Source organism: Paenibacillus sp. FSL H7-0918, from assembly GCF_038007025.1.
Lineage (GTDB): Bacteria > Bacillota > Bacilli > Paenibacillales > Paenibacillaceae > Paenibacillus_AQ > Paenibacillus_AQ odorifer.
Genome location: NZ_JBBOWJ010000001.1, coordinates 2,820,985 through 2,878,655 on the forward strand (window position 1 = coordinate 2,820,985; position 57,671 = coordinate 2,878,655).

A 57,671-nucleotide genomic window follows, 5' to 3' on the forward strand; every position below is an offset into this window, starting at 1 on the left:
CAAAATCGCCATGGCACTTCATCTCAGACTCCCTGCTGAGGAAGCGCCCGAATATACAGACGGTTATGAAGGCTTTTATCACCTAAGCTCTATAGAAGGCACACCTGAATTCAGCAAGCTACAATATATCATCCGCGACTTCGACCGTGAGAAATTCGAGGCACGTAAAGCATATCTCTCAGCTGTCGTAGAAGAATTCAAAAACATCCATGGTGAAGAGAACATCGTGCTTGAAATGAAGGACCAATATTACAATATGCGTGAAAAAATCGAGCCAGTGCGTCATATCGTCGATATTGCCCATGAGGCGATGGAGAACCTTAACATCACACCGATCATCCGCCCGATTCGCGGAGGTACAGATGGCTCGCAGCTTTCCTACATGGGCTTGCCGACACCTAATATTTTCACCGGAGGCGAGAATTTCCATGGCAAATTCGAATATGCGTCTGCGGACAATATGGTAAAAGCGGTAAATGTTATCGTGGAGATTGCTAAGCTATTCGAACAGAAAGCCTAAAGCATTATCCGCATCACTCCTTTAAAACACCAAAAAATCCCTGTAGAGGCCGATCCAGACCTCTCAGGGATTATTAATGTTCATAGGCTATCCGATTAGCATCTTTCTTCCGGCGGCGTGTCCTTCCAGATCACGTTTTCTCCGTAATTTTTACCCCAATCATACATCAATCGAAGGACGGGAAGCAGACTTTGGCCATATGATGTCAGGGAATACTCTACTTTTGGCGGAACCTCAGCGTACACTTTTCTTAGAACCAGCTGGTCCTCTTCGAGCTCGCGAAGCTGATTGGTCAACATTTTTTGCGTGATATGAGGAATTAGCTTCTTCAGCTCGCTGAATCGCTTTGTCCCTTCAAGCCCTAGATGCCAGAGGATAATCAGCTTCCATTTCCCTCCAATCACCGCAAGCGTCAATTCCTTCTCACAGTTAATTTCCTTCAAGTTTATGCGATCTTTAATCTCGGTTGCCATACCTAAAGCGCCTCCTCTCTCCTGTTATCATACTAACACAAAAACGAATAACCTCCTCATTGGAAGGCATTCGTTTCTGTACGCTCACTCTAAATTAGCATGCTTGCCGAACATTTGCTGATTCGTCTGCCCCGTCTTCTCCATCATTCGCAGAATAATAGCATCATAAAAGACCAACATCGTCTGTTCGAATAAAGAAGCCATCGGCTGGATCGTGCTGTAGCTTCCACTGGCCGGATCTTTTGGAGATCCCGGCAGCTTCACTGTGTAGCCCGCTAAACGTCCAACCGTCGAATCCGGCGCAATGGTAACGGCAACAACTTCTGCGCCTACCCCTTTGGCTTTCTCAGCCATAGAGATCAACCCTTTTGTCTCACCGGAACCGGAACCGAGGACTAACACATCCCCCTGTTCAATCCCCGGAGTCACCGTTTCGCCTACAACGTAAGCCTCTTTACCAACATGCATTAACCGCATAGCAAAGGCCCGTCCCATCAATCCAGATCTGCCCGCTCCAGCCACGAAGATCTTGTTGGACTGAAGCAGCAGCTCAGCCATTCGCTCAGTCTCTTCTTCATCAAGCTGAGATATGGAGCGCTGGAGCTCCTCTATAATTTGCTGCGCATATTTCATTGTAATCTTAAGCCTGACTAACTAGACGTTTCATTTCTGCTGCGGCAGCCTTTTGATCCGCTTCACCTGTGATGCCTCCGCCAACGATGACAAGATCAGGGTTCGCGGCGATCACTTCTGGAAGTGTGCTTAGCTTGATCCCTCCAGCGATAGCTGTTTTAGCCTGCTTAACCACACTCTTAATCGCATTTAAATCTGCAAAAGAATTTTTACCTTCCGCTTGATGGTCATATCCAGAGTGTACACAGATATAGTCTACGCCAAGTGCGTCTACTTCAGCCGCTCTTGTTTGGATATCCTTCACATTAATCAGATCAACTAGAATCTCTTTATTGGTTTTCTTCGCTTCCTCCACTGCACCTCTAATGGTAGAATCATCAGAAACACCAAGTACAGTAACGATATCCGCGCCCGCTTCCACAGCCTTCATCACTTCATATCCACCTGCGTCCATGATTTTCAAATCCGCCAACACAGTCAAAGCTGGAAAAGCCTCTTTGATTGCCTTCACTGCATGTAACCCTTCATTTATAACGATAGGTGTTCCAATTTCAACAATATCTATAAATTCGGCAACTTTTGAGACAACCTCTTTCGCTCCCGCAATGTCCACTAAATCCAACGCTAATTGTAATTTCATATTTATTTGCACTCCTTATTAATATATTTTAGTAAGTCATGTACAAATTGTAGTTCCTTACATCCCTTTAGGGAAGTAGGCACTTTATTGTGATGTAGTTACCTGGAGGATACTAATGTGCGGTTAAAGGGCTCTTTTCGACTTAAATTAAAAACGTTTTGTCATTTTTCTGTAAAAATACTGCATTTCCATGAAAGCTGTGCTAATATTACAGTTTGTTTATGAAATTTTAGGAAGTACATCATAATATAAGAAGGTGCACAATGAAGCAAAATAATCACCAGGAATTCAACCTGGTCAAACTGACCTGGCCGATTTTCCTCGAGCTATTCCTCTTTATGCTCATGGGCAGTGTGGATACTTTTATGATCAGTTCAGTGTCGGACGATGCCGTGTCTGGTGTCGGCGCAGCGAATCAGATCATTGCGATAGCAATTTTAGTCCTCAGTGTAATTGGTAACGGCGCAGCTATTGTGGTCTCCCAATATCTCGGTTCCAAAAAACCTCTGGAAGCCGCTCAAGTGACCGGCAATGCCATTACCCTAAACCTGTTAGTCGGCATTCTCCTAAGTACGTTTTTGCTGATATTCGGAGGGTCGCTACTGACTGCGCTGAATGTAAAAGGGGATATCCTCATTTACGCCAAAGCCTATATGAATATTGTTGGGGGCGGTATTTTTCTGCAAGCATTAATTAATGCTCTGGCGACTACTATCCGTACTCACGGTTTCACCAAACAGACGATGGTCGTATCCTTGCTGATGAATATCATTCACGTGGTGGGCAACTACCTGCTCATTTATGGTCATTTCGGACTTCCGGCGTTAGGTGTGGAGGGTGCGGCTATCTCAACAGTGATGAGTCGCTTTATCTGCCTGATCCTATTCTTCCTGCTGCTCTACAGAGTGATGGAGGTACGGGTGAAAGTAACCTATTACATTCATCTTTCTAAAAAATACGTGCTGCAAATTCTCAAAATCGGCATCCCGTCCGCTTTTGAATCCATCACTTATCAGTCGTGCCAGCTTGTATTCACACTGTATATTACTTATTTAGGCGCTGAAGCTATGGCTACCCGCCAGTACGCGCTTAATATTTCCAATTATATTTATTTATTCAGTGTAGCTGTCTCTATGGGAACTTCCATCGTTGTAGGACATCTCGTGGGAGCTAGACGACCTGATGAAGCCTATAAGCGTGTATTCACCAGTGTAAAGTGGGCGTTGCTGGTTACCGTAATAATAGATGCTGTGGTGATTTTCTTCCGGGTACCGCTATTCGGGCTTTTCACAGACAATGAGAACATCATTAGGATGGGGGCGCAGGTCATATTGCTTAGCTTCTTCCTGGAAACCGGGCGCACAACCAATCTGGTTATCATTAACTCTTTACGCGCCTCGGGCGATGCCAAATTCCCTGTATATATGGGACTGATCTCCATGGTCTGCATGAGCTTACCTCTTGGTTATTTCCTGGTGTTCCAACTTGATCTCGGGTTAGCCGGCGTGTGGATTGCTACTGCGGTCGATGAGTGGGTAAGAGCCGTCATTATGTATTTCCGCTGGAAGAGCCGAGCTTGGGAGAAACATGGACTTATCGAACACGAAGCTCCAGAACACTGTACACCTTCCGCTACTCCTGCAGCTGTAAATTAATATGTATATACAGAGGGTTCTTTAAGGTCATATCAGATCTTAAGGAACCTTCTATTTATTTACGCCAACATTACATAAAATTTGAGAATGAAGGAACCATTCTACGTTACAATAGATAGAACATAATTCACAAAGCTAAAGGAGAGAACTTCATGCCGGAGGAAACCGGAATCCATGAGTTACTGACGCTCAAAACGATTGCGGAGACTTTAAACAGTTCCAATGAGCTCAGACCCATGCTCGACACAGTCATGGGCAAGCTGCTTGAGTTAACCGGAAACACTGCAGGCTGGATCTTCCTGAGCGAAGAATACATGGAATATGAGTGTGCCGCTGATCGAGGCCTGCCACCTGCACTACAGCGCGACAATAAACAACCAATGCAGTGCGGAAGCTGCTGGTGCCTAAGCCGCCTATGGGACGGTCGGCTCGAGCATGCCGTTAACATTCTAAGCTGCAAGCGGCTGAGTAACGCCAGGCAGTATAACTGGGGCGACACGCTGGGCATCACCCACCACGCCACCGTCCCGCTGCATTCAGGTGAGCGTTACTTGGGACTTATGAATGTGGCCGCACCAGGCAAAGCACATTACGCCGACAGCGAGCTGGCTTTGCTGCAATCCGTGGCTTTGCAAATTGGCAGTGCTATAGAACGGATGCAGTTATATAGCACCGAGCAGCGCCGCGCGAATCTGTACGCCAAATTAGGCGAATTCAGCGCAGCTTTAAATCTAACCGCCAACCAATGTATCTCGCCCAGTATTCTGATCGAGAAAAGCGCCGCCCTGATTGGCGACTATTTCGATTGGCCCTTTGCAGCGATTATCGGGCAGCATGAGGGACAATTCGAAGTCCATGCTGCCTATGCGGCTAATATAACGCCGGAAATAGCTCCCTTCGAGCTCTCGGATTCTTTTAAAGTACGTCTAGGAGATATCACAAAAGGACAACGCTTTGCGACATTAACCCCTGATGAAGAGCAGGAAATTACGAAGTCCTGCTGTTCTGAACAACCTGTCGCGGAGCGTGTCGTGATGCTCGCTGTGCCCTTTCGGCAGATTGCCGCACAAGGTGCAGGAATTCTACTGATCACCTCACCCAAAGCACTAGCTTCCGCAACTGCGGATGGAGAGGTGCTTGAGGCTGTCGCTGAGCATATTTCCGCTACATTGGAAAGTGCTCAGCTTGGAGAGAAACGCCGCGAAATTGCGCGTCTTGACGAGCGGAATCGTCTGGCCCGTGACCTGCACGACTCCGTGAACCAGATCCTCTTCTCCCTCTCAATGACCGCCAAAGGCGTGGAAAGTATGCTGAAGCAGGAGCATATCTCCCATCCTGCTACTGAGGCTGTCCGCGATATTCAAGCTTTATCCCAGTCTGCACTCAAAGAAATGCGTGCATTAATTATGCAGCTTCGGCCTGCCGGACTGGAAGCCGGTTTATTGACTGCGCTGCAGGCTCATGGCCAGCAGCTAGGGCTGCTGATACAGACGCAACGGAGTGGTGTTCACGAACTTCCCCGCAACGTGGAGGAAGGGCTGTGGCGCATTGGCCAAGAAGCTCTCAATAATGTACGAAAGCATTCCGGAACCTCTAAAGCGGAGGTATCTCTGCATCTGAATGCAGCCGAGGTGGTACTGAGCGTTGCCGACCAAGGTAAAGGCGGAGCCAAACGGCGTTCTAACACAGACACTAATGAATCTCTTGGTCTGCATATTATGAAGGAAAGAGCAGAAGCTCTCTCCGGTCGTATTCATATCCACAGTGTGGAAAATCAGGGCACAACGGTTGAGGCAACCATACCTCTGCCCATCCAATCTACATGAAGTCGGGTGATCATAAATGACGATAAACTTATTATTAGTAGACGACCATGCAATGGTACGCCGTGGGCTGCAAGTATTTCTCTCCACACAACCCGATATCAAGGTTATCGGGGAGGCCTCCAACGGCCGCGAGGCACTGGAAAGAACAGCCGAATTGAACCCGGATGTCGTATTAATGGATTTGCATATGCCCATTATGGACGGCATTGAGACCGCTCAAGCGCTGAGGATCTCCCACCCGCAGGTCAAGGTCATTGTATTGACCTCCTTTTCGGATCAGGATCATGTACTCCCGGCTATCCGCGTAGGAATCAAAGGCTATTTGCTTAAAGATATAGAACCAGAAGCGCTGGTAGTTGCGATCCGTAAGGTACATAACGGGCAAGTGGAGCTACATTCACAGGCTGCCAGCCAACTGATGAATCTAATGGCGACTTCTACACTAGAGCAAATGGAACTTAATACTTCCGATCCGAACGGCCCAAACACAACACCTGCTGCGATCACCGGATTAGAGCTTCTTACCCCACGCGAGCAAGAAGTATTAGACCTGATTGCGCTCGGTATGAGCAACAAAGAGATTGCCAGCAAGCTGGTCATCACCGAAAAAACCGTTAAGACCCATGTCAGCCACGTTCTCGGAAAGCTAAACTTAGCGGATCGGACTCAGGCTGCCATTTTCGCATTGAAAGGCGGCTATAACGCCTAGAATCAAAACTCCTCTACAACTTTAGTCTTAGACGCTCAGCACAATGGCTGAGCGTTTTTATTATGTATGTTCATTCCATGTGCTGATGTTAACAGAGGCCGATTCAACTATCATTGGTTTATAGCAACTGACCTCACATAGGAGTGGATACAGATGAAAGTGATGATCCTGACAGGCAGTAATCGAAAAGAAGCAACCAGCACGAAGCTGGCAGAACATGCTGCCCATTTCATTAGTCAGCAAGGAGAAAAGGTTACCGTGTTTGATCTCTACAAACGCCCACTTCCCTTTTATTCACCAGACGAGGTTTACACAGAGCATGAACATTTAAACGAGCTTAAACAAGAGATGTTAGCAGCGGATGCAGTAATCTTGGTTACTCCGGAATATCACGGCTCGGTAAGTGGCGTATTAAAAAATGCGATTGATCATCTAGGCCAGGCGCATTTCAACGGTAAAGTTGTGTTATCCGCCAGTTCAGCCGGGGGAGCGGTAGGGATAAGCTCATTACTTCAATTGCAAGCCATCGTACGCAACCTGCACGGCATCAATACACCAGACTGGATCTCCATCGGTGGACTGCAACGCAAGCGTTTCGAGGTCGGGTACGACGGATACGAGGGTGGGCAAGAAATCGAAGATCGCATCCACCTAGTATTAGAAGCATTCCTGAACTTAGCCCGCAAAATTGGCAGACCGGCAGGTGCTATCCAATGATCAAAGGACTATATGAAGCACATTTACCAGTAAGCAATCTTGAAGTATCCATCGAATTTTATGAAAAATTAGGTCTGAGAATGGCTTGGCGGGATGAAGAAACTGTATTCTTCTGGATCGAGGAAGGTCGAAGCTGGATTGGTCTTTGGGAAGGCCAGGAGGTCCAAACCCCATACCATCCGTCCTTGCGGCATATTGCCTTCCGTGTCACTTACGAGGATTTGAAGCAATCACTGCAATGGCTGGAATCGATTGGTGTAGAGGCTGTTCCGTTCCGCAACCGGACTTCTGTTGAGCCTTTTATCCGGGCTTATCAAGGAAATGCTTCTGTCTACTTCAACGACCCTGACGGCAACAGCTTGGAATTTATGTGCCACGTAGAGGTTCCTGAACATCTGAAGAATATCTCAGAGAACATAACCTTAACGGAATGGGAGAAATTACTGCACAGTAAATAAAATACTCAAACAAAAAAACAGCTGCTCCCGTCCAAGGGTCCAGCTGTTTGAGTATATTAGCTTCTTCGATTACTTAATCGAAATGCCCTTCTTCATGGCCTTCATGTCTGCATTCGTATTCACAAGCGTTGGCAGTATCTTCATACTTCTAGTCATGGGAGAGTTGCATTGCCAGCAGGTAGGTACATATTGAAAGGCGAAATTATCGCGCATCCAACCTGTGCAACCTTCCTTGGTACAGGACCAAATAGCTGTGTCTTCTTGCGGAAGTTCCTCCAGTGCTTTTTTACGAAAATACATAAGTACCCCTCCTTGGATCGAATCGAGACGATATCGCTACCCTATTAGGGGCAGATTCATACTATGAAAATAAAAAAAGCTGCCCTCAACTTGTGTTAAGGGCAGCCTGATTTTTAAACTACAGTTTTACAACGTTTTCGGCTTGTGGTCCACGAGCGCCTTGAGTTACGTTGAACTCAACGCGTTGGCCTTCGTCCAAAGATTTAAATCCGTCGCCTGTGATTGCGGAGAAGTGTACGAATACGTCGCTTCCACCTTCAACCTCGATAAAACCGAATCCTTTGTCTGCGTTAAACCATTTCACTGTACCTGTTTGCATGATATTACCTCCAATATTTTATTTAACACATGTCCTTTTATTCCTACGTAGTGTACGAACAAATAAAAATTCACACATTGGAAAAGGACTCATACGCACAAATGATAACCTTTTACAATATGTGAATTAAGGGTTAAATTTATGATTGATTTCATTGTACCACACTAAATCACTAAAAGCAATGCGTATGCCTATTTAATTTTCACTCCGGCTCTTATTGCCTATAAACAGCAGCAGCCGAGCCGGACGAACACCCATGTTAGTCGATATAACCTGCCAATCCTTTATCCATCAAGTAATCCATTTCTGCATCAAGAATGGTCTCTACTGTGATTTCATCCAGCTTCACATCACGTTGGGCAGTGACATAGTCGACCAGATCATCGCTGTCGATGTCTACCTCACCCTTGGCGTTCGCCTTGGCCTTATTGATAAAGGTCTGTTCATGCTTCAATACTAAGCGGATGATTTGCGGATCCACTTTGGTTTTGGCAGATAATACATTTACTAGCTCCTGCTCATTTACTTTGTCACTCATTTTTTAAATTTCATCTCCTTACAATTATTACACAATCATTGTAGCATATTTCGCGCTTTAACGCGTCATTACGCGAAGTATACCGCGGTTTATTCACACTTTTCTTATCATCCCAACGTCTATAACGTTCCACTTGAAGTAAGTTATTTAATAAAAACAGTTGTGAGGAACATTGACTTGTGCCAAAATATAAAAAAAGTGTTGGACCAAATGAATACTAGAAAAGGCGGTTGAATTCATGAGCTCTGTATCTACCCAGCAATTAGACACAAACAGCAACAAGGCACATCGTTATATCGAAGACGTATACGCACAGGTTGTTGCGCGTAATCCTTTTGAGCCCGAATTTCATCAGGCCGTAAAGGAAATCCTTGAATCTTTGCTTCCAATCCTCGCTGCTGAACCTAAGTATCAGGAAAATGCCATTCTGGAAAGATTGGTTGAGCCAGAACGTTTGATTATGTTCCGTGTTCCTTGGACAGACGATCAAGGTAAGGTCAGAGTTAACCGTGGATATCGTGTACAGTTCAGCAGTGCAATTGGACCTTACAAAGGTGGACTTCGTTTTCACCCATCCGTTAATGCTAGTATTATCAAATTCCTTGGTTTCGAGCAAATCTTCAAAAATGCTCTTACCGGCCAACACATCGGCGGAGGTAAAGGCGGATCCGACTTTGATCCTAAAGGTAAATCCGAAGGCGAAATCATGCGTTTTGCACAAAGCTTCATGACTGAATTGCAAAATTACATCGGTCCTGACCAAGACGTTCCTGCAGGAGATATCGGTGTAGGTGGTCGTGAGATCGGCTACATGTACGGACAATACAAGCGGATCCGCGGAGGATATCCGGCTGGCGTATTGACTGGTAAAGGTATTGGTTACGGCGGAAGTCAGGCTCGGACAGAGGCTACTGGTTACGGTACAGTTTATTTCGTAAACGAGATGCTGAAAGCAAAAGGCCTTTCTTTTGAAGGAAGCCGCGTTGTTGTCTCCGGTTCTGGTAACGTAGCGATCTATGCGATCGAAAAAGCTGTACAGCTAGGCGCTAAAGTCGTAGCTTGTAGTGATTCCGCCGGATATATCTATGACGAAAATGGGATTAACCTCGAAACTGTCCGCCGCCTGAAAGAAGTCGAAAGAAAACGGATTAGTGAATATGTGAATGAACATCCTAACGCTGTGTATACTGAAGATTCCACGCAAATTTGGACCATTCCTTGTGATATCGCCCTTCCGAGTGCTACTCAGAATGAGATTGATGAAGCCATGGCATTGAAACTGATTGAGAATGGTGTAAAAGCAGTAGGCGAAGGTGCCAATATGCCGTCCACCCTTGAAGCTATTCATCAGTTCCAACAAGCTGGCGTACTATTCGCACCTGCTAAAGCTGCTAATGCTGGCGGCGTAGCTGTCTCTGCGCTTGAAATGGCACAAAACAGCATGCGGTTGTCCTGGAGCTTTGAAGAAGTAGATACGAAGCTGCATGAAATCATGGTTTCCATCTACGAACAATCTGTAAATGCATCCGAGCAATATGGACAGTCCGGCAACCTTGTTGCAGGAGCGAACATCGCTGGATTCAAAAAAGTGGCCGACGCTATGCTGGCTGAAGGTGTAATCTAAATAAATTACCGGCGCTCTAGTCACGAACGCCCGACATACAAAAGTCCCCGTAACCGGTCAGCAAGAATCCGGTTACGGGGACTTTTTGTGTGTCTAAGCGTTCCATCCGGGGATCTTCCGCAAATCCCCGTCCCAAATCGATTGAGTACTCTCCACAGTCGTATCGTGGGGTGAAGAAGCCGTACGAATGTAACAGGAATCTATTCCTATCGTTAGCGCCCCTGCAATATCGGTACGGGGATCATTCCCGATCATGATGGCCGAACGCAAATCCGCTCCATAATGTTCAACTAAATAACGATAAAATAGCGGATCCGGCTTACTCACTCCTACTTCGGAGGAAATGGCAATGCCATCGAATAAAGGAAGAATACCCAGCATCATTAATTCTGCTTCTATAAAGGTTTTCTGGCCATTGGAGAGCAAAAACACCTTTTTGCCACGTTCTCTTAATGTTTGCAGAATTTCAACCACACCCTCATAAAGTGAGATATGGATCATCGATAATGTCCGCAGCCATCTAACCGTTTCATGTAACCACGCTTGATCCGGTTCCCCACCCAATTGACGGGCCACAGAACGAAACACATCCTCCATTACGAAATCTGGATACTGACAATTCCGTGCGGCTTCGGCGAGCTGTAAATCCCTCTCCCGCAGAAATTGTGCCTGTAGCTCACTTCCTGTTATGGACATCCCCTGATATCCGAAATGGAGCGATAATCGATCCCATACCTCCTGCTTCTCCTCATCTGTCTGAATATCGATTAATGTGCCATACAGGTCGAAAATATAAGTCTCGTACATCCACCGTCTTCCTTCCTATTATTCTCTCTGTGTTTTATCCCTTAGTACCATTGCCATTGTCGGTGGTTGTCTGGCCCTCCTCCATCCGGTTTGACACCTTTTGATAGAGATAGGAGATACCGAGCAAGCAGATACCAAAGCTGGCATAGGCTATGATTTTGCTGCCAGTATTCAGCAGACCCAAATCATAGAGCAGCAGCTTGCCCGTGGCCAGCAGCGTTAATCCAAGGCCGAAGCGCCGGATGTACACATACCTTTTGCGGAAGCCATACATGATAAATAGAACGGCTAACAGTAGATAAATGAGACTAAAAATTAACCCTGCATCACTCAATTGCAATTGCACTCCTAAGAAAGCGGTGATAATGCCAAGTAAATAAATCGCCATGAAAACAGGATAGATCTCCATACTCTTAAACTGACGATTCAGCGCTGCAATCAGCAGATCACGTCCGCTAAACCAAACAAAGATATTAAAGATAATCAGTACGGCCAGTGCGATATAATCAGCTGCTGTATTTTGCGCGAAATTATTTTGCAGACTTGGCAGTCCTACTGTAATCACTATACAAATGACGTAGCCAATCCCAAACAGAAGTCTCACAAAATATTTAACAATCGTGTCATACAGCACCTTCACCTTTGGCAGCACGTAAGCCAGAACCAAGGTCCATACAGCGGACAGCAGCAAATTATAGAAGGTTCTATGCGCAAAATCCTCCGGTACAACCAGATGATACAATCTTCCCGATTCATACAAGCCGTAGATCCAGAAATTTAATAACGCCGCATATTTGAACCACAACGCTAAGGTGATTTCATAAGGTTCGCTGCGCTGAAGAGCATCCTTACGGTTATGCTGAACAGCATACAACACCGCGACAATCAGCATGCCTGCTGTGATAAAGACATATTTTAGCGGGAAGTAGACATCTCTAAAATTCGTCCATTGATAGTCTGCAACCCACTGCGTCGGTACATTTAGACAGAAGAATACTACAAGGCAGAGCATCATAATGCCCCAGCCCGCCCTTTCCATCCCCTTAAAGCGGTTCAGATTGCCATACAGCGTAAGAACGACGCCCTCAATCAGCCAACCGATGGACCACCAAGCCGCTCCAAATTGAAATGGAATCATCAATATGCCGAAGGTCAGTGAAGTGGCATAGAACAGCAGCATGCTTTCTTTTTCCTGTGGCATCAGCTTCTCAAGCCCTCGACCCAGACCGAGATACAGCAGGCAGAAAAGCAACGCCAGTGCTCCATTGTAATCCTTCAGTCCTGCATCCATAAATAAAATATACAAGGTGAGACAGCTAATAAACGTATTACATCCTAAGAGAGAGAAATCCCACCAGGACAGCTTGGAACGATATTTGAACGGGTACCACAAGGTAATTCCCAGATACATCGCAAAAGTCAAAACAGCATAACACATATTAATTCCGTTGCTATCCGACAAAGCTATTAATATGAGCATGGAGGGTGTATTAAATAAGTAGCTGATATAATTGACAACGTTCCAGCGTTTGCGGAAAGAAATCAATAAGATGAATAAATTCAATAAAAACAAGTAACCCATAGCCACATAAACCGCGTTGCCCGAAAGGCCAAACGCCCCCAGATAAGAGTATAAGGGCAGATATCCTCCGATTAAGCCCAGCGCACAAATACTCCGTGATTCATACCTTAAAGACAGGAGTACCGCAGTTAAAGTAACGAGTACAGACAAGGATAACCCTACATATATACTAATAATATCAAGCAGAAAATAGCTATAAAAAATAGAGCCATACAGCACCGAAATCCCGCCGCCAAGCAGCCCTAAAGCGAAGGTGCCTTTTCCTTTGCGGTATAACCACTCCCCGCCTCCCAGCATCAATAATCCCAGTAGAAAAAAAGCGCTTCCCTTCATATAACCTGTGAACCAGTTGGAATAGGTATACCGGAAGCCTGCCCCCACCGCCAAAATCAACAGTAGAATACCCAGCTTGTTAATCCAGCTTAGTCCAATCTTCATTTCGATCTGATTTTGTTTTCTTCGGCGCTTAAGCACCTCTTCACTGATCTCTTCCGAAGCAAAATCATGTAATCCATTATCCATGCCCGAGTTGAGGCGAAGCTCCGCTTCCCTCAGTCTCTGCCGCTGTGCCAGCACACGCTCATTTAATTCTGCCGCCAACGCCCCGAGTCGACTGGATATCTCTGCTTGTTCCTCACCCAGCTGCCTGGAGGCTGTGTGGTACAGCTGCTGAATATGGCGTTTCGTCTCCACTTCAAAAGCCGTCAGCCGATCCGTATGAGCGTGGCTTCTAGAGGCAAAATAAGTTTGCAGCTTCTGCCTCGACACTTTTAGAATGCCCAGCTTTTCATCTAAAATTTGTTCCGTTAGCGCAACTCTTAGCTCAGTATTCTCTTCTTGAAGCTTACCTACCTGAGTCTTTAGCTCGACCAAAGCGAGCTTATGCTTCTCATATTGCTTCTTCAAGTATTCATTCTCGTTGACCAGATCGTGACTTTCATATTCCGCGATCAGAGCCTCATATTCCTTAATCAGCCCGTCCTGCTGTACCTTCATGAATCTCAGTCGATCTTTGAATGACTCCATAGCGCCTCCTTATGTGAGCGATTGTTAATACTTACATATTACTACATATAGCTGGGGGGTCTTATGCTTTTTTTATATTTGCAGTGAATGAAGATTACAATCGGGATGCAAAAAAACTGCAACATTTTGGAGGGGTGTCCCGTCAGAATAATAACAACACTAACAAAAGATTTTAAAAGGAGCTCACAACCATGAACAACATTTTAAAAACAAGTACAGTTCTTTTAACTTTGTCCCTAGCACTTTCTACAGGAGCAGCTTATGCTGCACCCACCACAACTTCTGCTAAAAATGAGGCTACACAAACCTCCGCTAGCGTTAATCAAAAGACGTTTGCGATTGAAATCAACGGATCGACTATTAAAGAAACAGGCTTCCAAAGCACAAGCGGTAAAGAGCCGATGGTACCACTACGTTCAATTACTGAAGCCCTTGGATTTGAATTAACCTGGAATGCACAGAATAAATCCGTTGAACTTATCAATGGCGCTGTATTCACTACAGTGAAAGCTGGAGAAGACCGTTATAGTATCAACAAAATGAATACAACACTTGGAACTGCACCACAATTGGTTGACTCCACTTTGTATGTCCCAGCTTCCTTTTTAAGCGAAGTAATTCATCAAAACATGACTGTGAAGGGAGATTCCATTGTGATCAACACAAATGCCGCCGAGCAGCACATGACTAAGACTGGTGTGATTACAGCAGTCTATGATGGTGGTAAATACCAATCCGTTCAAATCCAAGGTGTAGGTACGGATGGAATCGTATTAAATGTAGGGGAAGATACGGCTATTGAGATGGCTGACGGCACTAAAATTGCACTCAAAGATCTCCATATCGGGATGACAGTAAAAGCAGAACACTCCATGGTCATGACTATGAGTCTTCCGCCACAAACACCAACTTACAAAATCACCGTTCTGGATAAGCAAAAACAAGATGATCTTCTAGGTACTGCTGGTACTATTGAAGAAGTTCAAAAAGACGATAAGGGAAATATCAGTATCACTGTTAAAGGTAGTGGCCTGAGCGAATTGTCACAAAAAGAAGTAGTACTGCGCATTAGCGAAGACACAGTGCTCATTAACAAAGACGGCGAAGCTGTTAAAAGCAGCGAGCTTGTTAAAGGCACAAAAGTTATCGGATTCTACAGCCCAGTGCTGACCAGAAGCCTGCCACCCATCGGCACAGCTGTCAAAGTTGTAGTAGATTCTGCACAACAATAAGAGAGAGACTGGAATCTTATTAAAAAGATTCCAAAGAGACATTAAAACAGCGATCCTTCCGTTATGGGAGGATCGCTGTTTTGCGTTATAGACTATAGGTTGGCTGACTCGCTTCAGCCGATTTGTGAGGTAAACGAAAGCCGACTGAACGCTTGGTCACACTTTTACTTGCCTTGCTGCAGAGTTTGGGATGATCATAATCGCGAGCCTTACGGACCCAGCTGACGTTATTTGCGAATTTTCTGCCTTCAGAGCAGCGTTTCGGACTCCAGCGCCACTATTCATTAAAAAGAGGGGCATATTCGATGTTTTTTATGCCAATAGCGTCAGTGGGGTCCGTTAGAATTACAAATGTGGTAAAAAGCTGCGTTAACGGTCAGCTGTGTCCGATAGCAGAGCAGATTATAGTTACTTCGTTCGCGCAACTTCACTCGAGTTGTCCGAAGTTGGAGGTCTAGCTCATGAATCGCTAGCCAGTATCAATTGCATCAACGCTAATAAACGCTCCAAGTTAACAGGCTTACTGAGATAATCTGTTGCCCCTGCCTGAAGGATTTTAGCCTTATCTTCCTTCATCGCTTTTGCAGTCAGTGCAATGATGGGAATATCCTTCTTTGCGGGCATTTGTCTGATCCGATTGATTGCCTCATACCCGTTCATCACTGGCATCATAATATCCATAAGAACGATATCTATAGAAGCCGCTTGCTCCAGTTCATACAGGCCGCTCTCTCCGTTAGTAGCTGTAGTTACATGCAGCCCGCGCTTTCTTAGGGTATTTGATAAAGCGAACAAATTCCGTTCATCATCATCCACGATAAGTACATGCTTTTGATTTAGAGAAGTGAAGTCAGTACGTATATCCTCAGCCGTTGTAGCGGCAAGTACCACTCCACTCCCGATCTCTTGAATAACAGTCGCTTGATCAGCCACTTCCTCAAGGCTTGGAGCCTCAAGCTGCAAAGGCAAATACACTGTAAAGACACTGCCCACACCCTCTTGGCTCTCCAGCGTAATTCTACCACCAAGTAAGGTTGCCAGCTCTCTGGATATGGATAAACCAAGCCCAGTTCCCCCATATTGACGTTCTGTATTTCCATTCGCCTGTTGAAATGCTTCGAAGATGATGGACTGTTTGTCTTCTGAAATCCCAATTCCAGTATCCTTGATGGCGAAGGCAATAAATACCCCAACACCCAAATCTGCCAAATCCAGCAGCTCTTCCTTAGTTGCTAAACGGATTTCCAGAGTGACTGCACCTTCCGCTGTAAACTTAAACGCATTGGACAGCAGATTTATAATAATTTGCCGCACCCTTTGAGCATCCGAATAAAACAACGGGGGTAAGTCCTCTCCTAGCTGTATGTGCAAAGGAATCTCTTTTTTATGAGCAAGCTGGCTGAAGTTCTGAGTCATCGCCTCCGGAATCTCCGATATATTTATCGCTTCAATTTCAATATTCAGCTTCCCCGCCTCAACCTTGGACAAATCCAGAATGTCATTAATCAACGCCAACAGATCTTGTCCCGAAGAATGAATAGCTTTTGAGAATTCAATATCCTCTTCACTTAAGGCTCCCGACTGGTTCTCCATAAGAAATTCCGAGAGCAGCAAAATGCCGTTAAGCGGAGTTCGCAGTTCATGAGACATATTAGCCAGAAACTCCGACTTATATTGTGAGCTTTGCTGCAATAACTCTGCATATTGGCTAAGCTCCGTTCGTGCTTTTTCTGCCTCAACTGACTTTTGTTCTGCAAGCAGATTCTTATCTTCCAGCTTTCTATTCGTTGCATGCAGCGTCTCTGTCTGGATCTGCAGCTCCTCTGACTGAGTTTGTAGTTCTTCCGTATATACTTGAAGCTCTTCGTTAAGACGTTGAGATTGCTCCAGCAGCTGATCGATTCTCATACTGCTAATCGTGCTGTTAATGGCAGAGCCAAACGCATTCGAAATAGATTTCAAAAACCTAATCTGCAGTTCCGTAAGTGGAGCAAAGGAGGCGATTTCCACCACAGCAACTACCTCACCTGAAAAAGAAATTGGCAGCAGCAACAGCGACTTCGGTACAGAGGCGCCTAGCCCGGACTCAATACTGATATAACACTCCGGCAGCTCCTGTACATGCATCAGACGTGCCTCTTTAGCACATTGTCCAACTAGTCCTTCACCGATATAGAAGGTCTGCGAATCCGGGAAATTGCTGTTTCCGGCAAAAGTAGAGACTCTTTTTAAAAAGTCCTGCTCATGTTCTTGTGTCCGCACATATAAGGAACCATATGGGTAATCAATAACTTCTGCTGTTTTGCCAAGAAAAATGTCCCCCAGTTTCGGGATTTGTGTTATACCCTGATACCTAGCCAATAAATCGTTTGCGTTATCTTGAATCCATATCCGCTCTTGTTGCATGTCTATCAGATGATTCGTTGCTATGCTCAGATCTCTAATTTCATCATTTGTGGTAATCTCTATCCTTGTCTTCTTATCCTCGATAGAATCTAAACCCACAATCGTATGGGTAACTTTATGAATCGTACTAACGATGGCGCGTGAATTGATCCATGAGGCAATTATGGAAGTAACAGCTATAAATGCCCAAGCAATATAAAGAAGCTCAAGCAGAAATTTATTCTTGTCTGCTTGTCTAGCTATCAGGCTGTTAGTGTTCTCATTCATCGTCTCGCGGTAAGCGCTGATTTGATTACGAATCCGGTCCATTTGATCTTTGCCATCGTCTGAATTGAAGTATCTTAGGATCTCAGCTTCCTGTCCCTCTTTTTTTAACTGGATCAAATAATCACCAGATTGCTTGATCCACTGTTTAATATCACTTTCGATACCCACAAGTCGCTGAAGCTGAAAGGAATCATTAGCAGTCAGCACGTAAAGCTTATCATAATTAGCTTCCCATTCAGCCTTACCCAAATTGTAGGGCTCCAGATACTTGTTATCGCCAGTGATGACATATCCACGTTGGCCCGTTTCCATATCTAAAACATTCTTTTCGATCAGATTAGCCAAATTAGTAATCTCTCGGTCCTGATGAGAAATAAAGCTGGTCTCCCGCTGCAGCTCATTAATTCTTCCATGCATGACAAAAACAAATCCTAATAGACAGATCACGATTAAAACTGTAATTGACAGTATTTTATACTGCAATGTAAATCGGCGTTTGTTCACAACTAGCCCCCGTCCTGTCTTCTAACTATAAACCCCTTCCTATTCTACATCATTACAAAGGATTACTTGAACTACGGCTTTATTTATTCTTCTATGTAAGTTTTGGCTGTGGCTAATTTAAACAATTTCAGCAGGGTTGAAACACTTGTTTTTCCCGGAATAAAAAAAAACCCACAAGTGCCTTTCACCTTGAAGGGTTACCTAAATATCTAACTTAGCAAATACAAGTTTTCTTCTTCACACCAAGCTTCCCAGCCTGTTCAACCTTAGCAATATAATCAACAGCCATGGGAACTTTACAAGCGGTTTGTCCCATGTTCACCTGGACCTTACCTATACCTGCTGCGATCTTTGCTGTCTCCTCATGCAGTTCTGTGATACTGCTGCCCACCATAATTACGAAAGTATTCATCGTATAACGGACACGATTTCGCTCCTGATGAATAGTAGCACCCACTTGTTGTAACAACTCCCTAATCTCAGCAATGTCCAGCTTATCATCCGGTGTAATTGAAATGTAATTGGCATAAGTGCTCCAGCCGCAAATAGCTATTAGTTCATCTGAGGAACGAATCCACTCTCTCGCAAGTTCCAATCCATATGGACTCTCTGCGGCGAGAGGGGATACTATATATTCCACTACCGCATGCCAGTTGGCCGCCGAAGCCCAGCTTTGAAGCTCTTCCTTCGTCATAGTCTTAGGATTGACCGTTAGCCCAGCCAAATACATTGCATCGTAATTGCCTGTCTGATACAAAGCCCTTGCCAGACTCTGATCTTTTTTCACATCCTTAACCAGCTTCTTCATATCTCCTACCTTTACTCCAAATAAAGGTTCCACAGCGCCATGTCGTAAAAAGGTATGTTTCGTCTGCTCTGTACCCATCTCCTCAAGCTTGCTCATCACTTCATCAACAGTCAGATTCATTAGGACACTCCTTTATCTTCAATGTTCTTATCCCTTTACTGTTTCTCTTATGATCGGTTCACGACCTAACGTAACTCTGTTCTTCCCTGTATTCTTAGAGTGATATAACGCTTCATCCGCTTCCCGATATAAATCTTCGAAAGTCACCTCTCTACGCTCCGTAAAAGAGATTCCGATACTTGCGGTAAGATGAATGCTATCCTGTTCATTCAAGATTATCGTGTAATCACTCATCATTGTACGAAAATCCTCTGCTTCTTTTAAGGCTGCACGTTTATCTTCAGCGAAAAAGCATACAGCAAATTCCTCGCCACCTACTCTTCCAGCAATACCTTTATTCTGGTATACCTGAAGGATTTTATTCGAGAAATCAACTAACGCCTGATCGCCCGCTAAATGACCATAAGTATCATTAATTAATTTAAAATCATCGATGTCAAATAACAGCAGAGCCAACCCTAATCCATCCGGGATCGTTTGATTCTGGACCCTTTGCATGAAATGCCTGCGATTATAAAGCCCTGTCAGATCGTCAACCGTTGCCTGATAGACCAGTTCACGCTCATATCGCTTTTTCTCACTATGATCACTAAACACAATAAGCATACCCTTATTCTCTGTTGCCGCATGTTCCGTAGCAATTAAAGAAACCCCATAATAGAGCTCCTCTGCGCCAGAACAAACTACCTCAAACTGTCCTTCCGTCCTCTGATTGTAATGAGCTGCAATGTCTTTGTGAGATTTCATAAAAAGATCAATGTTTTTTCCCATCCAGTTATCGTTCGCTATTCGGGTAATGTCGTATAAAATAGCAGTCGCCGCATCGTTTATGCCAATGATATTATCATAACGGTCAGTCAGAACTACGCCGTCTTTCATGTGCTCTAGAATTTTGTTTTTGGTTAGAGGGAAGATGGTTAATTTGGAGCTAACAAAAAGTGCGAAATAAGCCGCTATAATCGCAGGCAAATAAGTAAACGCCGTAAAACCTGTAATGGTAATCTTCAAGAGGGGAAGTAAAAAGACGGAAATAACCGGAACCAGCAAACCCGCCAACAGCAGGACATTAGTCCGCAAATAAACTCTCGGGGTATTCAGTAGGGAAACTGCAAGCAAGCAGACTGCATATAGCCCAAAAAGCTGATCATACGCAATAAAAGCCATACTAAGGAGCGTAGGCTTTACAGCAATTCCACTAACACCCGCGACCGTCAGGACGGACACTTCACTGCGCATCAGATGATAATAGCTATCCGTAAAAATAAGAAGTACATCCATAACAATAGGGATAGAGAAGATGGCAAGCTTCACGGGCAGGCGCCCTGTGGAAGGAGATACGTATTCTTTTACCACAGCATAAGTAAAGAGCGCACTAAAAAAAAGCGGAGCCTGCTGTACATTCTTCCACCACAGCTTAGACTGAAAAGAGGGTGACATAATCTCTCCCGCCGTTGCAACAAATATAAGGCTGACTAACAGCATTAAGATCCACAAATAGCGTCTCCCTGCTAACTTACGGTGCCGATAGGAGCTGACGCCCATGTACAGACTTAGAACACTGCCCATTAATAAGTAATACGGATATCCCTGAATCCATGGCATGCCATATTTCTCCTATTTTTCAAGTCGCTCCTATCATTATAGCCTAATCCTTGGTACAAATGAATCAACAATAACAGCACATCTTATGCTTTAAATTTCACCCGATTGGAGAACATATATTTTCTGGCTAAATCCTTAAATGTTATTTTATCTTGTGCCGATTCAAAGAAACGTTTAGGGATAATCAGCGCTCTCTGTGTGGACACAAAAAACACAAACAAGTTCGTAGTTTCACCTATCTTATGTATCTCTTCCCACTTCACTTGCCCAGTGCCCGCTTCGGAAAGATAAGATATGCCTTCATCTGAAATCGTATAATTTTGCGGTTGCTGAATTAGGTTATCTGTTTTGAACGCCTTTTTCGATTTTTTGATCAAGCTTGCCTTGGTCATATACCATAAGACAGCGGCAAGAATTATAGCAGTCACAGCCAGGATTGAGATGCTTTGAGTACTGTAATCCTTAGTAATTAATAACAAAATCATAAAGTAAGCGACTACGCTAAAAGAGTTGAGTATAATCCGGCTATTCAAGCTGAACCATAAGTTAAACTCCTGAACGTCTTCACTCTTTAGGACTGTATCTACTTTTATTACATTTTCCATCACTGATCGCTCCCTCGACGCCATGTATATTTTTAAATTCATCTCATTTTAACATGCCTGAACACAAAAAAGGGACATCCCCGAAGCGATTGCTTCTACATGGGTTGTCCCTCTTCAATCCGTAAGGATTCTTATTTCTTTTGTGCAAGACGTTGTTTGAACTTATCAACACGGCCGCCTTGTTCTGTATCTCTTTGTTTACCAGTGTAAAATGGGTGGGATGCGGAACTTGCGTCCACACGGAGCACTGGGTAAGTGTTGCCGTCTTCCCATTCCATAGTTTCATTGGATGATTTAGTAGATGCACTCAAGAACTTGAAGCCTACGCTTGCATCCAAGAAAATCACTTGGTTGTACTTAGGATGTATGCCTTCTCTCATTCTGATCGTCCTCCTTCTGAATAAATTCGTGGAGCCTTTATGGTAAATTATCCAAATGATCTGTAGGTTTATATATAGAATAACCTAATAAACGTAGGAAAATTCGTAAATCTTACGATTTAGACCACCGCTCCATCATACGCTTATTTAGAGCACAAAGCAACTAATATTCAAATTACTAATTTTTCCATAACCTTTCAAAGCCTACCCATAACGCCGGAGGTTAGAGCGATTTCACCATTCCTCCATCGACTAAAAGAGATTGTCCCGTAACATAAGTATTCGCAAAAGAGCCTAGAAAAACAGCAGCCTTGCCGAATTCTTCGGGCGTGCCCAATCTTCCTAACGGGATTTGCAGCAGCGCTTCCTCTTGAATCTGCTCCATAGGGATCCCCTCTGCTTGTGCACGTTTGCCGTCTAGTTGAAGAATCCGGTCGGTTGCAATACGCCCTGGTGCGATCGTATTAATTAAAATGCGATCCGCAGCCAGCTCAGTAGCCAAGCTCTTGGTCAAGGCATACACGCCAGCGCGAAAAACATTGGAAAGAATTAACCCCTCAATAGGCTGCTTGATAGAAATCGAGCTTATATTAACGATTCGCCCTGCCCCAGAAGAGCGCAGATGCGGCAGTGATTCACGGATCAAACGAATGGTACTCATCAGTGTGAGCTCAAACCCCTGGTTCCAATCCGCGTCTTCCATATCATCGAAACCTCCGCCATGAGGCCCCCCCGCATTGGTCACTACAATATCAAGCCCACCGTTTAGGGCTACAGCCGTTTGAATAGCATGTACGATATCCTCTGGGACAGTCACATCCATCTGAACCATGTTCACCTGCTGTCCTGTGGCTGCCTGAATCTCTTTCTGTGCGTCTACAAGCTGCTCCATACTCCTGCTGGCGATCATTACCTTCGCTCCCTCACGGGCGTACTCCAGCGCAGTTGCGAGTCCTAATCCTTTACTTGCTGCGGCTACAAAAACTGATTTCCCACGAAGTCCCAAGTCCATCATTAATGCCTCCTTCTTAATTAAACTCCCAACAGCTAAGACTTAAATTACCATACTGATAACTTCGGTGCAGCAGCTTCGCTTCTTTCCCGTTATCGCCAGTTCCCATAGCTATTATCAGAGGGATAAAGTGCTCATTAGTAGGCACTGCATCAACGCCATAGGGAGCAAGCTCCTGATAGTTAAATAGCGACTCTGTATCCCAAGCTTCCACCCTGTGCTGCAGCCAGTCATCGAATGTCTCCGCCCATTTCTCGACGTTCTCCATTCCCCACTTCACGCTACGCAAATTATGGACGGTTCCACCGCTGCCAATAATCATAATATCCTGCTCACGCAGCTCAGATAAAGCCTTACCCATTAAATATTGCTGTTCATTGGACAGCTCTCGATTAACTGACAAAGACACGACAGGAATATCTGCATTCGGATAGATTAATTTAAGAATAGCCCAAGCTCCGTGATCTAGTCCACGCTCTGTATTTAATTTGCTGACAATCCCATTCTTGTGGAACAGAGACATAATTTGCTGTGCAACCTCATTGTCCCCTTTGGCAGGATAAGTCATTCGATACATCTCATCTGGGAAGCCATAGAAATCATAGATGGTGTCGAAAGTCTCCATAACTCCAACCGATTGTGTGTGTTCTTCGAAATGTGCAGAAAATACAACAATCGCTTTCGGTTTGACATTCCTCTCAGCGAGCTCCCCGAGAAATTTCGTATATGCATTGTTATCAAGTACCAGAGAAGGAGCACCATGGGCAATAAAGTAAGAAGGTATCATAGTTTATCACTCCCTAAGTTCTGCCGTAACCAAGCGATCAGGTCCTGCTGATTCTGCGGTAATACCCCATGATCCGAAGGATAAGCTTTAAAGGTTAATAATGGGGTTAGACCTTCGAAATAAGCGGCTGTTTCTGTCCCCACTGAAATTGGAAATACAGAATCATATTCACCATGCGAGATGAAGACCGATAACTCCTGCACACTCTTCAGCTCATAATCCGTCTTCACAAACCCCGGAACATAACCGTTCAGCGCTACAATTCCCCGAAGCAAATTCCCCATTGTAAGCGCGAGAGTCATGGACAAAATGGCTCCTTGACTGAAGCCAAGCAGATAACGGTGTTTAGCATCTATAGGGTATTTGTCGGTGGCGTATTCGATAAACTGCTGCAATTGCGATACAGCCTGATCAAACTGCTCGCGGATGGGATGACCTAGACTTTTGAGATCATAATATTGAAATCCTGCCCCTAAAATCATATTTCCCCGAATTCCGATAATAATAAACTCTTCAGACAAGGACTCAACAAGCCCGAACATATTCTTCTCATTGGAACCTTTGCCATGCAAGGTGAAGATAACCGGATAAACCCGATTCTCATCGTAACCGGAAGGTAGACTGACATCATATATATAAGGTGCCTTCATACTAAACACTCCTTCAAAATATTTGTAATACAAAAATAATATTTGTAAAGATAATATTATAAACCTCTAGCTAGTATGTCAATTAATAATTTGTTAATATAAAAATATATTTGCTATTACTAATATTAAAAGGGGCTTTACTAATGAATATAGGTTCAAACATTCGTACAATCCGTAAAAGAAAACATATTACGATTGCCCAAATCTGTGAAACTACTGGCCTGTCACAAGGTTTTATGAGCCAGGTTGAGACTAATAAGACCTCTCCTTCGATTGCAACCCTTAGCCTGATTGCGGATGCGCTGAACGTTCCATTGGCTTATTTGCTGTTAAAAAAGGAAGAGCGGATGCAGGTGGTACGCTCCAAGGAGCGGCAAATCACCAGTAGCGGAAGTGATAAACTGCAAGTTGAGCATTTAAGCTCGGCAGGTGGTGTACGAATGGTGCTTGTCCATTTCCCTCCGGGCACTTCTACGGGTGAAACTCCGCAGGCGCACGAAGGCAAAGAGGTCCATTTAGTAATAAAAGGTGAGGTTTATGCGGAGCAAGGTGAAGATTTCGGGATGTTCCAAGCGGGGGATTCCTTTAGCTGGAATGCCTGTGTGCCACATCTGGTCATAAATAAAGGCGATGAGCCGGCAAGCGTGCTCATCGCCATCCATACAGAGGCTGATAGTGAAACCGTTGATTTTTAAGCTGGACTACACGTCGTACTCCAGCTGTTTTTTGGCCTGAACAATGAAATCCAGCGGATTCTCAATCGTGCCGGCTTGGTATTCGACCGCCCCAATCTTAAGACCCAGGCTGACCTTATATTTTCTGGAGAAATTATTGTCATTCAACTCCTGAAGCTTGAGCTTAATCCGCTCGATCACAATCTTCGCCCCATCGCTGTCCGTGAACAGCAGCAGGCCCCATGTTGCTTCATCCTTATCTAGCAGATAGAGTGCATCATTGGTACGAATACTCGCCTGACTAAGCTGAGACACGTCATAGATAGCTTCTGCCAGCTGATCTTCAGGAATGATCCGTCTGATCTCTTTCCAATACTTCACCTTCACCACTAGCAGGGTGAGCGGAATCTGATAGCGGGTCGAAATGCTTGTAAATAATGTAGCATCCGTCTGAAAAGAAATACTGTTCCGCAAATTTGTGTTTTCATCTACGATAGCCATATTGGCAGTCTTTTTGCGTAGCTGCTCATTCTCCACCTGCAAATCACGGCTGCTTAAAGTGAATACCCATAGAACGACCGTTAATAGCGGAGTCATAATTAGCCAGAAATAAGTATTCAGGCTAATCGTTTCCCCCAGCGTTATCGTCTGGTACATCGTGTAGAATCCGTAAGCAAAGATAAATACCAGATTCAAGACCAGACCCGCAGTGACCGTCGTAAAATACGTAACAATGGCCAGAATAAAAGCCACCGTTAAAATGATAATATTCTGGAGGTAATCATCCGGTGCCCCGGCAATGAAGACGATACAGAGGAACGATAACACCAGGAATGATAAGAGAGCGATGTCCGACACTAAGCTGCGATTACGTCTCACGCTTATCACCACGTTTCTTCATGTGTTTGCGAAGCAGCAGGATCAGCGATAGAACCACCAGCGTCAGCACCAGTAAAATCACGATGATAAAACTGAGTACATCCGACCGTTCCATTATTTTCTGGGCCACAGAGTCCTCGGCTGCTCCAGTGATCGTTTTGAAGCGGTGTGCGCTGACATTACCGTCTTTATCAACGATTGCGCCATCGCCAAACACCTTCCACTTGTCCCGTTCTGTAGCGAGCAGTTTAGATCCTAAGTAATACTCTTCCGAGCTGACCCCTGTAACCGCGAGCAATGCACGTCCCGCCTCAAATGGCGAATCAATCAGCTGCAGTGTTCCGATTCGTGCGCCGTATTGCTCTTCAATACTCATTTTCTCATTGGAGCGAATTGTGGTTCCATCTCCGTTATATTGAAAATAAAGCTTAGTATTCTGATCACGGATCACCTTATTATTCTTATAAGCACCAATAGCGATGATATTATTATTTTTCAAATGATCGGCGCTGACAGAATCGGTATAGAACTGGATATTCCCTATATTTCCGCTGGCATATTTACCAAGCAGATTAAAGATATTCGATACACTTAAATAGGCGTAATCATCCATTTGTTCGGGCAGTACAACCGCCACATGATTATAGATCCCATCGCGAATGAACGGATATGGATAGTTATTAAATAAGAGATCCGTGCGATCCTTCGTATTCAGCTGCATTACAGAATCTTTACTGATATAAGCCCACGGCATTTGGTCCCGATCGATAATACATCTGGCTCCTTCGATCTCCAAATCAAAAGCCACTGTCACCGAGAAATTTCCGGAGATATTCAAGTTCTGAGGCACCGAGAGATTAAGAATATCGCCATTCGCCAGTTCCTTGGTCAGCTTCTTACTGCCAATCGGAGTATTGTTGATGCTCACGGTAACCAATGAACGAGTAAAATCCAAATTCTGTGCATAACGGAAATCCAGGCTGATTTTACCGGAATCAGCAATCGAGCGGTTCGCTGGCAATGAAATAAAATACGTCTGCTCCTGATGATGTGCCCCGGTCAGTTTATCACCTGTCTCAGTGAACGTGATGTTAGAGCTAATCGAAAGCGCAGGTGCTGATACTTCTGTAGCATCCGTTACTGTTTTCAGATCACTAGTGATCTGCCCGATCAGCTCTGGATTAGCAATCAAACGACCCGCTTTAATCAGCAAGTTCTCATCCTTCGAGGTTACAACCAAGGTGGGCTGGGTATCCTTATTCACTAGCTGGAGCAGCGCGTGCGTACCCAAATCTTCAGTGGAGCTTAGCTGAGCTTTCAGCCCGCTTGGTACTCTGTCATACATAGCTACCAGTACAACTGCGGCCTTATTCTGCACAGTGTCTGCCCGGTAGGGAAGCAAGGGAATAGTCTTATCATTTAACGTAATCCCCTTAACAAGCCCGGAGAGAGCATAAGTGGCTGCTTCCATTTCTGCCGCTGTGCTTTTGTCCGGTACAGTCAGAATACTCTGATTCTTCGTTAAGGTATCTATCCCGGCGAATCGCTCGCTGAAGTCACTGATCCCTCCACTCAAGGGCTTTGCGGTATAAATCAGGTTAATACTGGACGTATTGAACAGATGCAGCCAATTATCCGACGTTTCATCGACCGAACAAAAGAGGTCATCTTGACGATCTGTCTTTAAATAGCCCTGAATGCCCAGCGTATTCGTCCCTTTTTTCAGAAACCCCTTGGGCGCCACAAGGGTCAACAGCTGTTCGCCGTTGTCTTGTAGTGACGGACGAAACGTATAGAACGGGCTGCCGTTTAGCGTTAAGGTAACACTAGAAATCTGCTCTTCGGTAATTTGTGAAATTTGAAAATGCAGTTTGATCTTTACTTGATCCACATTCCAATAATCCAGAACCTCAAAATATTGCTGCTGGGCACTCGAACCTGTTAAGGACGAGTCCGTTCCCGTAAATGAGGTTGTGTAAGTGGACTTATGATCCTGCGGCAACGTCTCTGCGGCAGCAGGATGGGTTGGAATTAACAAAAGGGAGAGGCAGGTTAACAGTATAACCAGCTGTTTTTTTATCTTCATGTTCTGTTTCTCCTGTGATTACATTTTTCTCATATGACTTTTTGATGCCTCGTTAGTAGCGCTCCGTCTTATACCATTTGGCTTCTCTTTTGAAGATGAGGTCTTTCAGATATAGATATAATCCGTTAGCCGCGACAACCATCCACAGCTGGCAATAAGACACATACATCAACATTACAATCCCTAGATTGGACAAGCTCATCTCGCCCTTTTCTGTCGTTAGCGTTATGAAGGTCCCCACAACGAATAAAATAATAGCGAGCAGCCATAAGAAATTACTAAGACCTGCAATAGTAGTATGCACATAACCCAAAGCATGCAGAATCAGCAGCACATCCGAGGTGATTAACGACAGCAGCAGTAAGAAGTAAATGGATAGAAAATAAAAAATATCGAACCGGACCTTTGCGGCCGATTTATTGAACAGCAGCGGAATATTTTTGACAATGACATAAATATTACCCTTCGCCCAGCGGGTTCGCTGCTTGAACCAGACCTTCAAGGTCTGTGGTTCCTGCTCCCACGTGACAGATTTCGGCTGGAACTTGATTTGGTAACCCATCATATAAATCCGGAAGCTGATTTCTGTATCCTCGGCTATCGCTTTAACATCCCAACCACCGATGCTTTCCACAATTGACCTGCGCATAATGAAATTGGTTCCCGGAATAGTGCAAAGCTTGAACAGCTTCCAGCGTCCCGCTTGAGCCATCCATTGAAAGGATAAGGTCTCAATATTAATGAACCGGGTCAGTAAACTTGCATCACGATTACGGGTCCGGAACTTCCCAATCACCGCACCGAGACTGGAATCATGCATGATCTCAGCAACCAGATAACGCAAAGCTGTTTTCTCCGGAGTATTGTCGGCATCATAAATGGCGATTAGCTCCCCTTTACAGCTGGTAAAGCCTATATTCAAGGCATTGGATTTGCCTTTGCCTCCTGTAACTGCATCCGTATTAATGACTACCAGCTGACGTCCCGGATTTCGGGATTGTATGCCCGCAAGCAGCTCGGCACTGTTATCAGAGGAGTTATCATTAATCACAATAATCTCATACCGATCTTGCGGATAATCCAGCGCCAGCAGAGATTCAACCGTCTTACAAATCACTACCCCCTCATTGTGAGCGGGAACCATAATTGAAACAAAAGGATATTCGCCCTCTATCTCTGGTATATCCTCATTTTCGGATTTAATGTAATATAGATAGCCCGCGATAATGAGGGTCACATTCACCAGCAGCAGAGACCAAATACAGATCACCGCAATCACCATCAGCACGTCTGAAATCGTCATAGGGTCCTCCAAATCACGATTAGTTGTCTCATTTCAAAAACTTTCTGCGATATAACCGGTATCCGATCATTAACAATCCGCCAAACAGCAGCAGAGAAATCATGATCACAACAATAAAAAATTGATTCTGAATATTAAAAAGTCGGGTGAAGCTCTTTTGCTGCTCCTCTGTGTAGCGATAATCGCTATCCACTGTTTCCGGTGTATAGTCCAGGCTTAGAGGTTGTCCATTAATAGAAATCATTCCATCTAATGAGGAGATTGTGTTCTGATCAGTAACGACCTGATGCTCTTCTTGCTTATAATCGGCAAAAGAAACCCAATTCCGTTCCAGACTTTGCAGCATTTCTTCAAGCTGACGCTCATCCTCGGGCATGTCGACGGTGATTACAGTATCCATCGGCAATTGCGGTATCACTTTATTGGATGTATGCAAAGCTTGAAGAAATTCCAGCGGAACGCTATATAAAGAGGATGGAAAGGATTTAGAGGTGTCGCTCTGCTCCATATAATCAATCTGTTCATCCGGATACAACACCACGGAATCAAAAAAGCTCATCCCCGCTTCTGAATACTCTTTGTCATACGACCAATGCATTTCTGCTCCGACTCCAAGCGGCCCAAGCCCGTTTTCGGCCAACAGATTGATGAAATCATTCATCTTTCCTTTAAGCGTATGGTCACTGGAGCTTATCGTTGGCATCACCACTGGGGCATTGACCAGAATGCTTCCATTGCTGGATTGCACACTTTTCATAGCCACTAAATAACGCTGCATGGCCGGATAGTCGGTATTGCTGAACACAGGCCGCACACTTGCAAGAAACGGAATCCCCAGTTGATACAGCCGCTCACCCGTTTCTGCCAGCAGTCGCAGATCGGAGAAAGGATAGATTTCTTTGATCGCAAGGTACATTTTAGGAGCAGCAGTGATATGGAGCCAATCCTTCAGAACATACGCCATCCCCAGCGTACTGACATTCCCTTGTTCAAAATATGGGGCATATGTATCATTCCCCTTACTCACAGCGTACGGTGCTTGCAGACCCTCCTCCGCAAAAGAGAGTTGCCCGTAGGATTTGACCGCCTGACTCGCTACAATATAAGGCATATCCTGCACCTTAGCTTGAATTCCGGAGAACTGTCCAATTTCGAGCTCAGCACTCCCGTCATAGATCACATCAGTGGTTAGCTGTAACGCCTTCGTTAGATTAGCGGGTGGGTTGTACCCTATATGCAAATACTGCCCCTGATAATGCTCCCAATCCTCTATATAGGATTTATTCGTGATCGAAATATCCGCTTCGTTACGGACCATGATCACTCTGGAGTAATTTTTCAGCATCCCCTGCTCGTATTGATCTAGGCTTCGAAGTGTAACCTTTGTCGAGTAAGCTGCCAGCAGACGTTGAAGTTCAGTCACATTTCCATCCTTAAAGGTCCCCTTGGCAAGGCTGTCATAGAGTAGTAAGACTTGTTGTGGCGATGCAGCAGATTGAACAGGAGTGGCGGGCAGCAATAGGATGGTTAAGCTCAGCGTCAGCAGCAATATACAGTATAAGATCCCTCTGCGCTTCAAACACTCACATCCTTTTGAGGCTTTGTAAATGGACTAGACATGGTGGGGCTCTCGTTAACCGGCTTTTTGCGATTTTTCGAGAATCTGCGTCCGATCACACTAGATACTGTCAAAAAGGTCACCAAATCAAAAGATAAAGTGAACAAGAATTCATGCTTGGAAATGTCGGCATCACCGGCACCGATAATCGATACAAAAATGCCTGAAAGACCAATGCCTATCGTAGCGACAATCAATACCATCCGCTGCAATTCTCTAAAATTGCGTGCCTTAATGGCTGTTACAAAGGAAGGCATATACAGACCGATGACAAGCACTGTCCAAAGGAAGATAAAACCTATCGTTCGTGGTGCTAAAGCTTTTTTCAGCTGACTGTATCCAGTAAAAAAGTGACTCTGTGCTCGAAATTCCTTCCCAACAGATTGCTCGTAATTGCCCATCGCCGCTGGTTTGATCGAGAATGCACTTTGAGCAGCTACATTAAGAATCGAGTTAAGCTGATCCGGATTCGATATATAGTATTTAAGGATCGAAACAAATCCGTAACGACTGTAAAAGTTCTCTTGGAGGATTGGTGAATTCACATCAATAGTTCCGTATTTCTCGTAGTAAATGCTGTTCTTCAAGATGGCATATTGTTCATCAATATCGAATGACTTCAGTGCCTTCTCCGGATCGGTGGAATCCTTCAGCACCCCTCGGGTCATGGCATGGAACTGGTTAATATTCACGAACTCATCCGAGATATTCAAATAAGTGAACACACCTGCGAACAGGATCAAAGCAAGGGAAACCAGGGTCAGAATACGAAAGATCTTATCCCTGCGAATCCAAAGGATTGAACACCCCAGAACCGCAATAATTATACCCACTGGCGCATTTTGCTGTTTGGAAGTAGTCAGGATGATCGTACTGATCAAGAACAGGGCCAGCAGCACATAGTCATTGTATCTTTTTTGATATAACAACAACCAAGCTGCGAACATAGTAATCATCGTGATCATCACGACGCTCTCGCCGTAAAAGGAGTTGAAATAAGCGGTATACCCGGTATCTCCAAATATAAAAATAGCAATACCTGCAGTGACCCATCCCTGCTTGCGGGTCATCCCCCATGTAATAGCCTCTATTAATAAGTAGATCGCCGCAGCATATAAAATCGTGTAAATGACTGCTTGAAACCGGATATCGAAAACCTCGCTGCTAAAAAACAGCTTATTAAGTCCAATGGCCAGCTGGATAAATAGGGACTGTGAAGAAAATAATGTCGCGCCATTCTCATTAAAATATTGAAAGATTCCATATTGCTTTACAAAATAACCAAAGTATTGCTCGTCATAATCCGGCAGATTGAAATAAATTCCGTTACTATAGATGCTGCGAAAAAAATCACCATTATCCGCCATTCCGACATACGGGGCGGTAAATAAGGCGATGATGGTTATAAGCAACACTCCAACAGCAGTGATAAAAGCCGGGGACAATGGCAACGGTAGGTTAGCGAGTGTCATCCCCTGCCTCAGAGGTGATTTCACCGTGTTGTTTATCATGCAGATTCACCTTCGTTACTATAGGTTTAAATTAATAGACATAGGCCAATGCTGCCATCAGATTGTCAAAGGAATAGGCTTGGCCACTAGCTACATCGCCGAAGCCTCCATACAGTGAGCTGCCGGCATCGGTTATTCTGAACTCGTTCATTCTTTCAATGCTTTTGCGATAGAGTGCATCGTCTCCGATCTCGGCACCAATCATAGCCGTAATGGCGTAAATGGCTGTTGAGCGAATATCGTTAAGCGGCTTTCCCTCACGCGAATATTGTCCATATAATGTGCCAGCCTCGACCTGCTGCTTGATAAAATTAATGCTGGAGGATTTCTGCTGGTCTACCTCTGCCAAAGCCAGAATAGACAGTAGCGATTCTACTGTATTGATATTCTCCGAACTATAGGTTCCACTCTCATAATTAAACCTTGTTTCATAGAAGGGAAACTCATCTGATAAATATCCATCTTTCAGAATAACGCTCATATTATTCAACAAAAAGTCACGAGATTCTCCAGAAACCGACAATTTTTGCATTGTACCTAAATCAATATAACATAAAGTAACGAATGTGTTGGTTTTTTTGTAATTTTCATCATAGAAGTCATACATATATCCATTTTTTACATTATAGTTATAAAACCTCTCACCATACTTAGCCGCTTCTTCTGTATATTGTTTATCTCTAAACGTATCCCCCGCTTCATAAAGCGCACGAATGATACGTAAGTCATCAACGGCAGCATTCACAGGATATAATTTCTGCTGTTTAGGGCTATATCGGTAGCTAAAACCACCCTTCATATCAAAGGTTTGCTTAGCCAGCGCCCATTCTTCTGCAAATCGCTCTTTCTCACCACTCCGTACGGCTGCCAGCATCCTCAGAGAGGCAGACTCACTTAGAATCTCATGGCCGCTTGCTGCTTCTCCGGATTGCTCTGTTTCAATTAAATTCGTATAAACACCGGACGAGCCGGTAAGCTTCGTAACAATAAATTGCTCTAAAGCATCCAATTCCTGTGAAGGGTCCCCCATATCATTATTAGCCGAACCCGTAGGATTCGGTGGCTCTGTTGTCTGAACATTTGCGGAGGGCGAGGGTGTTGATGCCGGCATTGCTGTTTGCTCACATGCTGTTAATGCTGTAAAACCTGTAAGTACCACTACAGCAACAGCTATCTCTTTCCTCAAAAAATCACCTCCCTAAGCATCTGCTTATATTGCCTAGTATTATCTATAACGGTAATATACATCACATCCTTAATCCAAATGTTAAATTTATGAAACCATTAGATGAAAAAAAAGAGGCATCCACACGCCTTCTGACGAGCAGATCCTCCTTTTTCTGTCATCTACTTACTTTATTCCATACGTTCCCAAAAACGATGGGCAGTAATGGCTGCAACGAAGCTAGCCGCAAAAACTTCCCCACCATCGCCTATTATGACTCCCGGACTGCTTCTATGTTCATCTGTTGCAAGCAGCTCAGCAAGTATTGTCGTCATCGCGATAGGTTTAAAATGTTCATAGGCTTGGTTGAGGAATAACGCTGCATCTTTATGGAATTTCTTGCGTTCCGCATTTCCACCAGCCGCATAAATCGCATCGAAGAGCACCGAATCTGTAGTGGACAAGGTATGGATGACTTCAAGCTCTGTGCCGCTTGAGCCTTTAATAAATCCAAGCTTATCACTGATTAGCTCCGGTTGTATCCCAGCTCCCATAAGCGTGTCCAACACAGGCATTACCGCAGCTTCATCAAAACCATCTCCGATAATCACGCCTACTTTCCGCGTGTTGGGATGTTTTTTCGTATTAGCCTGACTTAAGGCAGGGGAAGCTTGAGTAACCTCGGAACCGCCAACTTCTGGAGCCGCTACTCCAATGGCTTCTGCCACAGGTACAGCAAGCTCGGAGGTAATGTTAGCAAGCATATTTACGACCTGCTGTCGGACCGACTTACTCTTAACCTTTCCAAGCTCAAAAGAATAAGCTTCGATAATATGCAATTGTTCCGGAGGACTCATACTATTCCAGAATAACTTGGCTTGTGAAAAATGATCCTCAAAGCTTTTACTCCGGCTGCGTACCTTACGGCCCTCAACCTTTTCTTGATAATGCACATAACCGCCTTCAGCCTCTGGGACAGGTCTCGGCGTGTTTTGGGCCAGAGAATTATTATGATAACTCACAGTGCCCTGATTAATCGTCTGCCGCCCATATCCGTCACGCTGGTTGTTGTGAAAAGGACAAACCGGTCTATTGATCGGCAGTTCGTGGAAGTTAGGACCTCCAAGCCGAATCAACTGGGTATCCGTATAAGAGAACAATCTGCCCTGAAGTAGGGGGTCATTGGTGAAATCAATCCCTGGCACTACATGTCCAGGGTGGAAAGCCACCTGCTCCGTTTCGGCAAAAACATTATCCACGTTGCGGTTCAAGGTCATTTTCCCAACGATCTGCACGGGCACGTCTTCCTCTGGCCATAGCTTTGTAGGGTCCAGCACATCGAAATCAAACTTGAATTCGTCTTCTTCACTAAGAAGCTGAATGCCCAGCTCGTATTCCGGAAAGTTGCCGGCTTCAATCGATTCCCATAAATCACGGCGGTGAAAGTCAGGGTCCGCTCCGGATATTTTCTGTGCTTCGTCCCACACCAAAGAGTGTACACCAAGTACTGGTTTCCAATGGAATTTAACAAAATGCGCTTTCCCCTGTTCATTGATCAGACGGAAGGTGTGAACTCCAAACCCTTCCATCATCCGGAAGCTTCGCGGAATGGCGCGGTCAGACATCAGCCACATCGCCATATGGGCCGATTCCTGATTATTGGCGATGAAATCCCAGAAGGTATCATGGGCTGATGCTGCCTGAGGCATTTCATTATGCGGCTCCGGCTTAAGCGCATGCACTAAATCAGGGAACTTAATCGCATCCTGTATAAAAAAGACCGGCATATTATTGCCTACCAAATCATAATTGCCTTCTTCGGTATAAAATTTGGTCGAGAAGCCCCGGGCATCCCGCACAGTTTCGGCTGAACCCCGTGATCCTGCTACCGTTGAGAACCGGACAAACACCGGGGTCTTCACGGATGGATCTTGAAGGAATTTCGCCTTCGTATATTCTTTCAACGATTTATATACTTCAAACTCCCCGTGGGCGGCAAATCCGCGTGCATGCACGATCCGCTCAGGAATCCGCTCGTGATCAAAATGGGTCATTTTTTCCCGAAAATGAAAATCCTCCAGCAAGGTTGGCCCCCGGTCACCGGCTTTTAGGGAGAACTCATCCTCGGACACTTTCAATCCCTGATTGGTTGTTAAAGCGTGACCTTCGTCCTTACTGCGAAACTGTTCCAGTTGCTCATTTTTGCTATTTCCGTTCACTTTTTGCTGTTCACTCATTAACAATGGCTCCTTCCGAAAGGTAGAGTAACGATAATATTCATCTCTTACCCTTAAGGAAGGAACGGCAAACAAAAAGAAGCGGAATTCCGAGAAGCCATTCTCCCGAAAATCCGCTTTACTCGCTTATCACTGACCTAACCTTTAATTGTCCGATACGTCTCTTCATCCGAAACAATATATAATCTAGCCTCTTTAGGAATAGGCTGGTCCAGCTTGCGATTGATGCTAAGGTCACTACGATCCGAGAGTAAAGTTGCACCTTGAAGGAGCAATTCCTGAAACGCCTGCCCATAGGTCTTCCATGCACTATTCACTGGAATCTCATAAATATCATCCCCATACTGGCGGCTCAGCAGCTGCGTAATCACCTCTGAATTCCCCTCTTGCAGAGCGGATCGGACTGCCAATCTAGAAATGGCATCATGCGACAGAACGAATTCATTGACCTGAACATGCCTGAAATTCTGTATATTCTTCTCCTGCATAATTTCTACGGTAGTATGTACTTGTGGCGCTATGCGCTCAATGCTGGAGGCGATAAGCAGAGATTTCCCGTCAATTAGCGATGCTTCATCAATCCGTGTGTCTCCGAACACAATGGCTGCCCTGGCTTCGTGTATGTTAGCTTTAAGGAGAATCTCATCGCTGGAAGCATCACCGCTTACAAAGTGGACCTGCTCCATATGCTCCAGCGGATGCCGTCCTATCTCATCAATGATGACGATATGACATTTAGGTGAATAGCATAACACCTCATCTACCGCAGCTTGCGCTTTCTTACTCCAATTGATTAATATCACATGATCCTTTCCCCGGAAGCTCAAAGTTCCTGCTCCTCTCCTTCTCTGCACCTCTGCAATAGAGTCAATGACCTTGCCAATAACCAAGCTGAGAAGACCAATCCCAAAAATATACAGAAACATGGTGAATAGCTTACCCACTACCGTCTCGGCAAAATAATCCCCATACCCAACGGTGGCCATCGTTGTCATAACCCAATAGAAGGCATTAAACCAGTTGTGGAATGTACTCGGTTCAAGCAGGTAAGCTATCGATGCGCTAAGAATTATAAAGATCAAAATAATCAGACCGATCGACCGTTTGCGTAAACGCATCATCCTGTTGGATATTCTCAGAAAAAAATGCATCTGCCATCCCTTCCTCACATTAATAAAGCTGCCTCTCGAGGTTATTACTGAGGGCAGCCTTATCCATGTCCATCTGCGATTTGTGAACTAAACAATCAAACTGCTGACTGCAAATGCTGTGCCGATAAACACCAAGCAGAGCATGGTGCCTACTGCCACATTGCCTTTTTCCAGATGTTCTGAAATTTTAAAGCTTGGGGTCGCCAATTCAAAAATCCAATAAGCAGCGATGAGGCACACATAACCGACAGCAAACCAAATGATCATATGCAGAATAGAGGTATTCGTATACGCCGCTACTCCAATGATAATTGCTGTAGCGAGAAATTTGCCGCCAAGCGCTAGAGCTACAGCCACATTCCCTTTTTTCAGCTCTTCCATATCCTTGAACGGGGTCATCAAGCCAAAGATAACCATACCCAACAATTGCAGAAGAATAATCACAAATATACTGACTATTAAATTAACAACAATCGTCACTTTGCCCACCCCCGAAATTTCGCATATGCCGAGTCATAATCGGCGAAATCATGTACTTCCTCAAGGACTACGGAAGCGGTCTTTTCTTTCTCTAATGCTGCATAACGCTCATCGTCTATCGGCTGCTTGATCCGGTTGCCGGAAGGCAGCTCGAGGACGGCAAAGTTTCTTGTCTTCTCATTATATTTTGTCTTGTATACTCCTACAAGATCAACATCTGTAGTTACCGATACCTTAAGGTTGGTAAGATCCTCGACTGCTGTTTTTTCATCGGGATACGATTTAATGGTCGTCCAGGAAGAGAGGCGGACTTCATTGCGTTGGTCGGCATCTGTGATCAGCTCAGCGTCCATGAACTGCAGTGTCCATATTTTATCGCCAGTAGCATAATTCTCATCATTCGGCAGCAGCTCATTATCCGGCAACACCGTCATATCGCTACCAATTAGATCACCTACAGTACTCTCCACAACCCGGTAATCCCAAGGTACCCGTGCAACACTGTCAGAAGTTTCGGCAGTGCCTGAATCAAACACACTCCCCTGATTACTGGAACATGCACTAAGCAGCAATACCGTTAGAAGCATCATACATAAAGCCCCGATCCGGGCCTTTACTAATCTAGTAGACGACTTGTTTATAGCCTTACTTTTATCCAACTATCTCACTCCCAACGCGATAAAATGACTGGCATTGCCCGTAATCAGTCCGCCAGCCCGGCCGAGCAGCCCACACGGCTTCCCATTAATGACGAACATGCCTGTCAGTAGGTGGAATTCACCTTCGGCGGTGTGTATTCGGGCTAGTTCAGCTCTTTTTTGATATACAGAGGGAAAAAGCTGACTGCTATCATAACCCTCTTCGTCCTCAATTTCTAGAGTTCCACTATCGTCAAAGAGACGTACAGAACCGCCTTCGCGGCCAAATACAGATTTGGACACAAAGCTGCCAGAGAACACAGGCTTATTATAAGTCGGCAAAATATAACGTGAGATCGCCTCACGCTCTTCATTGTCAAATAATAAGCCAAGCTCATACATTCCCCACACAGCTGCAATCAATCCCTTAGACTGCAACAGGATACTGTGTGGTCCATTAAAAAGCTGAAGATTTCCCTGTTCAACAGCATAGGCAAGTGCATCTCCACCCTCATCGACGGCCATCCACTCTTTAGGATATAGGGCGAACATCCGCTTTATCACCCGGTCCTCCCCGTCCTTCAGAATGCCCTCATCGACCCACAGATCGAGACAATCCACACACTGAATAGTAAGCCCGCTATGTCTGGCCAAGGCTTCAATCGTACCCGAATCTTCAAGATGAGAGCCATAAGCAACACAAGCTGCGGTATCTGGTCGTTCTATCTGCCAGGCTGCGGCAAGTTGTTGCTTCATCGCATGATTTGGACTAGTCACACCCGCCTGTTCACAGATCCAAGGTGTTGCTATGGAAGCCTCCACATAACCTGTAGGTGTATCGGCATTCAGTTCCAGAAGCTTGATGGTTCCATCATTAGCTATCGCAAAATCGAACCTTGCATACCGACTGATTAGACCTTCTTCCGGAATAGGAAACCCATCAAGCATCTCCCAAAGAACAGGAGGAATGCCCAGCAGCTCATACAAATCGCGTTTTAGATGTATATACCGAACCGCTTTATCGAGGATAGCCCACAGCTTTGCGGAGGCTTCCTCAAGCTCTTTATAAATGTCGCTGCGCATCACAGCTATTGCATCCATCCAGTACTCTTCTTCCTCTAGATCTGCCCAAGTGAACCCAAGCTCATGCAGCGCTTGTACCCGTGGGCCCCGCTCCAGATCAGACAAATCTAGAATCTCAAACACGCTCTGCTGATCACTCATCCGCCGAAACCACTCTTGCTGGAACCAGATCTCGATGAAGATTTCGAGCCTGAGCTTGATTTAGAGTTCTTCGAAGAGTTTAAGCCACTGGAAGTGCCACCGATTCCGTTCTTTGAAGAGGAACCTCTTCTCGTGATGGAACCCGTGGATGAGGTTGAGGTTTTAGGTTTCACTACAGAACCGGGCACCTTTTTATTCTGGAACTTTTCGCTGCTATAAGTAGGTGGTTTATAAGTGGTTCTCGTGCCTCCATAATAGGTAGGACGGTCCTTAGCCCATCCTCTGGAGGAGTAATTGGCACCGCTGTTAAACAACATGTGATACAGAAGCAAATCCGTCCAGCCAAAACCTGAATGATAACCGCCATAGTTATTCACTACCGTTGTTCCGTTTGAAGTTACTACGCCTTGGCCTTGCTCCTCTACCTCTTTCGTACCTTCTTCGGGGTAGGGAATATTCCAATCCACATTTTTATCAAAATAAGCTTTAACCTCTTCATTAGACCAAGAGACTAGCTGTGGTTCGCCCGCAGAAGTATTCGCGCTAGCCCCCGCTCCGCCAGGAATAAACATAGCATTCGCTAATAAGGCTATGCCTAGCGATGTTGATAATACACGGATGGGTTTGCCATCTGCGGTAAATAATTTTGATGCAGGCAATTCCTTATCCCTTTCTTCTTTAGCCATCGTAAGGTTCTCCTTCCCTGATGATCTTCTATCCCTCAGTGTGCATCGGAACAAGCAAAAGCTCCAGCTTGCCCTCATCCACATTCAGTCGTCCTTCAACCGCCTCATATTCCTTACTGCCCACCACTATATAATTGACATGTTCAAGTGCAGTTATCATATTCATGCTCCACGTATGCTCTTCAATCACTCGTAGATCACCTTCTGGCATTTTTTCGATTAAAACTACACTCATCCCGTTATCCATTATTACCATTCCTTCCTTATATCTGCTATAGCATCTGATACGTTTTTATCACCTTTTCGTTTCAGTTCTAAGCTTGTATAGATTGCCCAGCATTACTTTTGGAATAAGAACGTCTATATAAAAGGAGAACTCCTAACGAACACAAGCTGACAAGGAGCAACAGTCCGTATACATGCTCATAGGCTTTTGCCGGCGCAAGATCACGCTGAGCATGCAGCAACAGCCCACAGACCGCAACAGATACAGAACCTCCAAAGAACTGAATCAGTTGTAAAAGCCCCATACCTGAACCAATCCAAGTTCGCGGAAGAACCCGAGAAGCTTCATTATTTAAGGATGCCATTGTCGCCGAGAAGGCCGGAGAGAAGCAAAGATAACCAAGCAGAAGAACTACAGGAGATACAGAAAGGTTCAGCGCAAATGCAGCCATAACAGCGGCAAGAATACAATGCCCTATGATTAAGAAGCGCAAGTTGCCATACCGGTCAATAAAACGTCCAACAAAACGGGTAAGAAATGCGGATAATAACGCACCTGGTGCGATAAACAAACCAATCATCAACGCGGATTTACCAAACAGATTAGCGAGCACAAGCGGCATCAGGAACAAATTCCCCAAGTTCAGCACCAGAATACAAAAGCCTATGGTAACTAGCTTCAAGTATCCCGGCATTTTTAGCAGCTGCGGGTTAATAAAGGATTCCTTCGCCTTCTTCAAATACCAAGCGTGCACGATAATAGACACTACGCCCACTGCCAACCATACCAGAGATTGGGTGGTTACGGCTACCAGCAGACTTGCTGCATTTACAACGGTCAGCGCCGCCCCAATAACATCAAAGCTTGCAGGCTTCGGCTGTTCCTTAGGTAATAACCGCAGTAGTACTGGCAATACAACAAGCACAAGGCAAGTAATTCCGAATAACCCATTCCAGCCAAAATACTGACTGATGACACCACCAAAAATCGGGCCCAAACCAAAGGCCATTGCACTCCCTGCGGAGATCATGGCGATAGCCGCACCACGTCTTTCAATAGGCACATAACGGCTAGCCAGTACGAGACCCAATCCAGCCATCGCACCCGCGCCAGCAGATTGTACTATTCTCGTTATCAATAATGTATTAAAGTCATGCGCAAATAATCCAAACACTGAGGCCAACCCGAGAGTAATTAAGCCAACGGTCAAAAGTCTCCGAATCGGCACCACGTCTGATAAGCGGCTATAAATAACCGTCGATAAAGCATATCCAATCGAATAGCTCGAAATTACCCATGAACCTAGATCAGCAGAAATTTGGAGATCCTGAATAATGGTTGGAAGTGATACATTAAACATCGTTGTGTTCATCACTACGATAAAAAGGCACATGGTCCATAATGGCATGACTACTTTATCATTCATTACTACTTTCTCATTCATTCCTATCCATCCCTGTCCTAATTTATCTATACAAGCTTATCTAAGTTTATGCCTATAAAATCAGGATGGCAATTGGAATAGGGGGATTTAGACTACTTACGCCACATCAATCCGCACAACAATTCAAACAACTCCATGTAGTTGCGTGGATTTTTGCCCGTTAATGTATGAATGCGATTAAGCCGGTAGTTCAGTGTATTTCGGTGAATATTCAGCTTCTGTACAGTACGATTATGGTCCCCATTCTCAGCAATAAATACTTGCAGTGTTTCAATCAGGCCTGTCTTATCGCCCGACTGATCCAGTAGAGCATAAATCGTCCCGGGCCGTTCTGCCCCGTCATAGGAGAGATGAATTAAGAATCTTAGTTCTTCATAAGTGTACAGTATCTTGAGCGGGTCGACTCTACTACCAACACTAATCGCCGCCTGGGCCTGTTCAAGTGAATAAGCAGCTAACTCCTCTGCTTCGCCAGAACCTATTCGCCCCACATTCGCACATGAATTTAGTTTTCCTATGAGCTCTTTATAAAGAAAAACATCCGTTATAAAAAAAACCGCCTTATCATTCTCCAAATTCCAGTAATGTGGATAGGACCTAAATACATTTTTGAATTCTTTTCCGTTCACATCGCCTTCCACTAGGATCGCCCAGCATTTTTTCTTAAGATCAAGCCCATAGCTGCCCGCCCGTTCCAGAAACTCAAGATCATATGCTTCTTTACGATAAGACAATTCATGATAAAATTTCACACGTTTTACTCGCTCATCCTGTTCCAGCTTGTTCCTTGCTTCCTGCTCAATAAGTAATATAGTAGTGACTCTGACCAGCTTACTAAACGGCCTAACCTCATCTGGATGTCCCGTAATACCTACCACACCCAAAACTTTATGATCTATAATAATGGGTTCATTCACCCCCGGCTTCATGCCGCTGCCATCCTCGTACACTTCAAAGACATGCCCACTTTGAATGGCTATTCTCGCTCCCTCATGTAAGGTTCCGACCCGTTTCAGATCTCCGCTTCCTACAATAAAGCCGCTCTCATCCATAACATTAATGTTATAAGGAACTACGCTCATCATTTCTTGTGCTATTTGTCCTGCGAGTGATTTCGATATCTTCATGTCTGTACCTCCTGTCCCTTTATATTCTACTCAGAAAGCTTCTACCTTAAAAAAGAAAAAAGGGGCTGACTCCGTTCAGTCAGCCCCTCTATCACTTTGTATAATTCAATCAGCTTCCTTGGTTCAACATGACTAACCTAGCCACATTCTCAGCCGTTCTTTCCAGATTCTCTTGCCCTTTATTCAAGGCATCCTCCAATGAAGCTGCACCTGGCATGATCCCAAAAATAGCATCAATCCCTTTATCATACAGCACTTCCGTCTGATCGCCGATCCGTCCCGCAAAAGCCAGCACAGGTTTATTATATTTCTTAGCTACCTCAGCAACGCCAAGCGGAGTCTTGCCATATTGGGTCTGGAAATCGATGCTTCCTTCCCCGGTCCACACCATGTCCGCCTGCTGCACTTTTTCTTCAAGTCCAGTATAGTCGATCACAAGCTCAATGCCTTTTTTTAATATTCCGTTTAAGAACACCACCAGTCCTGCCCCAAGGCCACCCGCCGCACCAGCACCAGGCATATCTATAATATCGAAACCCAATTGCTCTTTGATGACACTCGCATAATGATGCAGATTGCTGTCCAGCTGTTTGATCATATCCGAAGTAGCCCCTTTTTGCGGACCAAATACATTGGAAGCCCCAGTCGGACCACATAATGGATTCGTAACGTCGCAGGCCACTTCAACCTGTACATCCTTAAGGCGAGGGTCAAATCCACTCAGATCAATACGGGCTAATCTGCCGAGCTCACCACCACCAAACAACAGCTCATTGCCTTCGGCATCCAGCAGCCTGCCGCCTAATGCCTGCACCATCCCGGCGCCTCCGTCATTGGTGGCACTGCCACCGATACCGATCAGCAGCTTGCTGACCCCACGATCCAGACATGCTTTGATTAATTGTCCTGTCCCGTAGGTAGTTGTAATCAACGGGTTACGTGTCTCTGGGGATACCAGCTGAATGCCACTCGCACTAGCCATTTCCAGCACCCCTGTCAGCCCGTCTCCTGTGATTCCGTAGGATGCGCTAACTTCATTGCCCAGTGGCCCTTTAACTTTTGTTATATATACTGTACCTTCCGTTGCATCGACCAAGGACTGCATCGTTCCTTCGCCGCCATCTGCCATGGGTACATGAATACAAGTAATATTAGAATTTACTTTATGAATGCCTTTTTCCATGGCTTCACAAGCTTCTTTGGCTGTCATACTTTCCTTGAAAGAATCCGGTGCCAATACGATGACAAAGTCTTTATTCATAGAATATCCGTCCCTTCTAGTTGCAAATATAAATTATAGGATGAAGCCGTATAATATAGTGGCGACGATAGCCATCGTCAGACCCACGAGACTTTCATAAGGAATCAGTGACATCCGGTCCTTAATGTTCATCTTAACGGAATCAGCGGTCACGTGGAAGAAGTTACCGTGTGGCAGATGGTCAATGACTGTAGCCCCGGTGTGCACCATAATTGCTGCATTTAGCGGCGCTGTGCCCATCGAAAGAATAGCGGGACCAAATGATCCGGCAGCCACGATAGAAGCCGTAGAGGTTGATGCTGTAGCAGCCGCCATCAGGATCCCTGCAATTGGCGCAAGGAACGTTCCGGAAATCCCCATAGCCGTTATTGCATCTACAACAGTAGCACTCAAATCCGATTTCGAGATAATACCAGCGATAGCACCAGCACCTATCAGGATAATGGCTGTACCTGTCATTTTATTTAACCCTGAGGTTGTAAAAGAAATGATGTTCTTCGTTTGTTTCATAGCAATCAATCCAATAATGCCGGCAAGAGGCAAGATGATCATAGAATCGACTTTAAATGATTTCAGCAATTCAATATTTAGAATATTTCCGATTGGGTTAATGGCTAGAAGTAAAATAGCGACAACTGGAGCGACGATGGCACGGCCAAAGCTAGGTTTAACCTTAGTACTGTCTTCCTCTTTAGTTACAACGTCGCCCTCTGCAATTTTCACACCTTTGTTGACCAGCAGATTAGCAATAATAACAGTGACAATCAGACCCGCAATGGCTGGGATGAATCCATGAATCATGACCTGAGCCAAATCTACATCAAAGCCTTTAGCTACGGCAATGGTGTTCGGGTTCGGTGAAATAATGTTACCGGCTTTACCGCCACCGACCAGTGCGAGCAGCAAAGCGGTTTTGGAAATGCCGATCTTCTTACCTACGGACAAAGCGATTGGAGCGACAATAATGATAGCGACTGTGATGAATACGCCTACCGCTGTAATAATCATAGTTGCCAGCGCTATAGATAATAACGCTTTCTTTTCGCCAAGCTTATCTACTATGGTCTCGGCCATTCGTTCGGCTGCCCCTGATTCAATCAATACCCCGGCCAGCACACCAGCCGCGAGTACACGTACAACTGCCCCCATAACACTATTCGTTCCGTCGATGATATATTGTACTGTCTCTGCAATGGATGCCCCGCCTAATATCCCTCCGGCAATCGCGCCTAAAAAGAGTGCGTAGACCGGGTTAACCTTTTTGAAAATCAATACGACGGCCAGAATCAATCCCGCAATCGCGCCCATCCAGTTAATTACTGTGCCTTCCATCTCTAGTTGCCCCCTAGTATAAGAATTTGACACTATACAGTGTGTAATTTGATAACGCTTTCTAAACTGAGTATACTGCGCTTACAAACCCAATAATATTGACGGGACAACCTATTTTTTTGTGCATATGCACAAGCTCTGAGCATGAGAAAAAGACCAAGCTTAGGTTTCAGCACACCAGAGCTTGGTCTTTTAACATGAATTAGACGTATTAAGAAACTTGAGTTTCTTTCGTTAGAACAGGGGCAGCAGGATCTTCTGCCAGAACATTATCCTTTGTCTTCGAGAGGAAGATATTCAGCACAATCGCTGTAAGGGAACCGGATACGATACCGTTTTGCAGCAGCATCCGAGCGAATTCAGGCAATTGATCGAACATTGCAGGTACAGTTGCCGAACCCAAACCAACAGCGATACTACAAGCGGCAATCAGCAGATTACCATCCTTGCGCAGATCTACCTCTGACAGAATCGACATCCCGGAAACAGCAACCGATCCGAACATCACGATCATCGCTCCACCCAGTACGGCATTGGGAATAACCGTTGTCAGAGCCGCCAATTTAGGCAGTAGTCCAAGCACAACCATAATCCCGCCGGCTGCAAAAATAACATTCCGAGTTTTGACCCGAGTCAGCGAGACCAGACCTACATTTTGCGAAAATGCTGTGTACGGAAATGCATTAAAGATCCCGCCCAGCATAATCGCCAAACCTTCCGAACGCAGCCCGTTTACGATCTGCTTTTGTTCCACTTTCTGATCCGTCACTTTACCAATCGCAAAGTAAACACCTGTAGACTCCACCATACTAACAATATTAACAATGATCATAGTGAAAATAGCCGTAAGATTGAACTGAGGCCATCCGAAGTAGAAAGGCTGTGCAACACTTACCCAAGAGGCTTCACCTACTGTAGAGAAACTAACAATGCCCATTCCATAAGCAATAATTGTACCCACTAAAAGACCTATCAAGACAGAGACCGAGCGAAGAAATCCTGTAGTAAAACGGTTAACCGCTAAAATGACCAGCAGCGTGATCAGTGCAAGCAACAAATTGCGGGGATTCCCAAAATCAGCGCTGCCTTCTCCGCCAGCTACGCTATTCATAGCTACAGGAATAAGAGATAGCCCAATAATGGTCACGACTGAGCCCGTTACTATCGTTGGGAAAAACCTCAGCAGCTTCCCATAAAGGGGGGCCGCCAGTACCACGAATAAACCAGATAAAATAATTGCTCCGTACACCGTCGCCAAATTGTTGGCACTGCCGATAGCGATAATCGGCCCTACTGCCGTAAAGGTACATCCAAGAATAACCGGCAGCCTGCTGCCAAAATACTTAGTGCCCATAATCTGCAGCAAAGTAGCTAACCCGCAAGTAAACAAATCAGCTGCGATAAGATAGGCCATTTGGGTGGCATTCAGGTTCAGCGCGTTCCCTACGATCAGCGGAACAACAACTGCTCCGGCATACATCGCCAGTACATGCTGAAATCCTAACGCAAATACTTTTTTCTTGCTTAACATCTCGCACTCTCCTTGATTGGCTCTTTTGAACTTTCATTATCAATGAAATGAATTTCACCTGGTGACATAGATGTAATCCGGGCTAAAGCATGGACTTCTATCCCTCTATCCTCGAGTAGACTCCGGCCTTCTTGGAAGCATTTTTCAATCACACAACCAACGCCAAGGAGCTCAGCGCCAGCCTCTTGCACGATATCAACCAGTCCAACAAGAGCAGCACCAGTAGCCAAAAAGTCATCTACAATAAGCACCTTATCGCTTGGTCCGATATATTTTTGCGAGACACTAACCATATAATCCTCTTTGCGTGTAAAAGAATGTACCGGCGCGGAATAGACCGCTTCAGATAAGGTCACTGCTTTCTTCTTCTTCGCATATACAAACGGTACGCCTAAGGCGATGGCCGTAGCCATGGCAAATTGAATGCCACTCGCTTCAATAGTGATGATTTTAGTGATAGGCAAATGTCCGAACAACCGCTTGAACTCCTGTCCAATTTGTAAGGCAAGCTCCGTATCCACCTGATGATTCAGAAATGAATCTACCTTTAGTACCGTATCTGATAAAATAAGACCCTCTTGTCTGATGCGCTCTTGAAGTACCTTCATAGTAAACTTGATCTCTCCTTCTGAATTAAAAACAAAAAAAGGACAAATCCCTTGAGTCGTTTCTCTCAAGTGAATTTGTCCTTCTGGGTTTTTGTCCCTTAGTGGTGTAACACTGCATAGTGTCCGCATCGCTCGGTCCAGTCCTTCCATAGTCAGGAAGCGGAACCCTAGATGCGCTATTTCACTCATAGTCGGATAATTACAGTGGTTATCCGGTAGAAACTTATGGGCCATATTCCCAAGATTATATGAGTTGACAAGCAAATATAAGGATAATGTATAATGTGAAACTTATATTTTTATAAATGTTCAATATGAATACCTTGTATATCTTACACGCTCTGTCTGGTGCTTACAAGCAAAATTTTAAGCAATTTGCATGCCATTTTCAGGTTATTTTCACGAAATTCAATTGTTTACATTTAGTAGTTAGTACTCCAATATCTTCTGCGCTGTTTCTTGGGTCGTTACAAGTACATTCATATAACCCCCATTTAGTGCCCCAAGGATCCCCGTTACCTTCTCAAGTGACTCCGCTACACCAATCGAATACCGTGCTTGCTTAATTTGCTCCAGCTCAATGGTCAGTGTTCGATCCGATATTCCGGTATGCACGGGAATCCCGTTGCCATCATAGAATCGTGAACAGATATCACCAGCGACCTTTCCATTCTCCAGCTCAGCAATCACTGCATCACCATAAAAACCGCGCCACGCCTCTTCCCCTTTCATTTCCGGCGATCCGATGCCGAACACAGCGATATCCAGATGGTCCCACGCCTTGGCAATGGTCTGATAATACTGGGAATTCATCAGTTGATCTCTAGTTTCCTTTTGCTCCGTGATCGCTGGAACATCAATCATTAACGAGCGCGCACCCCATTTTAGAGCAGCTTGATAACAGATGTTATTTACATGGTACCCGCTCTCCATCTTTCCTGATGGGCCGCCGACCGTAGGTACACAGGTTACAAATGATCTCTGGGCTTGTGTTAGGCTTTCTACAACGCTAGCTAAGCTGCTTCCCCAAGAAAACCCAATCGTATCTTTCGGGAGAAGCACTTGCTCGAGCCATCTCGCACAGGCTTGTCCTATAGCTTTGCGTTTAATCGTGCTGGACTGTGCAGGATCTACCTCCACAACAATGGCTTCCCGTAGCCCGAACCGCTCCTTCAGCTCCTGCTCCAATGTAAAATGATCGCCAGTATCGTAATTAATAGTTATTGTAACGATCCCTTCTTCACGTACCCTCTTTAGCATCCTGCTGATGGTGGTACGATATATACCAAGTTGGCTGGAGATTTCACTCTGCGTTAAATTCTGTTCATAATACATTTGTGCTATTTTAATAAGCAGCTTCTTATCTTCTGTTCGATCCATGTTACAACGCCCCCGCGTATTCAACAGTTTGACGGATTTAGACCCCCCCGCTATACTGTAGACGATTGTTTTGCACATTTATTATTATATTGCACAAATGTGCTTAATATTAAAACTTTTATGAAGATGAATGGTTCAGATGGAATCAAGGTATCTCTAAATAAAAACAAAAAATCAAACAAGTGAGGTGCTGGAAATGAACCCTTTAAAGTGGGCAATTGTCGGTCCAGGAAGTATAGCTGCCGAATTTGCGGCTGCGCTGAATGAAACGGGAGGAACGTTGTATGCGGTTGGGTCGCGAAGCTTGGAGAAAGCACAACAATTCGCTAATCAATATGGAGCCACGAAAGCTTATGGCAGTTACAGTGAAATGCTGCAAGATCCTGCAATTGATGTAGTGTACATCTCTACGCCACATAGCAATCATTATGAATACATCATTGAAAGCTTACAGAATAACAAACATGTTCTCTGCGAAAAAGCAATCACGGTGAACAGCAAACAACTTCAAGAAGTCACCCGACTTGCCGCTGAAAAGGATCTGGTTGTGGCCGAAGCTATGACCATCTACCATATGCCACTGTATAAGAAACTGCGGCAGCTCATTGATGATGGCATCATCGGGCGCCTCAAAATGGTGCAGGTCTCCTTTGGCAGCCATAAAGAATATGATGTGAACAACCGTTTCTTCAGCAAAGATCTGGCGGGCGGAGCACTGCTGGATATTGGGACATATGCGCTGTCCTTCACAAGATTCTTCCTGTCCAAACAGCCCCATGAGATTCTTACTACGGTAAAACAATTCGAGACAGGAGTGGACGAGCAATCCGGTATTATTCTTAACAATGCGGCAGATGAAATGGCGGTAATCTCCCTTACAATGCGCTCCAAAATGCCTAAACGGGGGGTGGTTGCAGGAGAACTCGGATTTATTACCGTAGACAATTTCCCGCGGGCCAGCAAAGCCACCATTCAATATTTGGATGGCACAGTAGAGACGATTGAAGCTGGAGATACAGCCAAAGCTTTGCAATACGAGATTGAAGATATGCAGCGGTATATTGCAGATAAAAGCCATAAAGAGACCCTCAACCTCTCCTTGGATGTCATGGACATTATGAGCAATGTCCGGGAGCAATGGGGGATCAAATATAGCTTTGAATAAATAAACCGTTTAGTAGGCAGCTACTTAGGCAAATGATTGTTTTTCGAGATAGATCGCCCGTATTCATCACTTATTCCCCCCATCTGCATTAATGTTAATGAAGTCAAAGTATGGGAGAGTGAATATGGGTGGCCTATAAAAGAGACCGGATCGTTGTCATTATTCAAAAAGGAAAACGGCGCATAATTACAAGGACCCCACTCCACGGAGTGGACAGATTAGTCTTTGTCATCAACAATCAATATACGAACGCCCCCAACACTACACAAATTGCAAGCGGTGCAGGGCGCAGCAGCGCAAGCGGCAATAATGCCGCCATTGCTTCTCCCTATACACGCCAACAACAAAGTGTCGGCGCAGGCGGTGATGCGACTAACCTAGGCAGTGGGGGCTACAAACGCGGCAAAGCTAAGCCCCTCTTATTATATCCGTATCGCAAAGAAGTTGTGGTCGTTATCAATACCCAGACGGTTAAACTGCCTAAACGGAGCCAGAATGCCTCCGCAACTCAGGTAGTAAGCGGAGGCGGAACGTTCAGCACCGGTGGAACAAACTCCGCTATTGAAAGCCCAGGAACAAGACAACAGCAGGCGGTTGGTGGAGGATCGGGTGGGCACGCCACTAACAAAGGCACAACTAAACGGCGCCACCTCAAACAACGGTCTAGTTAACCCTATTGGGACTATATAACAAGCATAGCAAAAAAGCATGGGCAAACCTGACGAGATCAGGGTGCCCATGCTTTTTGCGGTTTGGCGAGTTGCGCTATAGGTACTTTTTAGTACCTATAGCACTTTAAAGTACGTACTATACTTAATGGACAGATCTCTTCATAATAGCACTTACCGGCCGGTGATTAACACAGCGTAGGAGTGAAAGAAATGTCCTTAGATAAAAAAAGAAGCACCTTGGCGCTCTTAGCTCTAGCCATTAGTGCCTTTGCGATTGGTACCACTGAGTTTATCAGTGTGGGGCTGCTGCCTCTAATCGCCACGGATCTGCATATACCGGTAACCACAGCCGGGTTGACCGTTACTTTATACGCTTTAGGAGTAACTTTTGGCGCACCCATCTTAACGTCGCTAACCACGTCGATATCGCGCAAAACCTTACTGCTAAGCATTATGATCGTCTTTATTATCGGCAATAGTCTTGCGGCGGCTGCGGACGGAATTACACTGCTGTTAATCGCGAGAGTAATTTCCGCTCTGGCCCATGGCTTGTTCATGTCGATTGCTTCGACCATTGCCGCCGACCTCGTGCCTGAGGATCGTAAGGCCAGTGCCATTGCCATCATGTTCACTGGACTTACAGTAGCTACTGTTACTGGCGTTCCGCTAGGTACGTTCCTTGGCCAACAACTCGGCTGGCGTGCTGCATTTGTTGCTATTATTGCTATCGGGCTTATAGCACTCATCGGCAATCTGATCCTTGTTCCTTCATCCGGGCTGCGCAAAGGTACCCATACACCCCTTCGTGAGCAAGTTAAGCTGGTCACCAATGGGCGTTTACTGCTTGCCTTCGCGATTACGGCTTTGGGCTATGGGGGCACATTTGTAGTCTTTACTTATTTATCGCCCCTTCTGCATGAGATCAGCGGCTTCAAAGAGAATACAGTCGCCGTAATCTTGCTTGTATACGGCATTGCGATTGCCATCGGGAACGTGATTGGAGGTAAAGCCGCCAACCGCCAACCGATGAATGCTCTATTCTATATGTTTGCAGTCCAAGCTGTCGTCTTATTTGTCTTAGCTTTTACCGCACCTTACAAGGTTGCCGCACTGATTACGATCTTCTTTATGGGACTGTTAGCTTTCATGAACGTGCCCGGCTTGCAAGTACATGTTGTTACGCTTGCAGATCGATATGCGCCAAGTGCACGAGATGTAGCTTCTGCATTAAATATTGCTGCTTTTAACGCTGGTATTGCCATTGGTGCGTACCTTGGCGGCATCGTCACAGATCATATGGGACTGATTCATACCACTTGGGTAGGTGCCATCATGGTTCTGTCCGCAGTAATACTGACGGCATGGAGCCGTGCTCTGGAGAAGAAAGATGAGGCTCCTCTCCAGACTAAAGCTGCTTAAAGAGCAGTCCATTAACAACCCAAACAAACTTTTAAATATCTTAGGAGGTTACTTTATTATGGCTCAACATCTACAGGATACAACTACATTACACAACGGTGTAAATATGCCTTGGCTAGGGCTTGGCGTATTTAAAGTGGAAGAAGGCGCAGAACTGATACAAGCGATCAAATCGGCTATTAGACACGGTTACCGCAGCATTGACACTGCCGCAATTTATGAGAATGAAACAGGCGTGGGACAAGCCATCCAAGAGGCTCTGCAAGAGAACAGCTTGTCCAGAGAAGAGCTTTTCGTAACCTCAAAGGTCTGGACCGCAGATATGGGCTACGAAGAAACCATTGCCGCCTACGAGGCTAGCTTAGCAAAACTCGGACTTGAATACCTGGATTTGTACCTTATTCACTGGCCTGTAAAAGGAAAATATAAAGAGTCTTGGAGAGCGCTTGAAACGTTGTATAAAGAGGGCCGGGTAAAAGCCATTGGGGTCAGCAACTTCCAGATTCACCATCTTGAAGATGTACTGAAGGATGCTGAGATTAAGCCGATGGTCAATCAAGTTGAATTACATCCTTATTTGAATCAGCAAGAGCTGCTCGACTTCTGCAAAGAGCAAGGAATCCAATTAGAAGCTTGGTCTCCGTTAATGCAAGGTCAATTGTTCGATCAGCCTGTACTGAAACAAATTGCCGTCAAACATGACAAATCCGTCGCTCAGGTTATTGTCCGTTGGGACCTGCAACGGGGGATTATCACCATTCCTAAGTCTACTAAAGAACACCGGATCGTCGAAAATGTAGACGTGTTTGATTTCAAATTATCTGACGAGGATATGACTCTAATTAACTCTCTCAACCAAGATCAGCGGGTAGGTCCAGACCCAGATCATTTTGATTTCTAAGGGTTACGCACCTTGCACTAACACTATAAGCACCGGCAACACGAGAAACGAAGCAAGCGTCGTCCACAAAATACATTTGGATACCAGCTCCGGTGAGGCATTAAAACGCTCGGCTAGCACGACGGCGTTGACGGCAACTGGCATAGAAGCCAAAATCAGCAGCACAGAGAACAAGGTTCCGGTAATTTGCAGGATCGATAATCCGAGGTAAGCCACTAGCGGCGCTAAGATTAATCGAATCGACAGCCCAGTCCAAAAAGTAGACTGACCCTTGCGTGCGGATGGCATGTTTCTCACTTTAACCATCTGTGCGCCAAGGATCGCCAGTACCACCGGTGAATATCCTCCAGCTACCAAGGCAACCCCTGTAGCCACCTCTGCAGGCAAATGCAGGCCAAAGATACGGAGAAGAAGGGCCAACAGAGCTGCGTAAATGGCAGGAAGTGAAAAGACCGATTTCACTGCATTTTTTACCGAGAACTGAGATCTTGCTGCAAAATAAACGCCTATCGTATTCACGATAATCATCTGTCCGATCACATATACAGAGGCCTTATCGAGACCAAGCTGTCCGAAAGCTAGCAACACCAGCGGAAGTCCATAATTCACGCTATTCGTAAACGTTGAAATCAAGGTCAGACCGGATACTTCGGATGGATCTAGCTTCAATAATTTGCCGACTATATTCGCAATCGCCCATAAGAAGATTAGATTTAGAAGCGAAAAGGCGAGCGTCTTATAAATATCATTCATGGATATCTCGGCAGTAGCCAATGTATTTAAAATAATTGCCGGCGTTAAAAAGTATAGATAAAGCGTCAATAACGGCTTCGTATCCAGATTCTTAAACCGCCCAAGTAGGGCACCCACGATCACAGGAATGGACAAAGGCACGATGACTTGGTATAACGTCGATAACACACTTTGGATCATGAATAGAACTCCTCTGCTGTAGGTTACTTCAAACTATAAGCGTAACAGCGCAGAACGTCTAAGATTTGAAATCAATATATCTCATAGCCAAAACCTATCATACCAGCAAAAAAGCTCCCAACCCTTACAAAGGGTTGGGAGCTTTTCGGTATATTGTTACATCATTTTGATCTCAAGCAACTCATATTTAATGATGCCCATCGGTGCATTCACACTAACAATATCTCCGACCTTTTTACCCAGCAATTCCTTGCCTAGCGGGCTTTCATAGGAAATCTTGTTATTAAGAACATCTGCCTCAGCAGCTCCAACAATTCTATATTCGATCTTCTCCGAATATTCGATGTCATTCAGAATAACAATACAACCCATACTAACCTTTGACAGATCCATTTGGCTCTCATCCACGATCTTGGCTTTGGTCAACATTTTCTCCAGAATCATAATACGAGTCTCCATGAACGATTGATCGTCCTTGGCCGAATGGTACTCACTATTTTCCTTCAAGTCTCCATAGCTGATCGCCAATTTAAGCCGTGCGGCCAATTCCTTACGCCCTGCGCCTTTCAATTCCTTCAGCTCTTCCTCTAATTGAGCCAACCCTTCTTTGGTCAAGAACACTTCTTCATTAGACATGTATACAACTCCTATTTTGGATGCTTTATAATATTTTAACCGATATATCCCAAACTTGCGAAAGATCTTACAAGAAGAAACAACATTGTCGTCCTTAAAGGACGACAACCATTTCTCGTAGAAATATAAAGATACTTTAAAGTACAAATCATATAAATGCTTATATTTTAAAAAAATCCCTGCCACAATTGAACATTGGGCAAGGAGGTCAATGCTGCTTAATTATTCTGGCAAATGCTCTTTACAAAAAAGGAGTAACGCTTCTTCCTCGTCCTCTTCCATATCGAAATCGAGCAGTTGACCTGAAGTTGTCTCCTGTAGATCATAACTTACGATGCTGACTTGATCTTCATCCACCTTAATAATCGCTCTAGCGGATACTCCGTTCTCTACATACAGCTCATCATCCTCTGGAACGTCCAGTTGAACGACAAATTCATACCGTTTACCGGTTAGTATACCGAAAGGATCTTTTACATTCTCCACATTGTAGCCCGTAAATGTCAACATAACTCAATCAACCTCTTTTCCTAATACCTGCCACGTCATTGTATCACAAAAAGTAACATATTGTTGTCGAGGTAGTCCGTCAAGCCATGGCTTTAGATTTCTTGATTTGTTTGCTTCGCAGCTGTCCGCAGGCAGCATCAATATCCACACCATGCTCCAGACGAGTGCTTACGCTGACACCCTGCTTCTTCAAGGTATCAAAAAAAGCCCGCACCGTCTCCCGCTCGCTTCTTTGATATTGGCTGTGTTCATCCACCGGGTTATAAGGAATCAAATTCACATTGACGAGCGGGCGTCGATCGCCAATCAGCTCGGCCAGCTCAAGCGCATGCTCTCTGCCGTCGTTTACATCCTTCATCAGAATGTATTCCAGCGTAATTCTCCGCTTGGTTTTCTCCAAATAATAATCTATAGACTCCATTAGCTTCTCTATTGGAATGGCCTTGTTAATCTTCATGATCTGCGTCCGCAGTTCATTATTAGGGGCATGCAAAGAAACCGCCAGGTTCACCTGCGTATTCGCATCCGCAAATTCAACGATTTTGTTAGCCAATCCGCTCGTTGATACGGTAATCCCTCTGCCTGCAATTGCTAGTCCCTTGTGATCTTTGACAATCGCCAGGAAATCGAGCAGGTTCTTGAAGTTATCGAATGGCTCGCCAATGCCCATCACTACGACGTGACTGACCTTTTGATCCAGGTTCGCCGCATCCAGATGCTGCTGGACCTTCATAATCTGCTCCACAATCTCTCCGCTGGAGAGATCCCGGCTCTTCGCCAATAGCCCACTTGCACAGAAGCTGCAGCCGATATTGCAGCCCACTTGCGTGGTTACACATACAGACAAGCCGTATTTCTGTCTCATAAGCACGGTCTCGATCAGGTTGCCATCCTTTAGGCGGAACAGGAACTTAATCGTCCCATCCGCAGATTCCTGCTTTACATGTTCTTCCAAGGTATGAATGACAAAATTCTGCTCTAATAATTCTACACAATCTTTATTTACATCGAGCATTTCCGAAAAGTCTGTAATCCGCTTCCGATAAAGCCAATCCCAGACCTGCGTAGCCCGAAACTTTTTATGTCCACGTTCTAACAGCCATGCCGCCAGTTGATCAAAAGTTAATCCATAAATGGATTCTATATTCATTCGTTATCCTCTTTTCAAAACGTTAAAGTTCAGACCATCACTACTCATTGTCTCAAATTTTTTTTATTAAAACAAGGGGAGTTATTGGGTTGTGTCGAAGTTTACACCATTAAAGTCTGTTCTATGAACATGTATCTAAGGAGCGATGGAATCATATGGGTTCAACAAGAATAAAAGCAATCAGCTTCACCCTTCTAGCTGCCGTTCTAATCCTTGGCGGTTTTTTAGTGTATATTACTCTCACTGACTATAAACCACAGGAGATTACTACACTTACTGTAAACAATAATCCGCAGCAAGTAATGAAGCAGGGAGAGTCCTTTTCTGTAACTACCTTTAATATTGGCTACGCCGGGTTGGATAAAGGCCAAGATTTCTTTATGGATGGCGGAACAAAGTCACGCTCAAGCAGTAGGGAACAAACGAAGATAAACCTTGAGGCCGTAGCGTCCCTTATGACAGTTACAGACTCGGACCTGTTCATGCTGCAGGAGGTCGACATCGATTCTTCCCGTAGCAACGGTATAGATGAAGTCTCTTACTTGTCGAATAAATTTGCTGATTACAGCAATGTTTTCGCGACCAACTACAAGGTACCTTGGGTACCGCTTCCTGTTCTTGATCCGATGGGCTCGGTGAACAGCGGTTTATTAACTTTATCCCGTTTTAACAGCACAAGTAATATTAGATATGATCTCCCGGGCAAAGAAACCTGGCCTCGCCAACAATTTGATCTCGACCGTGCTTTTGTGGAGAGCAGATTCCCCGTTGATAATGGAAAAGAACTGATTCTAGTCAATCTTCATTTATCAGCCTTTGACCAAGGCGGAACGATTCGCAAACAGCAATTGGAGTATTTATCGGCTTATATCAAGAAGGAGAATGACAAAGGGAATTACCTCATCTTAGGGGGAGATTGGAACCATTCCCTTCCGGGTACAGCTCCTGATGCTTTCGAGACAACGCAGGATTGGCCGCAATGGCTGCAGGAATTCCCTGAACATTTTCAACAGGGCTTTCAGTGGGCTGTAGATGCCAAGGTACCCTCCGTCCGGACGCTCGATGTTGCCTATTCAGAAGGTGTGAATTTCCGCGCAGTGATTGATGGCTTCCTAGTCTCACCAAACGTCAGCATAAGCGGCGTACAGGGTCATGAGTTATCCTTCGAACACAGTGATCACAACCCTGTAACAGCCACTTTTATTCTGCAATAACATGGATTCTCTGATTCTATTTAAAAACAACAAATTTTAGGTTTTTCTCTTGGAAATACTTAATGATAGCGGGCAAAGCTTCTACAGTAATCTTCTTTTCGTGAAATAGATAGACTCCGCCGGACGGATCGGCATGATGAACATATTGAAGAATATCCTCTGGGTTCTTGACGTTCCAATCCTCGGGATCACGATTCCACAATAATACCTTCATCTGCTGTTCCGTCACCTTGGCGGTTAACTTGTCATTGATCGCCCCATATGGCGGCCGAAAAATAGTAATCGGTGATTGTGTAATTTCCTCCAGCGCC

General features: G+C 44.9%; 55 protein-coding genes and 1 riboswitch (2 of these 56 only partly in view). Of the genes, 14 read left to right on the forward strand and 41 right to left on the reverse strand.

Features of this window, described 5'->3' with window-relative positions; translation table 11 throughout:
- A protein-coding gene (gene pepT, locus MHI15_RS12715; RefSeq protein ID WP_076220750.1) for a peptidase T crosses the window boundary here: on the forward strand, positions 1 to 520 show its end. 713 nt of this gene lie to the left of the window's left edge; only the last 520 of its 1,233 coding nucleotides appear in the window; its start codon lies off the left edge, out of view; it ends in the stop codon at positions 518 to 520.
- A gap of 95 nt (positions 521 to 615) precedes the next feature.
- Here the strand turns inward: pepT and MHI15_RS12720 are convergent, their stop codons facing one another.
- From MHI15_RS12720 to hxlA, 3 genes are all read right to left on the reverse strand, one after another.
- Positions 616 to 993 carry a winged helix-turn-helix transcriptional regulator gene (locus MHI15_RS12720; protein WP_036682121.1) on the reverse strand — a complete coding sequence of 126 codons (378 nt, stop codon included), beginning with the start codon at positions 991 to 993 and terminating at the stop codon, positions 616 to 618.
- An 84-nt stretch (positions 994 to 1,077) separates the two neighbouring features.
- Positions 1,078 to 1,626, reverse strand: a complete 549-nt coding sequence (gene hxlB, locus MHI15_RS12725) for a 6-phospho-3-hexuloisomerase (protein WP_076191679.1) — start codon at positions 1,624 to 1,626, stop codon at positions 1,078 to 1,080.
- A gap of 7 nt (positions 1,627 to 1,633) precedes the next feature.
- Entirely contained in the window at positions 1,634 to 2,266 is a 633-nt protein-coding gene (hxlA, locus tag MHI15_RS12730; RefSeq protein WP_036682127.1) for a 3-hexulose-6-phosphate synthase, read from the reverse strand.
- A 263-nt stretch (positions 2,267 to 2,529) separates the two neighbouring features.
- Here hxlA and MHI15_RS12735 point away from each other — a divergent pair, with 263 nt between their 5' ends.
- The 5 genes from MHI15_RS12735 to MHI15_RS12755 all read left to right on the forward strand — a co-directional run bounded on the left by MHI15_RS12735 (position 2,530) and on the right by MHI15_RS12755 (position 7,631).
- Positions 2,530 to 3,921 carry an MATE family efflux transporter gene (locus MHI15_RS12735; RefSeq protein WP_076124068.1) on the forward strand — a complete coding sequence of 464 codons (1,392 nt, stop codon included), beginning with the start codon at positions 2,530 to 2,532 and terminating at the stop codon, positions 3,919 to 3,921.
- A 152-nt stretch (positions 3,922 to 4,073) separates the two neighbouring features.
- Entirely contained in the window at positions 4,074 to 5,747 is a 1,674-nt protein-coding gene (locus MHI15_RS12740) for a GAF domain-containing sensor histidine kinase (protein WP_076181935.1), read from the forward strand.
- A gap of 16 nt (positions 5,748 to 5,763) precedes the next feature.
- On the forward strand, positions 5,764 to 6,456 hold the full coding sequence (locus MHI15_RS12745) for a response regulator (protein WP_076309978.1): 693 nt from the start codon (positions 5,764 to 5,766) through the stop codon (positions 6,454 to 6,456).
- Positions 6,457 to 6,609: 153 nt separating this feature from the next.
- A complete protein-coding gene (locus MHI15_RS12750) occupies positions 6,610 to 7,173 on the forward strand; it encodes an NADPH-dependent FMN reductase (protein ID WP_076219647.1) in 564 nt (187 codons plus the stop codon).
- Positions 7,170 to 7,631: a VOC family protein gene (locus tag MHI15_RS12755; RefSeq protein WP_076282161.1), complete on the forward strand. Its 462-nt coding sequence runs from the start codon at positions 7,170 to 7,172 to the stop codon at positions 7,629 to 7,631. The genes MHI15_RS12750 and MHI15_RS12755 overlap by 4 nt, the downstream gene beginning before the upstream one ends.
- 69 nt (positions 7,632 to 7,700) lie before the next feature.
- Here the strand turns inward: MHI15_RS12755 and MHI15_RS12760 are convergent, their stop codons facing one another.
- From MHI15_RS12760 to MHI15_RS12770, 3 genes are all read right to left on the reverse strand, one after another.
- Positions 7,701 to 7,931 carry a cold-shock protein gene (locus tag MHI15_RS12760; protein ID WP_036682139.1) on the reverse strand — a complete coding sequence of 77 codons (231 nt, stop codon included), beginning with the start codon at positions 7,929 to 7,931 and terminating at the stop codon, positions 7,701 to 7,703.
- A 118-nt stretch (positions 7,932 to 8,049) separates the two neighbouring features.
- Positions 8,050 to 8,250, reverse strand: coding sequence for a cold-shock protein (locus tag MHI15_RS12765; RefSeq protein WP_019914790.1), 201 nt, complete (start codon positions 8,248 to 8,250; stop codon positions 8,050 to 8,052).
- Positions 8,251 to 8,509: 259 nt separating this feature from the next.
- Entirely contained in the window at positions 8,510 to 8,788 is a 279-nt protein-coding gene (locus MHI15_RS12770) for a hypothetical protein (protein ID WP_038573758.1), read from the reverse strand.
- A 238-nt stretch (positions 8,789 to 9,026) separates the two neighbouring features.
- Here MHI15_RS12770 and gdhA point away from each other — a divergent pair, with 238 nt between their 5' ends.
- On the forward strand, positions 9,027 to 10,412 hold the full coding sequence (gdhA, locus tag MHI15_RS12775) for an NADP-specific glutamate dehydrogenase (RefSeq protein WP_036682144.1): 1,386 nt from the start codon (positions 9,027 to 9,029) through the stop codon (positions 10,410 to 10,412).
- 93 nt (positions 10,413 to 10,505) lie between these two features.
- Here gdhA and MHI15_RS12780 read toward each other — a convergent pair whose 3' ends face one another.
- Both MHI15_RS12780 and MHI15_RS12785 read right to left on the reverse strand, forming a co-directional pair.
- Positions 10,506 to 11,219, reverse strand: coding sequence for an HAD family hydrolase (locus tag MHI15_RS12780; protein ID WP_076124076.1), 714 nt, complete (start codon positions 11,217 to 11,219; stop codon positions 10,506 to 10,508).
- A gap of 34 nt (positions 11,220 to 11,253) precedes the next feature.
- A complete protein-coding gene (locus MHI15_RS12785) occupies positions 11,254 to 13,827 on the reverse strand; it encodes a DUF2339 domain-containing protein (protein WP_076282162.1) in 2,574 nt (857 codons plus the stop codon).
- 191 nt (positions 13,828 to 14,018) lie between these two features.
- Between MHI15_RS12785 and MHI15_RS12790 the strand changes: the two genes are divergently transcribed.
- Positions 14,019 to 15,059, forward strand: coding sequence for a stalk domain-containing protein (locus MHI15_RS12790; RefSeq protein WP_076140656.1), 1,041 nt, complete (start codon positions 14,019 to 14,021; stop codon positions 15,057 to 15,059).
- A gap of 459 nt (positions 15,060 to 15,518) precedes the next feature.
- Here the strand turns inward: MHI15_RS12790 and MHI15_RS12795 are convergent, their stop codons facing one another.
- From MHI15_RS12795 to MHI15_RS12830, 8 genes are all read right to left on the reverse strand, one after another.
- Positions 15,519 to 18,236 (reverse strand): CHASE3 domain-containing protein, encoded by a 2,718-nt coding sequence (locus MHI15_RS12795; RefSeq protein WP_081392568.1) that lies wholly within the window; start codon positions 18,234 to 18,236, stop codon positions 15,519 to 15,521.
- Between the two features lie 214 nt (positions 18,237 to 18,450).
- On the reverse strand, positions 18,451 to 19,158 hold the full coding sequence (locus tag MHI15_RS12800; RefSeq protein ID WP_076218263.1) for a DNA alkylation repair protein: 708 nt from the start codon (positions 19,156 to 19,158) through the stop codon (positions 18,451 to 18,453).
- 33 nt (positions 19,159 to 19,191) lie between these two features.
- Positions 19,192 to 20,766: a histidine kinase N-terminal 7TM domain-containing diguanylate cyclase gene (locus MHI15_RS12805; RefSeq protein ID WP_076282163.1), complete on the reverse strand. Its 1,575-nt coding sequence runs from the start codon at positions 20,764 to 20,766 to the stop codon at positions 19,192 to 19,194.
- 83 nt (positions 20,767 to 20,849) lie between these two features.
- Positions 20,850 to 21,371, reverse strand: a complete 522-nt coding sequence (locus MHI15_RS12810; protein WP_076124082.1) for a YcxB family protein — start codon at positions 21,369 to 21,371, stop codon at positions 20,850 to 20,852.
- Between the two features lie 131 nt (positions 21,372 to 21,502).
- Entirely contained in the window at positions 21,503 to 21,751 is a 249-nt protein-coding gene (locus tag MHI15_RS12815) for a type B 50S ribosomal protein L31 (protein ID WP_036682161.1), read from the reverse strand.
- Between the two features lie 223 nt (positions 21,752 to 21,974).
- Entirely contained in the window at positions 21,975 to 22,763 is a 789-nt protein-coding gene (locus MHI15_RS12820; protein WP_076278266.1) for an SDR family oxidoreductase, read from the reverse strand.
- A gap of 16 nt (positions 22,764 to 22,779) precedes the next feature.
- Positions 22,780 to 23,550: a DODA-type extradiol aromatic ring-opening family dioxygenase gene (locus MHI15_RS12825; RefSeq protein ID WP_076278265.1), complete on the reverse strand. Its 771-nt coding sequence runs from the start codon at positions 23,548 to 23,550 to the stop codon at positions 22,780 to 22,782.
- Positions 23,547 to 24,200, reverse strand: a complete 654-nt coding sequence (locus MHI15_RS12830; RefSeq protein WP_076124087.1) for an alpha/beta hydrolase — start codon at positions 24,198 to 24,200, stop codon at positions 23,547 to 23,549. The genes MHI15_RS12825 and MHI15_RS12830 overlap by 4 nt, the downstream gene beginning before the upstream one ends.
- A gap of 143 nt (positions 24,201 to 24,343) precedes the next feature.
- On the opposite strand from MHI15_RS12830, the gene MHI15_RS12835 reads away from it, so the two are divergent.
- Positions 24,344 to 24,895, forward strand: a complete 552-nt coding sequence (locus MHI15_RS12835; RefSeq protein WP_076191653.1) for a helix-turn-helix domain-containing protein — start codon at positions 24,344 to 24,346, stop codon at positions 24,893 to 24,895.
- A 6-nt stretch (positions 24,896 to 24,901) separates the two neighbouring features.
- Here MHI15_RS12835 and MHI15_RS12840 read toward each other — a convergent pair whose 3' ends face one another.
- The 20 genes from MHI15_RS12840 to MHI15_RS12935 form a co-directional block, all read right to left on the reverse strand.
- Positions 24,902 to 25,732 (reverse strand): diguanylate cyclase domain-containing protein, encoded by an 831-nt coding sequence (locus MHI15_RS12840; RefSeq protein ID WP_232061476.1) that lies wholly within the window; start codon positions 25,730 to 25,732, stop codon positions 24,902 to 24,904.
- Between the two features lie 10 nt (positions 25,733 to 25,742).
- A complete protein-coding gene (locus tag MHI15_RS12845) occupies positions 25,743 to 27,839 on the reverse strand; it encodes a cellulose biosynthesis cyclic di-GMP-binding regulatory protein BcsB (RefSeq protein ID WP_341164466.1) in 2,097 nt (698 codons plus the stop codon).
- Between the two features lie 52 nt (positions 27,840 to 27,891).
- A complete protein-coding gene (locus MHI15_RS12850; RefSeq protein ID WP_341164467.1) occupies positions 27,892 to 29,142 on the reverse strand; it encodes a glycosyltransferase family 2 protein in 1,251 nt (416 codons plus the stop codon).
- 28 nt (positions 29,143 to 29,170) lie between these two features.
- Positions 29,171 to 30,721 (reverse strand): hypothetical protein, encoded by a 1,551-nt coding sequence (locus MHI15_RS12855; protein WP_341164468.1) that lies wholly within the window; start codon positions 30,719 to 30,721, stop codon positions 29,171 to 29,173.
- Positions 30,718 to 32,271, reverse strand: a complete 1,554-nt coding sequence (wsfD, locus tag MHI15_RS12860) for a glycan biosynthesis hexose transferase WsfD (protein WP_341164469.1) — start codon at positions 32,269 to 32,271, stop codon at positions 30,718 to 30,720. The genes MHI15_RS12855 and wsfD overlap by 4 nt, the downstream gene beginning before the upstream one ends.
- 31 nt (positions 32,272 to 32,302) lie before the next feature.
- A complete protein-coding gene (locus tag MHI15_RS12865; protein WP_341164470.1) occupies positions 32,303 to 33,457 on the reverse strand; it encodes a glycosyl hydrolase family 8 in 1,155 nt (384 codons plus the stop codon).
- A gap of 170 nt (positions 33,458 to 33,627) precedes the next feature.
- Complete coding sequence (locus MHI15_RS12870) at positions 33,628 to 35,673, reverse strand: catalase (RefSeq protein ID WP_341164471.1); 2,046 nt, start codon at positions 35,671 to 35,673, stop codon at positions 33,628 to 33,630.
- 137 nt (positions 35,674 to 35,810) lie between these two features.
- Complete coding sequence (locus MHI15_RS12875) at positions 35,811 to 36,794, reverse strand: potassium channel protein (RefSeq protein WP_306316126.1); 984 nt, start codon at positions 36,792 to 36,794, stop codon at positions 35,811 to 35,813.
- 117 nt (positions 36,795 to 36,911) lie between these two features.
- Positions 36,912 to 37,304, reverse strand: coding sequence for a DUF350 domain-containing protein (locus tag MHI15_RS12880; RefSeq protein ID WP_038573772.1), 393 nt, complete (start codon positions 37,302 to 37,304; stop codon positions 36,912 to 36,914).
- Complete coding sequence (locus MHI15_RS12885) at positions 37,301 to 37,894, reverse strand: hypothetical protein (RefSeq protein ID WP_232061559.1); 594 nt, start codon at positions 37,892 to 37,894, stop codon at positions 37,301 to 37,303. Before MHI15_RS12885 ends, MHI15_RS12880 begins: the two co-directional genes overlap by 4 nt.
- Positions 37,895 to 37,963: 69 nt before the next feature.
- Entirely contained in the window at positions 37,964 to 39,166 is a 1,203-nt protein-coding gene (locus MHI15_RS12890) for a glutathionylspermidine synthase family protein (RefSeq protein WP_341164472.1), read from the reverse strand.
- Entirely contained in the window at positions 39,163 to 39,852 is a 690-nt protein-coding gene (locus MHI15_RS12895; RefSeq protein WP_076124098.1) for a hypothetical protein, read from the reverse strand. The genes MHI15_RS12890 and MHI15_RS12895 overlap by 4 nt, the downstream gene beginning before the upstream one ends.
- 28 nt (positions 39,853 to 39,880) lie before the next feature.
- Positions 39,881 to 40,087 (reverse strand): hypothetical protein, encoded by a 207-nt coding sequence (locus tag MHI15_RS12900; protein WP_341164473.1) that lies wholly within the window; start codon positions 40,085 to 40,087, stop codon positions 39,881 to 39,883.
- Positions 40,088 to 40,166: 79 nt separating this feature from the next.
- Positions 40,167 to 41,522, reverse strand: a complete 1,356-nt coding sequence (locus MHI15_RS12905) for an MFS transporter (RefSeq protein WP_254848694.1) — start codon at positions 41,520 to 41,522, stop codon at positions 40,167 to 40,169.
- A gap of 92 nt (positions 41,523 to 41,614) precedes the next feature.
- On the reverse strand, positions 41,615 to 42,649 hold the full coding sequence (locus MHI15_RS12910) for a CdaR family transcriptional regulator (RefSeq protein ID WP_076181893.1): 1,035 nt from the start codon (positions 42,647 to 42,649) through the stop codon (positions 41,615 to 41,617).
- A 109-nt stretch (positions 42,650 to 42,758) separates the two neighbouring features.
- Positions 42,759 to 43,910 (reverse strand): glycerate kinase family protein, encoded by a 1,152-nt coding sequence (locus MHI15_RS12915; RefSeq protein ID WP_076132736.1) that lies wholly within the window; start codon positions 43,908 to 43,910, stop codon positions 42,759 to 42,761.
- A gap of 33 nt (positions 43,911 to 43,943) precedes the next feature.
- On the reverse strand, positions 43,944 to 45,242 hold the full coding sequence (locus MHI15_RS12920; RefSeq protein ID WP_076124103.1) for a GntP family permease: 1,299 nt from the start codon (positions 45,240 to 45,242) through the stop codon (positions 43,944 to 43,946).
- Positions 45,243 to 45,453: 211 nt separating this feature from the next.
- Positions 45,454 to 46,773 (reverse strand): nucleobase:cation symporter-2 family protein, encoded by a 1,320-nt coding sequence (locus tag MHI15_RS12925; protein WP_036682206.1) that lies wholly within the window; start codon positions 46,771 to 46,773, stop codon positions 45,454 to 45,456.
- On the reverse strand, positions 46,767 to 47,381 hold the full coding sequence (locus tag MHI15_RS12930) for a xanthine phosphoribosyltransferase (RefSeq protein ID WP_036682464.1): 615 nt from the start codon (positions 47,379 to 47,381) through the stop codon (positions 46,767 to 46,769). Before MHI15_RS12930 ends, MHI15_RS12925 begins: the two co-directional genes overlap by 7 nt.
- A 168-nt stretch (positions 47,382 to 47,549) precedes the next feature.
- Positions 47,550 to 47,653, reverse strand: a riboswitch (purine riboswitch).
- A gap of 157 nt (positions 47,654 to 47,810) precedes the next feature.
- Positions 47,811 to 48,761 carry a sugar-binding transcriptional regulator gene (locus tag MHI15_RS12935; RefSeq protein WP_341164474.1) on the reverse strand — a complete coding sequence of 317 codons (951 nt, stop codon included), beginning with the start codon at positions 48,759 to 48,761 and terminating at the stop codon, positions 47,811 to 47,813.
- Positions 48,762 to 48,957: 196 nt separating this feature from the next.
- Here MHI15_RS12935 and MHI15_RS12940 point away from each other — a divergent pair, with 196 nt between their 5' ends.
- From MHI15_RS12940 to MHI15_RS12955, 4 genes are all read left to right on the forward strand, one after another.
- Positions 48,958 to 49,926, forward strand: a complete 969-nt coding sequence (locus MHI15_RS12940) for a Gfo/Idh/MocA family protein (protein ID WP_076191635.1) — start codon at positions 48,958 to 48,960, stop codon at positions 49,924 to 49,926.
- Positions 49,927 to 50,054: 128 nt separating this feature from the next.
- Entirely contained in the window at positions 50,055 to 50,597 is a 543-nt protein-coding gene (locus MHI15_RS12945; RefSeq protein ID WP_445668001.1) for a hypothetical protein, read from the forward strand.
- A 210-nt stretch (positions 50,598 to 50,807) separates the two neighbouring features.
- Positions 50,808 to 52,016 (forward strand): MFS transporter, encoded by a 1,209-nt coding sequence (locus MHI15_RS12950; RefSeq protein ID WP_076124110.1) that lies wholly within the window; start codon positions 50,808 to 50,810, stop codon positions 52,014 to 52,016.
- A gap of 58 nt (positions 52,017 to 52,074) precedes the next feature.
- On the forward strand, positions 52,075 to 52,917 hold the full coding sequence (locus MHI15_RS12955; RefSeq protein WP_076278257.1) for an aldo/keto reductase: 843 nt from the start codon (positions 52,075 to 52,077) through the stop codon (positions 52,915 to 52,917).
- A gap of 3 nt (positions 52,918 to 52,920) precedes the next feature.
- On the opposite strand, the gene MHI15_RS12960 is transcribed toward MHI15_RS12955, so the two are convergent.
- From MHI15_RS12960 to rlmN, 4 genes are all read right to left on the reverse strand, one after another.
- Positions 52,921 to 53,850, reverse strand: a complete 930-nt coding sequence (locus MHI15_RS12960) for an AEC family transporter (RefSeq protein ID WP_076222382.1) — start codon at positions 53,848 to 53,850, stop codon at positions 52,921 to 52,923.
- A gap of 156 nt (positions 53,851 to 54,006) precedes the next feature.
- Positions 54,007 to 54,486, reverse strand: coding sequence for a transcription elongation factor GreA (greA, locus tag MHI15_RS12965; protein ID WP_036682220.1), 480 nt, complete (start codon positions 54,484 to 54,486; stop codon positions 54,007 to 54,009).
- A gap of 222 nt (positions 54,487 to 54,708) precedes the next feature.
- Complete coding sequence (locus tag MHI15_RS12970) at positions 54,709 to 54,996, reverse strand: DUF6509 family protein (RefSeq protein ID WP_036682221.1); 288 nt, start codon at positions 54,994 to 54,996, stop codon at positions 54,709 to 54,711.
- A gap of 79 nt (positions 54,997 to 55,075) precedes the next feature.
- Positions 55,076 to 56,146 (reverse strand): 23S rRNA (adenine(2503)-C(2))-methyltransferase RlmN, encoded by a 1,071-nt coding sequence (gene rlmN / locus MHI15_RS12975; protein ID WP_036682223.1) that lies wholly within the window; start codon positions 56,144 to 56,146, stop codon positions 55,076 to 55,078.
- A 155-nt stretch (positions 56,147 to 56,301) separates the two neighbouring features.
- Between rlmN and MHI15_RS12980 the strand changes: the two genes are divergently transcribed.
- Positions 56,302 to 57,360 carry an endonuclease/exonuclease/phosphatase family protein gene (locus MHI15_RS12980; protein WP_341164475.1) on the forward strand — a complete coding sequence of 353 codons (1,059 nt, stop codon included), beginning with the start codon at positions 56,302 to 56,304 and terminating at the stop codon, positions 57,358 to 57,360.
- Positions 57,361 to 57,376: 16 nt separating this feature from the next.
- Here the strand turns inward: MHI15_RS12980 and MHI15_RS12985 are convergent, their stop codons facing one another.
- A protein-coding gene (locus MHI15_RS12985) for a polysaccharide deacetylase family protein (RefSeq protein WP_076124117.1) crosses the window boundary here: on the reverse strand, positions 57,377 to 57,671 show its 3' portion. Its footprint extends 959 nt past the window's final position; the window shows 295 of its 1,254 coding nt (coding positions 960–1,254); its start codon lies off the right edge, out of view — the gene reads right to left on this strand; its stop codon occupies positions 57,377 to 57,379.

What these genes read in the sequence shown, in the direction of transcription:
- MHI15_RS12720 (WP_036682121.1), bottom strand. Translation starts at nt 993, where the DNA reads ATGGCAACCGAGATTAAAGATCGCATAAACTTGAAGGAAATTAACTGT.
- hxlB (WP_076191679.1), bottom strand. Translation starts at nt 1,626, where the DNA reads ATGAAATATGCGCAGCAAATTATAGAGGAGCTCCAGCGCTCCATATCT.
- hxlA (WP_036682127.1), bottom strand. Translation starts at nt 2,266, where the DNA reads ATGAAATTACAATTAGCGTTGGATTTAGTGGACATTGCGGGAGCGAAA.
- MHI15_RS12735 (WP_076124068.1), top strand. Translation starts at nt 2,530, where the DNA reads ATGAAGCAAAATAATCACCAGGAATTCAACCTGGTCAAACTGACCTGG.
- MHI15_RS12740 (WP_076181935.1), top strand. Translation starts at nt 4,074, where the DNA reads ATGCCGGAGGAAACCGGAATCCATGAGTTACTGACGCTCAAAACGATT.
- MHI15_RS12745 (WP_076309978.1), top strand. Translation starts at nt 5,764, where the DNA reads ATGACGATAAACTTATTATTAGTAGACGACCATGCAATGGTACGCCGT.
- MHI15_RS12750 (WP_076219647.1), top strand. Translation starts at nt 6,610, where the DNA reads ATGAAAGTGATGATCCTGACAGGCAGTAATCGAAAAGAAGCAACCAGC.
- MHI15_RS12755 (WP_076282161.1), top strand. Translation starts at nt 7,170, where the DNA reads ATGATCAAAGGACTATATGAAGCACATTTACCAGTAAGCAATCTTGAA.
- MHI15_RS12760 (WP_036682139.1), bottom strand. Translation starts at nt 7,931, where the DNA reads ATGTATTTTCGTAAAAAAGCACTGGAGGAACTTCCGCAAGAAGACACA.
- MHI15_RS12765 (WP_019914790.1), bottom strand. Translation starts at nt 8,250, where the DNA reads ATGCAAACAGGTACAGTGAAATGGTTTAACGCAGACAAAGGATTCGGT.
- MHI15_RS12770 (WP_038573758.1), bottom strand. Translation starts at nt 8,788, where the DNA reads ATGAGTGACAAAGTAAATGAGCAGGAGCTAGTAAATGTATTATCTGCC.
- gdhA (WP_036682144.1), top strand. Translation starts at nt 9,027, where the DNA reads ATGAGCTCTGTATCTACCCAGCAATTAGACACAAACAGCAACAAGGCA.
- MHI15_RS12780 (WP_076124076.1), bottom strand. Translation starts at nt 11,219, where the DNA reads ATGTACGAGACTTATATTTTCGACCTGTATGGCACATTAATCGATATT.
- MHI15_RS12785 (WP_076282162.1), bottom strand. Translation starts at nt 13,827, where the DNA reads ATGGAGTCATTCAAAGATCGACTGAGATTCATGAAGGTACAGCAGGAC.
- MHI15_RS12790 (WP_076140656.1), top strand. Translation starts at nt 14,019, where the DNA reads ATGAACAACATTTTAAAAACAAGTACAGTTCTTTTAACTTTGTCCCTA.
- MHI15_RS12805 (WP_076282163.1), bottom strand. Translation starts at nt 20,766, where the DNA reads ATGCCATGGATTCAGGGATATCCGTATTACTTATTAATGGGCAGTGTT.
- MHI15_RS12810 (WP_076124082.1), bottom strand. Translation starts at nt 21,371, where the DNA reads ATGGAAAATGTAATAAAAGTAGATACAGTCCTAAAGAGTGAAGACGTT.
- MHI15_RS12815 (WP_036682161.1), bottom strand. Translation starts at nt 21,751, where the DNA reads ATGAGAGAAGGCATACATCCTAAGTACAACCAAGTGATTTTCTTGGAT.
- MHI15_RS12820 (WP_076278266.1), bottom strand. Translation starts at nt 22,763, where the DNA reads ATGGACTTGGGACTTCGTGGGAAATCAGTTTTTGTAGCCGCAGCAAGT.
- MHI15_RS12825 (WP_076278265.1), bottom strand. Translation starts at nt 23,550, where the DNA reads ATGATACCTTCTTACTTTATTGCCCATGGTGCTCCTTCTCTGGTACTT.
- MHI15_RS12830 (WP_076124087.1), bottom strand. Translation starts at nt 24,200, where the DNA reads ATGAAGGCACCTTATATATATGATGTCAGTCTACCTTCCGGTTACGAT.
- MHI15_RS12835 (WP_076191653.1), top strand. Translation starts at nt 24,344, where the DNA reads ATGAATATAGGTTCAAACATTCGTACAATCCGTAAAAGAAAACATATT.
- MHI15_RS12845 (WP_341164466.1), bottom strand. Translation starts at nt 27,839, where the DNA reads ATGAAGATAAAAAAACAGCTGGTTATACTGTTAACCTGCCTCTCCCTT.
- MHI15_RS12850 (WP_341164467.1), bottom strand. Translation starts at nt 29,142, where the DNA reads ATGACGATTTCAGACGTGCTGATGGTGATTGCGGTGATCTGTATTTGG.
- wsfD (WP_341164469.1), bottom strand. Translation starts at nt 32,271, where the DNA reads ATGATAAACAACACGGTGAAATCACCTCTGAGGCAGGGGATGACACTC.
- MHI15_RS12870 (WP_341164471.1), bottom strand. Translation starts at nt 35,673, where the DNA reads ATGAGTGAACAGCAAAAAGTGAACGGAAATAGCAAAAATGAGCAACTG.
- MHI15_RS12875 (WP_306316126.1), bottom strand. Translation starts at nt 36,794, where the DNA reads ATGATGCGTTTACGCAAACGGTCGATCGGTCTGATTATTTTGATCTTT.
- MHI15_RS12885 (WP_232061559.1), bottom strand. Translation starts at nt 37,894, where the DNA reads ATGATGCTTCTAACGGTATTGCTGCTTAGTGCATGTTCCAGTAATCAG.
- MHI15_RS12890 (WP_341164472.1), bottom strand. Translation starts at nt 39,166, where the DNA reads ATGAGTGATCAGCAGAGCGTGTTTGAGATTCTAGATTTGTCTGATCTG.
- MHI15_RS12895 (WP_076124098.1), bottom strand. Translation starts at nt 39,852, where the DNA reads ATGGCTAAAGAAGAAAGGGATAAGGAATTGCCTGCATCAAAATTATTT.
- MHI15_RS12900 (WP_341164473.1), bottom strand. Translation starts at nt 40,087, where the DNA reads ATGAGTGTAGTTTTAATCGAAAAAATGCCAGAAGGTGATCTACGAGTG.
- MHI15_RS12905 (WP_254848694.1), bottom strand. Translation starts at nt 41,522, where the DNA reads ATGAATGAGAAAGTAGTAATGAATGATAAAGTAGTCATGCCATTATGG.
- MHI15_RS12910 (WP_076181893.1), bottom strand. Translation starts at nt 42,649, where the DNA reads ATGAAGATATCGAAATCACTCGCAGGACAAATAGCACAAGAAATGATG.
- MHI15_RS12915 (WP_076132736.1), bottom strand. Translation starts at nt 43,910, where the DNA reads ATGAATAAAGACTTTGTCATCGTATTGGCACCGGATTCTTTCAAGGAA.
- MHI15_RS12920 (WP_076124103.1), bottom strand. Translation starts at nt 45,242, where the DNA reads ATGGAAGGCACAGTAATTAACTGGATGGGCGCGATTGCGGGATTGATT.
- MHI15_RS12925 (WP_036682206.1), bottom strand. Translation starts at nt 46,773, where the DNA reads ATGTTAAGCAAGAAAAAAGTATTTGCGTTAGGATTTCAGCATGTACTG.
- MHI15_RS12930 (WP_036682464.1), bottom strand. Translation starts at nt 47,381, where the DNA reads ATGAAGGTACTTCAAGAGCGCATCAGACAAGAGGGTCTTATTTTATCA.
- MHI15_RS12935 (WP_341164474.1), bottom strand. Translation starts at nt 48,761, where the DNA reads ATGGATCGAACAGAAGATAAGAAGCTGCTTATTAAAATAGCACAAATG.
- MHI15_RS12940 (WP_076191635.1), top strand. Translation starts at nt 48,958, where the DNA reads ATGAACCCTTTAAAGTGGGCAATTGTCGGTCCAGGAAGTATAGCTGCC.
- MHI15_RS12950 (WP_076124110.1), top strand. Translation starts at nt 50,808, where the DNA reads ATGTCCTTAGATAAAAAAAGAAGCACCTTGGCGCTCTTAGCTCTAGCC.
- MHI15_RS12955 (WP_076278257.1), top strand. Translation starts at nt 52,075, where the DNA reads ATGGCTCAACATCTACAGGATACAACTACATTACACAACGGTGTAAAT.
- MHI15_RS12960 (WP_076222382.1), bottom strand. Translation starts at nt 53,850, where the DNA reads ATGATCCAAAGTGTGTTATCGACGTTATACCAAGTCATCGTGCCTTTG.
- greA (WP_036682220.1), bottom strand. Translation starts at nt 54,486, where the DNA reads ATGTCTAATGAAGAAGTGTTCTTGACCAAAGAAGGGTTGGCTCAATTA.
- MHI15_RS12970 (WP_036682221.1), bottom strand. Translation starts at nt 54,996, where the DNA reads ATGTTGACATTTACGGGCTACAATGTGGAGAATGTAAAAGATCCTTTC.
- rlmN (WP_036682223.1), bottom strand. Translation starts at nt 56,146, where the DNA reads ATGAATATAGAATCCATTTATGGATTAACTTTTGATCAACTGGCGGCA.
- MHI15_RS12980 (WP_341164475.1), top strand. Translation starts at nt 56,302, where the DNA reads ATGGGTTCAACAAGAATAAAAGCAATCAGCTTCACCCTTCTAGCTGCC.